We start from the raw sequence: 45211 nt of genomic DNA, 5'->3' as shown, positions 1-45211 counted from the left end.
GAACCCCGGAACCAACGGCTCGACCAGCTCCCACAACTCATCCGGCACCAACCGGAGCGCAAGATCCGACACGATCCCGGATTATCCCGCAGACCACACCCAACCCACATGAGACACGCTCTAAGCCGACCGTTGTCGTGCAGAATCACCGGCCGCATTAGATCACCACCTGTCTGACTCCTCGAACAATACCGGCATCCAGGCGTTCGGCACCGGGCCCGACGCCACGGCGTCGTGGCGGGTTTCTGGCCAGCGGTGATCGGCTGGCCCAGTCGGCGGCAGCGGCTCTTCGGTGATGGCGTCGTCGAGTGTGAGCGCGTTACAGTCCAGCGCCCTCATCAGCGGGCGCCTGTTTGTCGTCGGGCGGTCATCCTGGGCGCATCTTCTCTTGCACGACCGGGCGGGTCCTTACGCTGGCCGTTCGTTCCGGGCCAGCCGTTCAGCGCGTTCCCGGTCGGAGCGGTCTTCGGCCCGCTGGAGCCGACCGCGCAGCTCGGCGAACTGCTCCGCGGTCTGGGCGCCACCTCGTCCAGGTCGGCGCAGGCCCGGTCGGCCCGGCGTTCGGCGGCTTGGCGGGCCGCCCAGCTCGGCGAGGTCCAGCCCTGCTCGCATCCGAGCGACCAGTCGGCCGATCAGGGCCTGATCGAACTGCGCCGCGCCGCCGCCGCTGGCGGGCTTGTCAGGCTCGCCCACCGCAGCCTCCGCCTTCACATAGGTAGCCATCAGTTACCACACCTTGCCTGGGGCCTACACCCACGAACCCGCACAGGCCAGACTGTCAGTGCATCAAAGGTGGAGCTGTTGTAATTGACCTATCGGTGATATTTCTGTCGTAGTCGTTGCATCGGCATTGGTTGCAGATTCGAGGGGGAATGTGTCGGATCAGGCGCGTGTGCGACAAGGCGACCTCCCCGAGCCGACCCTGGTGCTCAGGGGTCCGGCGATGCAGTACCCCTCCATGCCGAGCCCCAAGAAGATTGTTTTCGGCTATGACCCGGATGAGTTCGAGGAGTTCGTCAAGGAGTGGGTTCCGGCGCTGAATCCGCTGTACGTGCGAGTGGAGCGGCACGGCGGGAGCGGAGACCACGGGATCGATGTCGCCGGTTACCAAACGCCGCAAGGTCTGGAAGGGCCGTGGGACAACTACCAGTGCAAGCGCTACAAGGGTCCCTTGGGATGGAGTACAGCCTCGGCTGAGATGCGGAAGATGTTCGCCGGTGTCGTGCTGGGGCACTTCATCCGGCCGACGCAGTACGTCTTCGTCGCCCCCGTGATCGCCCGCACACTGCGGCAGGCTCTGGCGAAGCCGAGCCAGGCCCGCGCGACGTTCCTCCAAGACCTGGAGAGAACCACCGATGAGGTCATCACCCGGCTGACGTCCGAGGAGCAGCTCCATGTCGTGGAGCTGGCCGAGCAGACGGACTTCTCCATGTTCGTGCCGGTCGACATGGACGAGATGCTCGCCCAGCACAAAACCACCCCAGCCTGGGCGACCCGCTTCGTTGACGAACCGCGCGAGCGCCCTGCCATCCTGCAGCCTCCGGACCAGCACGAGCCCGGCGAGGCCCGCTACGTCCAGGAGCTGGTGAAGGTGTATGCCGAACGCTGGAAGAACGCGGCCGACACCCTGGAATTGATCGCTCAGCATCCCAAGGCCGGCGAACACATGCGGCGTCAGCGCGAGGCGTTCTACAGCGCGGAATCCCTGCGTCGCTTCGCCCGCGACGCCTACCCCGACGGGCACTTGGACGCGATCCTGGACGATGTCCACACCATTGCGGTCGAGGTGTCCGACAGACGCTACGAACTGGGCTGGGACCGCTTGCAGGCGGTCCTCGAAACGGCCGGGGTCGTTGCCTTGACCGAGACGGTACTCAGCCGGTACGTGCGACCCCTGGACCGCAAGGGGGTATGCCATCACCTGGCCAACGATGGCCGACTGGCATGGTGTGAGGACGGGGGAACCGCATGAACCCGCTCAACAGCCCGCTAGAGATCGGGATGCGGGCGCTGGTGCTGCTGGCAGAGAGCCATCCCCAGCCGCTGGATCTGGCGCAGCTTGCCCTGCTGGACCACGCCGTTTTGCACAGCGGTGACCTCGACGGCCCGCCCAGCCTGCACCCGTCCCTGCCCGGCCACACGGGCGAGTTGGGCATGAAGCGCACCGTGCTGGAACAAGCGCTGCTGGTACTGATCCGCGCCGGGCTCGCCAACGTCGAAGCCGACGAGACCGGACTGGTCTACCGCGCCACCGAGAGCGGGCCCGCCTTCGTCGACATCCTCGAGGCCCCCTACGTGGGGCGCCTGCGCCAGCGGGCCGAGTGGGCCGTGCACCACTGGGCGCCGGAGACCGACGTACGCGCCACCACAGCGGACCTGCTCAACGGCTCGCTTCCCTCACCCACGCCATTCGAGGGCCGTCGTGACTGAGCTGCAGCTGACCCATCTCACCTATGCCGGGTCCCATGTGCCCCCCGCGCAGATCGTCTTCGGCCCGGAGCTGACCGTTATCTACGGCACCTCCGACACCGGCAAGTCCTTTATCGTCAAGTCGGTCGAGTACATGCTGGGCGGCGCCGACCTGACGATGCCGCCGGAGGCAGAGGGCTACACCCAGATCCTGCTGGGGCTGCTCATGCCGGACGGCGCCCCGTTGACCCTGGTCCGTGCCCCCGAGAGCAACAGCATCCACCTGCACAACGAGGACCTGCGCGATCAGGTGATCCGCACCCCGGACGCGACGGTCACCGCGGTCCACAACGCGCGCAGCAAGAACAGCCTGTCGATTCATCTGCTACGCGCGCTGGGCCTGGACGACATCCTGATCCGCAAGAACGAAGCGGGCGGCACCCGCCCGCTCGCGCTGACCGACCTGCTACATCTGTCCCTGGTCACCGAGAACCGCATGGTCGGTCAGGTGCCTCCGGTGCTGCGTACCGGCACGGCCACTACCCGCACCGCAGAGTTGTCCGTCATGCGGTTCCTGGTCACCGGCGAGGGAGATCCGGCCGTGGACACCGGCCCCAACGCCGGTCAACGCCGCGTCCACAAGGGACAGATACAACTCCTGGACCAGCTCGTCATCGACCTGTCGTCCAAACTCGCCACGCAGGAGAACGACCGCCAACTGCGCGACCGACTCATCCGAATCCGCGGAGCGCTGGAGGATCAATCCGGCCCGCTGCGCCAGGTCAACCAAGCCCACCGCGAAGCAGTCGACTCTCGCATGGACGCCGCCAGGGAGTTGGCCGTACTCGACGAGCGACTGACCGAAGTCAGTGACCTGCTGGGCCGCTTCCGGCTGCTGGAGGCCCAATACCGCTCGGACCTGGAGCGCTTGGCGATGGTCAACGAAGCGGGCAGCATCTTGGGCTACTTCAAGGTCGGCACCTGCGTGTTCTGTGGCGCAGAGCCTGAACATCAACAGCCCAACCACAGCGTGGAGGAAACCACGCAGCTTCACGCTGCGGTGGAGGCCGAGGCCGCGAAGACCTCTGCTCTGCTCGGAGATCTGCTGCCCACGATCGCCGACCTGGCCAGCGAAGAGACTACCCTGCTCAATCGCCGGGTCGAGGCCCAGTCCGACATCGGTGTGCGGGACCAGATCATCGCCGAACTCGAGGGCGGCATCGCTCTTCTGCGATCGGACGTCGAAGAGCTGGTGGAGGAGCGCTCCGCTGTCGAGCGTGAATTGGAGCTGCACGAACGCATCGCAGAGCTGGACGACAAGCGCTCCCGCCTGGTTGGTGCGGACTCGGTTCTGCTTACGCGTCCCACCCAGCACATACCGACGAGCATCCTGGGCGAATTCGACTCCGTCCTCCAACAGACTCTGAACGCATGGCAGGTCCCCGACGTCGATCACGCCGAATACGATCAGTACCATGCCGAGATCCGCGCGGGCGGACGCGAGCGGGCCGGACGCGGCAAAGGTGTGCGATCCGTCCTGCACTCGGCTTTTACCACAGCATTGGCACGCTTCTGCATAGGCCGGGATCTACACCACCTCGGCTTCGTCGTCCTGGACTCACCGGTGGTCACCTACCGCGATCCGGAACCCGACGAAACCCCCGATATCCCCGATGTTGAAATGACCTCTACCGTCGTCGACCGGTTCTACAAAGACATGCTCTCCTTCCCCGGCCAAGCCGTCGTCATCGAGAACGGCGACCCGCCGACCAAGGTGCTCTCAGAGGCCACCACCTACCACTTCACCGGAGCCGGAGGCCGGCGAGCAGGCTTCTTCCCAACTCCCCTGCACTGACGCCAGAGGTTCCCGCAGCCACGGCGGCCCCTGCAGCGGTGATCGGGACGTTGCGGGGGTCGACCAGCATCGGAACGAAGAGTCGCGATAGGCGGGTCGTCCGGGTTGACGCTGCCGTGACTTCTCGTTCCGATACGTCTGCGGGTGCTCAGGAGTCCTGAGGCTGCGGCGACCCGCAGGGTAGCGGGGTGGTCTTCCTCGGCGGGACTGCTCGTTCCAAAGCTACTGGGTCCAGGCTGATCTGGTGTGTTGCCGGGTCAGGGTCGGTTGGCGGCGGGGGTGAAGACGCGTTCGAGGAAGGCTTCGCGGGTGGTCTGGTCGAGGGTGCCGTCCAGGGACAGGGCTGTGGCGATGGAGCGTTCGGTGACGGCGCGAGGGATGTCGAGATCGGCCTCGGCTTCGCCGATGGCTTGTTCGATCGCGCGGCCCGCGGCGGCGGGTTCGTGGCGGATGAGCCAGTCGAGGGTTCTGGTGATGGTGGGGGTGAGCCCGAAGTACTGGTAGTCGTCACGCTGGCCCGGGTCGTCGCGCTGTACGGAGCGGTGCAGGTCGCGTCCGTGGAGGAACTCGTAGACCAGGGCTTGGCGGACGGTTGCTGACAGGTCCCAGACGCCGACGAGGTCGGGGATGCTGGCGGCCACTTCCCAGCTGAGGCCTTCGGCGATCTCGCGGACGGCGGGCTCGGTGCGCCACCGCAGGGCCCACCGCTTGCGGAAGGCCTGACGTTCCCAGAGCAGGGAGAAGAAGGTGTGGCTGAACCGCTTCCAGGTTTCGGTGATGCCGATTGGGTTGGTGGCCCCTTCGTGGTCGGCCGACACCGTTTCCTGGACGCCTTCGACGGAGCGGCGGCGTTGTTCGGCCCATTCCTCGGCGACGGGGCGGGTCCACATGTTGCGGCCGCTGACGACGGCTTGCGGGAGGGGGACGTCGCCCTCGCCGCGGGAGATGTAGGCGCGCAGCGTGGAGGCTCCGATCCCGGCGATCTGGGCCATCTCACCGACGCCGACGAGCTGGTCGGCGACTAGTTCCGGCGCGGTGAGGGTGACGATGCTGTCGCCCAGGCCGCGGTCGTCGCGGCGGGAGGCCCACAGCGCCAGGTCGTCGCTCCATCCTCGGTCGGAAGTGGCGCCGGTGGCCGGCACGGTGACCTCGCTGATGTCCAGGACGCGGGCGCGGGCGGGGTCGGCGTTGCGCATCAGGTCACCGGCGGTGATGGTGACGGCGGCGGGCACCGGCCGCTTGTAGGATTTCTCGGCCCCCCAGTCGAACAACTGGGAGGGGCGGTACCAGCCCGTGCCGTCCCACCAGTAGCCGCCGGCCCGGTACAGCAGTGCGGTGGGTTCCTCCCACATGAGCAGGGAGTCCACGGGGGAGGCGTCCTGGTCGCGGTAGAGCACGACCGACCGGCCGTGTTCGGGGTGGTGGCGCACGACCCAGGCCAGGTCCGTGCGTCCGGGGTCATTGGTGAAGGCGACCCATCCGCCGTCTTGGCAGGGGTCGTGGCGGCCCCACATGCCGTCTTTGTGGCGGCCGATCTTCTCGACCTGCTTGCCGTCGTGCACCGGGATGTGGGAGTCGTCGACGAACGGCAGGTCGGGGATGGGGTGATCGGTGCGCAGACCGTTGGCGACCGGCTGGTAAGTGTACAGCGCCATTGAGATCCCCTCAGCGAGAATGCTGTAGCTATCTACAGCGTACCCGCTTCAGTGCTACAGCATTCCCCGAGAGGGGGCCCACGTCGGCAGAGGCACCGTGCGCACGACGTTCACGGCGCAGGCTTCTTCCGAACGCACCCCCCGGCCAGCCGGGGGGCGGTGCCCGCGGGTAAGAAGTGGTCATGGGCAAGCACACGGAGATGGACAAGGACGCGGCGGCGCGGATTCAATCGGCCGGTGCGAGGAATCCCGACAGCCCGACTGCGGCCAGCGGGTTCGATTCCCGGGCTCAGTCGTCGGCCGACCGTCGTGAAGCCGAGGAGGAGCGCTCGGCGCGGGAAGGCGACGAAGACGGGTGAGCCTCTCCGAGGTGTTTCGTAGGCGGTCGCCTGCGAAAGACCCGGCGGCCGGTGGGACGACCTGGCCGGATCTCGTTTCATGAGTCGTTGCAACCGGGTGGCGTTGCAAGGCGCCACCGGGCAAGAGCCGTGGCGTGCACTCCCTCACTACTGCGGTGACGCCGTCGCTGTTCGGGCTTGCAACTGTACGGTCTGGCCGCCCGAGCCGTTACCTACCCCGACGGGGCTCCCCTACCGGCACCGCATCGGCGGTCGGTGACCACCACCCACGGGCCGAGGAATTCCAGGAGCACGGCTGGAGCGCTGCCGCGCTGCCGTTCCTGGCTGCGCATCTGCTCGAGGTCGCCGAGCAGGTCCCTGACCAGCCCGACCTGCCACCCGACAGCCGCGACCACGAGCAGCTCCAGTACCTGGCGGGAGTGCTGCTGCACGAGGTGGCCGAGCAGATCACGCGCCTCGCCCCGGTCGCCCAGGCCGCCTTCGCGGTGGCCGAGGTGTTCGAGGACACGCCCCGGGCCTGAGAACCAGCAGCCTCGCGTCCCGGCCCGGCTGACCCCGGGACAGGGCCGCGGCGAGTTCCCGACGACGATCCACCGGGCACGCCACTGGCAGTGCGGCAGGCGCCCGGGTCGGCGACGCCCCCGGAACCGGCGCCCGGCGCGCGCGTGCTGGCGCAAGCGGTTTCGGCGTCATGGCGAACTGCTGCCCCCTGCGCTTGCCGAGCAAGCGCAGGCCGATGCGCTCATGTCGTGCCGCAAGATTGGAGACCCCGAACTCATTGTTCGGGTTTCAGGTTTTTTTGAAGCTGCCAGGGGCGGGGCGGCGGCGGTGAGGGCGGCCAGGGCGAGCGCGGCGGCCTGTTCGGGGCCGGTGTCGGCGTAGCCGACCAGCACCGACAGCACTGCAACCCAGACGACGAACGCCGTGGCGGCGGCGCGCTCGCGGCGGTACCGGTTCGGCACGGCTGGCTCCCTTCGGGCAAGAAGATCCACGGTAGGACGCGCGGCCCGGCCGTACGGTTTCCGCGCGAAAACGCGATGCCGGCCCTGCCGACTAGTGATCTTCGGTGGCTCCTGTCGGTTGTGGACTTGTAGCAGGTGCCACGGTCGCTAACACCGGTGTCGAGACTCAAACTCGCAGCCTGATGTCGCCACGCTGGCCTCTGCTGACCCGGTCCCCGGCCGCCGCCGACCCAGCGTCCGCCCGCAGCGCGGAGATTTGGTGCCATCCCCCGGCGGCTAAGGATGTTCGGATACCGGACGCTCCATGATCGGTGCGCGGTCCCGGTCTCGTGCGTCTGTGATGAGGAACCCATGTCGGGTGTACCAGCGGATGAGCCGCGCGGGATCGACGTCCTGGTCGCCGCGGACCGGTTCGACCACCAGGCGCAGCGGGACGCCCCACGCGTCGGCGAGCGCGGTCACGTCACGTAGCGCCGCCTCGGCCAGGCCACGGTTGCGCACGTCGGGCAGCGTGCGGACCAGGTCGACGGTGACCGGCTCACCGGGACCCGTCCAGACGAGATGCAGCTCGACATCTGGATGGACGGATTGAAGGTGGGTCACGTCATTGCGGAACCGATCATAGGTCGGCACGGGGGAACGATGCCCGAATCGATCCCGGTCAACCAGTACGGCCAGCGGATACGCGCGAGTGGTTGCGGCCACCGGAAGCTAGACACGGACGAAACCACGCGAGTGCCGCACAAGGTCCGAGGCTCGCATTGAAAGGTCGGAGGATGGTGGCGGAGCCAGCCCCGTGACCTGGTCATGGTTGCTGTTGTGGGAGCGGTTTCGTTTGCGGTTCGTCCCATGATCGTTAGAGAGGATGCCTCTGATCACCGAGCGGTATCAGATCGACGCGCCCGTCTGGCAACGGCCGGTAGACATGGGTGATCGGCTGATCCGCGGCGGGCGCGGTAGCGGTCGGCCATTGCACGGCGAACGCGCGCGCGGCGGCGCAGTGCACGACCGGGCGGCCGAACGGGTCGTAACCGTGCCGGAGCCCGGTGGCGCGCTCGTGGTCGAAGAACAATCCGGCCAGTAGTCGCGCGGCATCGCGGTCCTCGGCTTTGGGCCCCCACCACGACACCGTGTCCAGGTAGGTGGCCGGCTCCTGGTTCCCGGCGTCGGGGTCGGGCCTGGGAGAACTGCCGTCGGGGAGGCGGGCCGGGAGGGCGTGGTGCTCAGCGATGTATGCGGCCACCTGGTGGTATTGCCGTCCGATCCGGTCGGCCGCGTGCCGGAGCGCCGCCGCGAGCGCGTCCTGGGGGTCTGGAACGGGCGTGCGGTCATCCGCAACGTCGTCCGCAACGTCGTCGGCGGGGTCAGCGTGCTGGTGGCCGGGCGGGGTCAGCAGGTGCCGCACGGCGGTCAGGTCGCGCAGCAGGATCCCGATGCCGTAGGGGTGCTCCTCGGTGTCAGCGAGCACATTCTCCAGTAGTTCGTTCAGCTCCGGCTCGATCTGCGGGGGCTGGCGATGCACCGCGTCGCGGTCGAGGCCGGGCAGCGCGAGCCGGTACTCCCGGCGGGACTGTTCGGCGTGCGCGGCGACCCAGTGCGCGGCGGCGCGGTAGACCGCCGCGCGGTAGGCCTCCGCGCCCGTGGCGCCCGCAGTGTCCGCGGTGGCCGGGGCGCCGGTGGGGTGGGCGGCGGCCAGGATGGGCAGGTGGGCCAGGTCCGCGGCGAGCTCGGCGGGGTCCCAGGCCAGCGGGACCGGGCGTGGTCCGGCCGCGTAGCGGGCGATGGTGTCGGCGGTGCAGGTGCCCTCGGGGTAGACCTCGACGCGTTCACCGACCAGGTGGTCGATGTGCTCCAGGGCGGCGGGCAACAGCCGCGGTGAGCGCAGCGGCCCGGCGGGCGCGCCGTCCAGCCGCCGCTCCAGTGCGACCGCCCCCCGGTGCCCGAGCCCGGCCGGCGTCGGCGGGGCGTCCGTCGTGGGGCCGTCGGCGCTCGAATCGTCGGGTTCGTCGTCGCCGGCGGGCTGGACGGCGAAGCTGAGGTAGTGCACCGGCGTCCGTAGCGCCACGGCGCCGTCCGGCTGCGATTCGGGCAGCTGCTCCCCTTGCAGGAACCACAGCGCGCGGCGGGCCTGCCGCGCGGTCAGGTGCCCGGCGGCCAGGATCCGGGCGGCCAGGTCCTCGGCGTGGGGCAGGGGCGGCGGCGGTCCGTCGGCCGGGCTGAGCAGCACCACGGTGCGCGGCGGCGTGGGGTCCGCGCCGGGCCCGGATGGCAGCGGGCCCTCCCAGATCCGCAGGTGCACGGTGAAGGCGCGGCCGCCGCCGGGCCGCCGGGGCGGCAGCTGCACCACCGCATCGAGCACCCGCGGCAGCGCAGCGGGCAGGGCGGGAAGGTCGGCGAACATCGGGATCGGCAGCCGCTCCCAGCCCGGGGCGCCGTCGGTGGTGGTGCGGCCGGTGGTAAGCGCCCACGCGACGATCACCGGCGGCCGCCACAGCGGCCGGACCCGCTCCACGGTCCACCACGGCAAGGCCGCCGGGACGGCGGGCCCGGGAGTGGGCGGCGCGAAGAACCCAGCGATGCCGCCGGGGTCGTTCGGTATCAGGAAGTTCGGCGGCGGCAGCGCGTCCGCGGCCGCGGCGGCGGTGGGATCGGCGGCGCGCGCCCGGGCCGCCTGCCACCAGCCGCGCACGGTCTCCTTGCCGCAGCCCAGATAGGTGGCGATCTGCCCGAGCCCCCACAGCGGTTCCGGTCCCGGCGCCCCGGGCCGCTCCGCTGGCGGTGCAGCGGAGTGGGGGCCGGGGCGCGCGAGCTCGTCCCGGCTGGACGGATCTGACGGCGGAGCCTCTGGCATGGGTGCTCACCTCGGCGCGGCTGACGGGCGGGCTCCCGACTGTAGAACAGGGCATGGCACGGTGGCGGTCATTCACCCAGGAACAGCTCCCACGGTGGTGAATGACGGTCGAACGACAGGCATGCTGGCTCATGGCCATCTGTGGCGGGCGTACGCCTGGACGCGCTCCACGGGCGGAGGTTCAGATTGGCCGGGCAGTGTCACGGAGGGTGACGCTTGGGGCCGCGTGTGGGCTCGTTTCAGCAAATTTGATCTTGGTTGCGTCCGAATCGTGTCGCTGTACGGGCCGCTCGCGGCCGAACGCGCGCCCACTGGCACTGGCGGATGCCGGGAAGGTCGTGGGCCGCAGCGGCCCGCTCAGCCCCGCACGGCGAGGGGCAGTGCCACGAGCAAGATCATCGAGTGGTCTGGTGGTGGGATGCGTTGAGGGTTCCACGCCAGGCCGGGCTGCCGGCGTTAAACACCGGAGCGCCCGCCGACCCCGCGCTTCTGCGTCAATCATTCTCCGGTTCTCTTCCCTTATCGGCGCATAAGACGAAATCGGAAAACCGGATATCGGAGAGACCCGCTATGCGCGAAACCGGCGGGACTCGTATCCCCCTGGCCGATGCGTGGTTCATATGTGACTCGGAGGAAAAATGCGCGATATGGCGGTGCTTCAAAAGTGTGAAGTCCCGATCGCGCTTAATATTGTTCAGAGATAACGCACTTTGAAATTTTGTGCAGATCCCGCTTATCCCCGCGGCAGGGTCAGGTTATTTTCGCGTGTGGCAGGGTCAGGATTGATATCATCATTTTGACGGGGAGCGACCGTCCGCGATGTGGACCCGAGCAAGTCAACTTGCGAACGGCCGCCCCGGTACCCTGTTGGGGCTGCCGCCTAACTCACTAGGCGGCCCCCAGCAGGGCCGTTAACTTCCAAGCGGTGTCGATCATCAGGTTGACCACGACCAGGCCCAACGCCCAGGATCGGGCGTTTTGGGCCGCGGCCCACTGGCGCAGCGCACCGCAAAAGCGGCAAATGCGACGTTTCGTCCCACGAATTGGCATGCCTATCCACCTCCCTTCCAAGTCGCCCGGCGCGAGCCGGGAGGGGACGGCAGGGCTGCCGGATAGCAGCGCGACCTCACCCCCCCACGAAATTTACCGGAAAGGGAACGGGGGAGAGCGCGAATCGGCACAGAAAACAGTGCGGGCAGGACCTGCTATCTGAAGATTAGCGCCATGCCGAGGACCGCCAAGGAATTGCTCCGCGCGACGTTCCACCGCTTGGAGCTGCGGCTTTTCGCTCGGCGGGACGCTCCAGCGTGCCGGCCGCCTCGTCGTGGACGCCCGAAGCCGCGCCACCCCCGGCCGGGGAACGGCGCGCCGGATCGGCGGCCCGGCCGGGCCGCCTCCTCGGTGCTCGACGCCGGTCGTGCCGGGGCGGCGATCTTTCCTCCTCGCTCGATCGTCCACGACCCGGGTCGTGCGTTCCGCGCTCCCGGCGCAGGGCGCCCGGCTGGCTGGCAGCCCCGGCGGCGCGTGAGGCGCCGCTGGACAGGGGTTCCGCTCACCATCCGTGGTCAAGCGCGGATCCGTGCGTTCCCGCGCCAACACCCCGGAGGTTCGGCTCCATGTAGGCGGGTGACCGCTGAACCACCTTCTCTATGGGTGATCGACCGGGCAGTACGGCTGTGGTCGGCGACCGCCTGGTTTCAGGTCCGGGAAGGGAACCTTCCCGGACCTTACTCACTGGTTGAAACTGGTTCGCTCTACATGAGTCCATGAAGGACAAAAAGCGCTACTCGCGGGATACAGTGATGGTCCGCGATGATCGGAGATGCGCCGTGACCGAAGCGCCCGCCCTCGGGCCCCGCCTGACCCCGCACACCCTCGCCCAGTTCGCTCGCCGTGCGGGCATCACCCACTCCTACGCCCGCAAGTTGTACAGCGCGGTGCCCTCCCGGCTGCCCGACCCCGACGAGTACGACGCCGATCACCGGCCGCTGTGGTACCCCGACACGATCGACGCCTGGGCCGCCAGTACGGGCCGCCCCGCCGACGAGGGCGCCCTGTGGCTGCTCAGGGCGCCTGCGGTCAGCGGCCCGGCCGAGGTCCGCTTCCGCGGCCTCGTCGACCGGCCGGTGGTGCCGGGCGGACGGCCGATGCGGTTGCACGCCACCGTCTACGGCACCGACCACGGCCCCCTGGTGGTGATCATGCCCACCGACGAGGAGCCCGACCGCTGGACCTGGGTCGGCGACTACGCGCTGGTCGCCGCCGATCTGGTCGCCCCGCGGTTCTGGTCCGACACCATCGTGGTGGTCGATCTAGGCGGGTCGCTGCCCCGCCCGTACCAGCGCACCGTCCAGCACGGACCGGGCTCGGGCACCGAGATCGTCCTCGGCTCCTGGTCGGAGGACTACGAGCCGATCCTGTCCTGCTTCACGCTGCGCGTCGATCCGGAACCGGCGGCCCAGGACACCGCGGGTATGCCGGTCGACGCGATCGAACCGACCTTGCGTGACCGCGCGCTTCGGCTGCTGGGCCGGGTCCAACCGCCGGAGGAGGCCGCGCCTCCGCCCCGTCCGCAGCCCAGGGCCCAGGAACGTCGGCCGGTGACCTGCGCCCAGCTCAAAAGGGTGCTGGGCGTCGACCTGCCGCAGTGGCTGGCAGGCACCCGGCTGCCCGCAGTGCTGGAACGGGCCCGCGCCTACCACGGCACCCTGACCATCCCCGACCGCATCACCCCCTGGCCGGCCACCCTCGACCGGCTGCAGGCCGCCCACACCGCCGACATGGCCGAGCACTTCCCGGCCGCGTTCGCGCTGCTGGCCGCCGACGCCGCCGACATGCGCGCCGCGGTGCGCCGCGTCCTGGACGCCCAGCCGGTGCGCGGCGACGGCTGGTACCTGGCCGCGCGGCCCGCCAACCCCGAGCTGCCCCTGCACCTGGAGACCGCGACCGCCGCGCTGCCGTCCCCGCGCGACCTGGACCCGACGCAGATCCGCGCCGAGCTGATCGAGCTGCGGCAGACCGAAGCCGAACTGCCCGCCGACACCAAGACCGCGCCCGAGGGCCCGGCCTACGAACACGCGGTCGCGCTGCTGGCAGTCGCCGCCGAGACCCACCACCCACAGCTGGCGGTCGACACCTGCGTGATCGAGTCCGGCGACCTGGCGGGCGTAGCCGCCCAGCAGTGGCGCGAGGGCCTCACCCCGCACCCGGCCCCTAAGGACGTGCTGCGCACCCGGCGAGGCCACCGACTGCTGAACGGACGGCCCGCCGACCAGGTACGCGAACTGCTGGTCGACTACGCCGGGCGCCTGGTGTGCCTGTTCGACGGCGGCCCTCGCGCCGATGTGCCCTACTGGCATGCCGAGTGGCCGGTCGGGTGGCCCACCGAGTGGAACGCCAGCACGGTCATCGCCGCCGACCCCGACAACGATGAGGAGAGCGGCGGTCAGCCTGTTCTCGCCCTGACCACCACCGCTGACGGCGTCCGCGCGGAGCCGGTTCCGCTGCTGCCCGACCGTCGGGACGGGGACACCTTCGCCTTCGGCTACGACGGCCACGGCCCCGGCGTCCTGTATGACGCGCTGGTTCGGATCGCCGTATGCTCCCACCGCGGCTTCCAACCAGCGATCGATCCCGGTAGCGGCAGCGCATTGTGGCAGGCCATCACCCACCGAGGCCCTCTGCGCCTGCGCTGGGCCGATGTGCAGAAGTGGGCGAAGCAGGACGCCGCACACGAGCTCCGCCACTGACACCCCGCGAAGGTCCAATCCGGCCTCAGACCAGGTGCCCGACGCATCGACCCACGCTCGCCGGACGCGGTCACACCACACCCGGCACCCGCAGATTCCGAAGGACCCGCAAAGAATGACGCAGACCCCTGCCCCCAGCCGTCGCCGACCGTGCACGGCCAGCTCATCCCCCTAGCGCACGACGCGGTCCCCAACGTGGCGTCCTATCTGCGCGGCCATCGGCCCGCCGACTCCGGCAGCGCCGCCTACCTGGCCGCGCTCGCCGCCGACATCGCCGCCTACCTGAGCGCCGCGCACGCCCCGGCCACCAGCGCCAAGTACGCGCACGGCTGGGCCGAGTTCACCGGGTTCTGCGAACGGTTCGGCCTGGAGGTCGGCGTCCCCGACCAGCCCGCTGCGGTCGAGGTCGTCGCGCTGTACCTGGCCGAGCTCGGCCAGGCCGGGATCGCGATGAGCACCGTGGACCAGCGCATCGCCGCCATCCGGCACGCCCACACCGACGCCGGGCTGACCACCCCCACCGACCATCCCTGGATCCGCCGGGTCCGCCGCGGCCTGCGCCGCACCCACGGCGTCCACGCCACCGGCAAGGACGCGGTCTCGATCCCGCTGCTGATCGCGATGATCCGCACCCGACCGGTCCCGCCGCCACCGCACCCTGCCGCCCGCGCCGCCGCCCGCCGCGCCTACCTCATCGCGCTGCGCGACCGGTGCCTGCTGCTGCTCGGCTTCTTCGCCGGCGTCCGCCGCGAGGAGTTCGCCGGGATCCGGGTCGACGACCTGGAACTCCTCGAACCGGGCCTGCGGATCACCCTCGGCCGCACCAAGACCGACCAGGAAGGGGTCGGCCGCGCCATCGACGTGCCCTACGCCCCCGCCGAACTGGACCAGCCGGCCGCGTACGCGAGCACCTAGGCATGGAAGGGCGTCGCTGAACGAGGGGTGACGTAGGCCGCGAGCGCGGCCGCCGCGGCGGTGGCCGTCGCCAGCGGCGCGAGAACGAGCGGGTTGAGCGCCTTGCCGCTGGGACTGCACCGTCCCCAGACCTCCGCGAGCCGGAGCGCGTGGACGCCTCACGCAACGCCGTTTGCACACCTTTGCCCTCAAAGCGCACTTCCTCGACAACGTCATCGACCCGAGGAGCAAGGCGTGCTTGAGCAGACCCCACGCCCGGAGGATGAAGGAGCGCAGCCGGACAACGACGCGGCGGTGTCGCGGCTGATGGCTGTGGCGAACACGGCGCTGGTCGGGATCCCCGCCGCGTACGCGACCACCGGCTCGGTCACCATCACGGCGATCACCACCGTGGCTGCGTTCGGGTTCGTCGCCCTCGCTCGTTTTCGCAGGTAGACCCGCCCTCGTGCACTGCCCCGAAAAAAAATCTTGGTGGCGGGTTGCACGATCGGCGCTCCCGTTGACACTAACGCCGCGAATCCCTCGCTCAGCGGCGCTCGACGCCCCGGCACCAGTCTCCCGGAGTGCCGAGCGCCTGCCATGGGCGAGGATTCCACCCAAGGGAACCGCGTGATCACATTGATCACCAAGGGGCCGTTCCAGACCCCCACCTCGAAAGGAGTCGCGCCTATGACCAGGCGAATCAGGCGACCCAGGCGTTTGTCATGGGCCCAAGAGAAGGGACGTGCCCCGTGTCCAACCAGACCGACGAGTTCAACGAGTTCACCGCCCTGTTCGAGCGGACCGACTCGTTCGACGACTACTACCGCAGCGACCTGACCACGCTGATCCGCTTCCTCATGCACCTGGGAGCCTCCTCCGAGGACGCCCAGGAGATCGCCCAGGAGGCCATGATGGCGGTCCTGAAGACGTGGCGTTGCGTGGATGAGCCTCAGGCCTACGCCCGCGCCGCGGCCAAGACCATCTTCATGCGCCGCATCGGCAAGGCGAAGCGGGACCAGGACGCCGCCAAGCGTGCCTGGACTCCCGAGCAGCACCGCTCCCCCTTCGTCAGCTTCGCCGCCGAGGCCGAGAGCGTCATGCAGATGCTCCGCATGCTCCCGCCCGAACAGCGGGAGGTCATGGCCTGGACCATCGACGGCTACACCCCGAGCCAGATCGCCAAGGCCACCAACCAGAACGCCGCCACCGTCCGGTCGCACCTGCGGCACGCCCGCGCGTCGATGAAGAACCACCTCGCCCGCCACCGCAACACGACCCGGGAGGAGGAATGAGATGGAAAGCAACGCCGACTTCACGCTCGACCAGATGCTCCAGCGTGCTGCGGCCTCCACGCTGACGTCCCTGGAGTCCGCGGTCGACGTCGAGCAGAGTCTCGCTGAACTCCACCGTCAGGCCGCCGAGCAGCAGACCGACGCGGCCGAGCCTGGACAGGCCTCCACGCGCTGATCTGCCTCGATACACGCAGCCGAAAGAACCGGCCGCCTCTTGGAGGCGGCCGTTCTTCTTCGCCCCGCCCGAGTGGCGGCGGCCGCCGGCGGCCTCGGGCACCCGCGGCCTGTCGGAGGACGAGCTGCAGCGGGTCCTGGCCTACGCCGCCGGTTCGCGAGTCGCCGCGCACCTACGCGCTGCCGGCGGTGATGGTCGCCACCGGCTGCCGCGTCTCCTCCGTCACCGGGACCACCCGCGGCAGCCTCGGCCGCGACCACGGGCACGCCACCCTCGACCTGCCCGTCAAGGGCGGCGGCACCAAGCGCCTCGTGCTCCCGCCGTTCGCCGGCGACCAGGAGCACGCCGCCGAGCACGAGCGGGACGACGTCGACGCCGATACCGAACCCGAGACCGATCCGCCGCTGTTCGCCACCCGCACCGGCCGCCCGATCGACCAGCCCTACGTGTTCCGGCTCCGGCCTTGGGGAACATCGGTACAGCGGCTATCGGTGAGAATGATCATGGTCTGTCCGTAGCCACTAGGAGGGCGTTGACGCGGTTCTCGTACTCGCGGCGGCGCCCTGGTCGCGCCCAGTTCATTGGACGCGCCCAGGGCCTGTCGTCAAACGCTCGAATGATGACAGGCCCTGGGCGCGGTGGCGTACGGCGTCGAGCGCCGTACGGCCATCAGGGCGCTTGGATTTGTTGCGCGATGAGTGCGGCGTGTGAAAGCGGCGTTGACAGGTCAGCCACGTCTGCGTTGGTGGTGTAGTCGAGCAGCACAACCGTGCGCTCTGCGCTGAGTTCACGGAGTTCGGCGACGAGATCGGTGGCTCGGTGATCGAGCATCCAGCGATAGGTGGGTAGATAAATCAACCGTCTGGCCTCCTCATAGTCGAGCAGGCGACCGTCGAACCGGTGGCCGAGCGGCGGACCGAGGCGGCGGACCGTTCGTTTGATCCCTTTCATGGCTGTTATCTCCAGCTTGGTGAAATCCTCCTGCTCTGAGGTGAACACCTTCAGGGCCTGCCAGACCCCCTCGACCGACTGTGCGGTGCGGTCAGTATGGCCGGGCACCGGGATGCCACCGTGCGGATAGAAGGGACTGAGTTGCACCCAGGGCTGTGGGGCCCGGGATGTCACGTCGAGGATCCACGCGTCGGGGAAGTCTCGGTGGAGTGCGGTGCGGCGGCGGCTCGCGACGTGAAGAGGCATAGCGCGAGCTTGCCACCCGGGTGTGACAGTTCATCTCGAAGTGAGGTTTACTCTGCCGTTCAGTCGGACTGGTATCCACCGCCGAGTGAAACGTGCACTCGCCAACCGAAGCACTCAGTCACACTCGTCCTCGTCCAGCTCGGGCGCGTTCGGGCACGCAGGGGCCGCAGGTCGCCTCCGGTCCCGGTCGACATCGTCCAGGAAGAAGAACCGCTCCAGCCCCGGCCTCGTCGGCTCCTCGGCGAACTTCCCGTATGCCTCGGTCTGCTCGTCAGTCAGAAACTCCACCGGCACGACCAGACCTTTAGCCAGCAACAGGGCCGGTCCGGCGGCATTTCGCCGAACCCAGCGGCGGACTGGATCAGTGCGCCAACCGACCATGATCGTTCTCACCGATAACCGCTGTACCCCAGGGCCGGGCTCGTGCGCCGCGTCGCCACCGCGGCCGGGATCGACCACGCCGACCAGCTCTCCCCGCACTCACTGCGTCACTCGATCGCCACGCTGCTGCTGGATCGCGGGCACCCGCTGCACATCGTGCAGGACTTCCTCGGCCACGCCGATCCTCGGACGACGCGCGTCTACGACCGGGCCCGCGCCCCGGGTGATCGCACACCCCACCATCCATGGGCCTGACCGACAGGCACTCAGCGCCAGCCCCGGCAGCTACATTCTCCCGATGACATTGACACCGGCACGGCAGCGGAACGCCGTCTCCGGGGGGATGGCGCTCGGTCTGATCCTGAACAAGCGCGCCTCCCTCCCACACAACAAGGTCGCGCTCGATCTGTCGTTCGAGGGGGCGTGGGAGTCCTGGCCCTACCGGTCCAAGTTCCCGCAGGTTGCTAGGGACCTGGCCAACGGCACGGACGGGATCGTGGCGATGACGCGGGCCGACGAGGACAAACACACGGCCGGGGTCCTGTACTGGAAGGTCGACGGCCCTGCGCTGCGGATCGCCACCCGGGATCCCGACTGGGCGCCGGACAACCCCGAGGACCTCGCCTACGCCGCCAAGAGGATCGGCGACGAGGTCCCCTTGGAGGGCTGGCGGAAACTGGCGAAGGAGTTCATCGACCGTTTCGAGCGCTAAACCCCACGCGGACGCCCCGCACTCTCCCCTTCGGAGCGCGCGGGGCGTCGGTGTTCACGGCCCGGGCGCGAACGAGAACCGCTCCCCGTACCGGGCGGAGCGGACTGGTGGTCGCCAGTGCTCCTGGACGCCCCAATCCGGCCCACGGACTACATGACAATGCCGGTTTATCATGTAGCCAGTGACCACCACTCCCCCACCGGCCGGGCACCCCCGCAGGCCTCAGCGTGAACACCGGGCCGCTGCACCCTCCATCAATCACCCTGCCCGCCGCCCCACCCGGCTCGACTTCGATGCACTGCGCGTCATCCTCGCCGGCGTTTCCCTGGTCGGCATCGCCTTCGTTCTCTTCGCCATCATCAGTCCCAGCGCCAGCGGTCTCGAACCCCGCGATGACGCCGAGATCGATCTCCCTGCCTGGCAGGGAGCGCTCGTCGCCGCGGGCGTCGTGGCCTTCGCCGGGCTGATCGCCTTCGGCATCCTTTTGGCCAGCCGCGCCGACCGGGCCACCGCCGACCGGGCCCGCCAGAGCCTGCAACAGGCCGAGCACGAACTGGCGGCAGCCGACCAGCTGGCGCTGCCCGCGCTGTGGGAGGTCACCCAGAAGCGGCTGGACTACTACCACCAGATCGCCACCAGCCAGGCCCGCACCAGCTTCCGCAACGCCCAGGCCGCGATGGTGATCGGGTTCGTGCTACTGGCGGTGTTCGCCACGATGGCCGCTACCGCCGACAGCACCGCCGCGGCCGCGGTGACCGGCGCGCTCGGCGCGGTCGCCGCCGCGCTGGCCGGATTCATCTCCCGCACCTTCGTGCGCTCCCAGGACACCTCGGCCAGCCATCTGCGCTCCTACTTCGACCAGCCGCTGGAGTTCTCCCGCTACCTGGCCGCCGAACGGCTGCTGAACAGCGTGCAGCAGCTGAACGAGGAGCAGCGCGCCGCGATCCTGGCCGACCTGCTGCGCACCGTCATCGCCCCGACAGCGCCGCCGCGGCCGGTACCGCGGCCGCCCCGTCCGCCATCACCATCAACCTGCCGACCAGCCCGCCCACCGCGTCCGGCCAGGGAGGTCCCGGATGATGTCGTTCGCCGCGTCCGCCGACGATCCCGCCGATGACGCCGTGCCTCTGTCCGGGCGCGTCCTGACGGCCGCTGACCCCCGAACGGCCGATCCCAGAATCCTCGGGAACCCCCCGGACGGCCCGGACGCTCCCGGCGGCGCTGCGCGTTCCGCCGCCGGTCAGGCGGGGGCGCTTGCGGTGGCCGCGCCGGTCCCGCTGACCGGGCGGGCCCCGGCCCGCACCCCGCGCGAGCTCGCCGAGTTGATGCGCGCGCACGGGTTCCCCGAGGCCGCGCTGCAGGCGACGGCGGCGTGGTTGTCCGGGGAGCGGCGGTCATCTCCGCGCACGCAGGCCGGGTACGCCCGCGACCTGGCGTGGTGGCTGACCTACGCCGCCGCCCGGAACCTGGATCCCGTCGACGTGCCCCCGGCCGAGGCCGACCTGTACGCCGCGGCGCTGCGCGCGGCCGGGCTCGCCGACGCCACCCGCGCCCGCCGGCTGTCGGCCGCCTCGTCCTGGTACGGCTACCTCACCCGGACCCGGGGCCACGGCGCGCAACCCGTTCGGTGAGGGGATGGAGCGGCCGCGGCCGCCGGCGGCCTCGGCTACCCGCGGTCTGTCGGAGGACGAGCTGCAGCGGCTCCTGGCCTACGCCGCCGTTCGCGAGTCGCCGCGCACCTACGCGCTGCTGGCGGTGATGGTCGCCACCGGCTGCCGCGTCTCCTCGGTCACCGGGACCACCCGCGGCGGCCTCGGCCGCGACCGCGGGCACGCCACCCTCGATCTGCCCGTCAAGGGCGGCACCATGAAACGGCTCGTGCTGCCGCCGTTCGCCGGCGACGCGCTCGATCGCTACCTCGCCGACCGCGACGCCCGCGACCAGGAGCGCGCCGCCGAGCCCGAGACCGATCCGCCGCTGTTCGCCACCCGCACCGGCCGCCCGATCGACCAGCCCTACGTGTTCCGCCTCGTGCGCCGCCTCGCCACCGCCGCCGGGATCGACCAAGCCGACCAGCTCTCCCCGCACTCCCTGCGCCACTCGGTCGCCACGCTGCTGTTGGACCGCGGGCACCCGCTGCACATCGTGCAGGACTTCCTCGGCCACGCCGACCCCCGCACCACCCGCGTTTACGACCGCGCCCGCGAATCCCTCGATCGCTCCCCCGCCTACGCCCTCGGCGCCGCCCTCGCCGCCGGGGTCGCCCGGCACACCGGCATCTACGGCACCGCCTGACCTTTCGGATAGCTCATCAACGTCGGCGACCGGCGGCGGATGAGGAACTCGGAGAGGCCGAGACACTCCCGCCACCCGCCGACGCCCTGACGCCCGGGCAAAGTCCCGTGACTGCGTGATCAACGCGCCGTCCTTGACGGGCCTGCAATGCGGTCAGCCTGCTCGGACGGCTGCGGGGCACCGGCCAAACCGACGCCGGGAAAAGAATCTTGGTCTCGGGTTCCGGGTGATCTTGCGTGTGGGGCTCTTACTGGTGACGGCCCGCCGCTTACGGCACACGCCCGCCCGGCGTGCGCGGGGTAGGTCGAGACAGGAACGGACGAGCTATGACTGTGTTGACGGTGGTGGCGGCGGTGGCACCGGTGCTCGCCGCGGTGATCGGTGTGGTGGACGGCCGACTACGGCAGCGGGCCCGGCGGGACCGGCCCCGGCGGGCCGGTGATGAGTGATGATGAGGACCGGGAAGCCAGCCGCCGCGGGCCGGCTGGGGCGGCCTGCTTCCCCAAAGACCGCATGTAAGGCTCTAACGGCTTACATCGAACTGCGATTTCGTGGCCTCGATGATAAGTCTGGATTCTCCCACCGATTCTTGCTCGCTGAGAGGGCCATTTGAAGGTGGCATGAAACTGTCCTAGCAGCCCTGTAACCTCTCGTGCAGGAAAGAGTTGGCCGCAGCAGGTCGACACGGCCATGAGATGGCACCTGGGGGATTATGAGCGCAAACCTGTACCGCAGGCAGCTAGAGCGCAAACGCCAGCAGCGCATCGACGCGGAGAAGAAGGCCGGCGAATGCCGCTCTAAGGAGACCGAGAAACGGACCGCTGCGGCCAGGGCGCGTACGGCGGCGTCCAAGGCCAAGAGCGTAACGACTGCCCGGAGCAAGTTGCGCGAAGCAAAGCGCAGGGAGGGCGAGGCCGCGAAAGCTGGCAAGGATGCCGCGCGCTGGCAGGGTAGGGCGAGCGGCTACAGCAAGCAGGAAACCGACCTCCAAGCCAAGCTCGCCAAGGCTGAGCAGGGCGAGCAGGACAAGGCTGAGCGTCTTCGCCAGCGCGAGCAGAAGAAGGCCGAACGCCAGCGCGCCGCGGAGGACCGGGCTCTTCAAAGCCGCATGGATCACACGGAGGCGATCGTGAACAACGCCGTGCGCGAACTGCGCGCCCCGAAGGTGGAGAAGCTACGGGTCTTGATCCTTGGCGCATCCTCAGAAAGCGGTGACCGGGCTCTGCGCGTCGGCCGAGAACAAAAGCGCATCCGCCTAGCGGTCGAATCCGCTCTGCACCGCGAACTCGTCGAGCTTGACGTTCGTCCGTCCGCGACCACCAGCGACCTTCTAGACGGCATCACCAAGTTCCGCCCCCACGTCGTGCACTTCTCAGGCCACAGCGACGACGATCTGATCGAGTTCGAGGACGAACTCGACGACTTCCACCAAGGAGTCGTCGTCACGGCCCGGGCTTTCGCCTCCGCGGTCAAGGCCACCGACGATCCGCCCCTGCTGGTCCTGTTGAACTCCTGCAACTCCGCCGCTCAGATCGACCGCCTCATCGATCGACAGGTCACGCCGTTCGCCATCGGGATGGCCGACGAGATCCAGGACGGTGACGCGATCACCTATGCGGCGCAGTTCTACGCCGCGATGGCTAACGGGCAGTCCATCAAGTCGGCGCACCTGTCAGCGCAGGCCGCTCTCGAACTGGCCGGACTCTCCGGCGCCGAGCTGCCGACCCTGGCTCACGCCGATGATGTCGACCCCGCTCACACGATCCTGGTCAAGCCAGCGCAGTGAGAGGCGACACAGCTTGCGCGGCGTGCAGGCTGGTCATGGCGGTGTCGGGGGTCATGCGGACTCATCTCCTGCCGCAGTAATAGGCACCTGGACGGCGCGCGGGCGCCCCTTGGCTTCGGGGACGTGCTTGTAGAGCGTGGAGCGGCTGACGCCCAGCAGCCGGGCGATCGAGGACACCGACTCCTCCGGGCGCGTGAGCAAGGCCCGGGCCTGGCGGACCTGGTCGGGGGTCAGGGCCGGCGGGCGTCCGAGGCGCTGCCCGCGGGCGCGCGCGGCGGCCAGGCCCTCGTTGGTGCCCTGCACGATCAGCTCGCGGATGAACTCCGCCAGCGCGGCGAACACGTGGAAGACCAGGCGGCCGCCGGGGGTGGTGGTGTCGATTGTCAATTCCCGTAGTCCTCTGCACTGTTTTCCAGAGTCCTCCTCACTGACTGATCCAAATGCGCCTTCGCTCTTCTGTGTCTGGGGGTGCCAGGTAGGGTCACGGTCCCCTCAGCCACGTGCGTGAGGAATTTCTGGCGGGTCGGAGTCACGCTACGACTCGTTCCATGCCACTCCTGTGCAGAAGGGATTCGTCCGCGCCTGACAAGGACGCCTGAAGGGGAGACTGCGCAGTGGCCGATCCGGCGATGATCGCGGCAGGTATGAGCCTGGTAGGGACCGGCGCGAGCTTGGTGGCGACCTGGTTGCGGGTGCGCGGCCGGGTCCAGGCCGAGCGGATCCGGCTCAGTGCGCGTACCCAGGTGGTGCGGGGGCTGGGTCCGGGAAGTCGTCTCGTCGAGTCGCCCGAGGGCGTCATCATCGAAGTTGGCCCTTCCCGGCAGGAGGAAAGTGAGCGCAATGGCTGATTCCGGCGTGAATCGATCCTGGGCCTGCCGAGTCAGCCCGGCGGGATGAAGTGATGGACGATGCGTTCAGCGAGTTCTTCCGCCAGGAGCACCGCGGGCTCATCGGGTTCGTCATGAAGCTGGGAGCGCGGCAAGCCATCGCCGAGGAGGTGACGCAGTCGGCGTTTCTGGAGGCCTACCGCCGGTGGGACACCATCCGGCACCCTCGGGCGTGGGTGCGTACGGTTGCGGCACGTACTTATTTCAAGGGCCTAGACAAGGGGATGGACGATCTGGCCCGGTTAGAGGACTCCCTGGAGGACACCGTGGTCTGCGATGCGATGGACATCGCCGACTACCTCGCCCAACGCGACCGAGTCCAGGCCGCGCTCGATCGGCTGCCAATGACACAGCGGTTTGTGATGGCCTGGAGCATGGACGGGTATCCAGCCAGCAAGATCGCCGTTGAGTTGACGGAGCTGCGTGGTCGCCCGGTTTCGCCGGAGAGCGTCCGCAAGGCCCGCCAACGTGCTCGCGAAGCGCTCCGAGCGTTCCTGGGGTCCAACCGGAAGGGGGTGGAATGATGACCGGCCCCAACGACGACCTCGGCACGCTGCGGCCCGCACTCAGCGAGGAGGAGCTCGATGAAGTCCTCCACGAGGGTGAGCAGGACCTGCAGGATCACTTGCTGGAAACCGTCGACACCCCGGCTCACCTGGCCGCACTCCTGACCGCAGCCCGCGGGGAAGAAGAACATCCCGCGCTTGTCGCCAAACGCTTGGAGCCAGGCTCGTTTCTTGCCGAGCTCACCCCGGCCGAGCGCGCGGACCTGGAATCCCGCGGACGAATCCGCGACTTCGAACGGGGAGCGACGCTGTTCCTCGAAGGGGAGCAGCCCGAGTGGGTCGCCGTCCTGCTGAAAGGCCGGGTGAAGGCGTTCTCCTACCGGGAGCAGGGCGGTGAGGTGCTGCTCGCGGTGCGCGGCCCGGGCGCACTGCTCGGCGAGGTCGCCGCGATCGACGGGCAGCCCCGCTCGGCGTCGGTGGCCGCGCTGGAGCCGGTGCGAGCGCTCGCCGTTACGGCGGACGAGTTCATGGCCTTCCTCCAAGCGCACGGCCACGTCTCCATCATCATCATGCGGATGCTGCGCCAGCGCTGGCGCGACGCCGACCGTAAACGCGCCGAGTTCGGCATGTTCGACGCCACCGGCCGTGTGGCGCAACGGCTCGTCGAGTTGGCTGAACGGTTTGGTGTGCCCCACGACACCCGAGGCCCCGGATCCGCAGCACGTCCTGACGGAGGCAGCGTGCAGATCACTCTCCTGCTGTCGCAGGAGGAACTGGCCAGTTGGGTCGGCGCATCCCGGGAGGCGGTCAGCAAGGCGCTGCGGAAGCTGCGCGAGCACGGCTGGATTGAAATCGGTCGTCGCCGCGTGATCGTGCACGACCTGCAAGCCTTGCGCCGCGAGGCAGGACCGTAGGGGAATCGAGGCACCCAACGTTGGTCTCCCGATGACCCTCGCCAAGCCAACCCCGCCGCTCGCGGGTTTGTCGCTGTTGCTGGCTCTGCTGGTCAGTGTGTGCGGCGGGGCGGAGCGAGGATGCCGGTGATCGCGGCGATGGCCTCGCTGCCGGGTCTGGTGTAACGCAGTACAGACAAAGATCGACGGTAGTGCACAGGAGTTCAGGAATCAGGACTTTCCGAAGCCCTCGGCAATCAGCCCTATCACCGCAGGACGTCAGCGAACACGACTACTGGAATCGACAGGTAGGGGGACTTCGGGCAGTGTCCGAGAAACGAAACGATTCTTGGACACCAGCACGTCGGTCAGGTTCGCGCCGCGCACATAAAGGATCAGCGTCCTGGGCAGCGGGCGGGCACACTGAGGCCATGGTGGAGATGCGCCCGGCCGAGGCACGCGAGTTCTGGAAGGCGCTGGTCGACAACGCCTCCGCCCTGATCGCCGACGCCCACTGTCTGCTCTCTGCAGGCTCCCACGGGCGCGCCCGGTCGCTCGCCGTCCTGGCACAGGAAGAGCTCGGCAAGGCGCTGTGGATCTACGACGTCTTCCAGAGCGCATGGGGCCGGGGAGACCAGACGCCGCGCACGGTGGACGCGCTGGCCCAGCACGGGTTCAGTCACACGAAGAAGTACCTGCAGGCCGCCCTGTTCGGCGACGAACTCCCCGAGTTCTGGGGCGACTACAGCGCCATGCGCGACCTGGGGACCGCCCCGGAGGCATGGGCCGAGGCCGACCGGCAGCAGCGCGCGGACGCGGAGGCCGCCGCTCGGGAGGCCAACCGCGCCAAACAGCGGGGGTTCTACGTTGACCGCGCCGACGACGGGACCGTCCTGTCGCCCACCGCGATCCCGGCCGGGACGACGGCCGACGACCTGCGGACCGCCGCGCAGGTGGTCGAAATGCTGCTCATCCGCGACCACTCCCGGATGAAGTTCGATGCTGACACGCCGTACGACAGCACCCTCCCCAGCAGTTTCGCCTGCTCCCCATCTCGCACCCGGAGGAGTGGGCGGCGGCAGACTTGGACGTGCCCGCCCCGCGGACCGCAGAGGACAGGGCCAAAGATGACGGCCAGGAGACCGCGCGGTAGAGCCCCCGTCTTTCCGGACGCGGAGGTCCTGGACGCCTCCCAGCGGCCTGCGCAAGTTCTGCACCCGGCGGCTGGCCGAGAATCGATCGATTCCCGAACACTCAAAACCGGGTGCGCTCGTCCACCCTCGCCACCGCCCGGATCTCCTGCTCCGACTGCCCGAACACCCCGTGCAGGTTCGCGCCTTCCAGGTTCGCACCCTCCAGATTCGCGCCCTCCAAGTTCACGCCCCACAGGTTGGCTCCTTCCATGCGCGCGCGCCCCAGTTTCGCGCCCTCCAGGCGCGCGCTCACCAGGTCCACGCCCGCCAGGCGCGCGTACACGAGACTCGCGCGCGCCAGGTTCACGCCCAACAGAATCGCGCCCTCCAGGTACGCGGCACCCAGGTCCGCGCCCTCCAGGTCCGCGCCCTCCAGGTCCGCGCCCTCCAGGTCCGCGCTGTACAGGTTCACGCCCGCCTGGCGCGCGCCCTCCAGGTTCGCGCGCACCAGGTTCGCGCGCGGCATGAGCGCGCCCGCCAGGTCCGCGTCCACCAGGGTCGCTCGTTCCAGGCGCGTGCCCGCCAGGCGCGCGTCCTTCAGGTCCGCGCGATCCAGGCGTGCGCCCGCCAGGTTCGCGTGCCGAAGGTTCGCGTTCTCCAGGTTTGTGTCCTCCAGGTCCACGCCCTCTAGGTTCACGTTCTGGAGATCGGCTGCGGGTATGCGCGCCCGGCGGAGGTGTAGCTCGTTGAGGTCCAGAATGCGGCGTTCGGGACGGTGGGATCGGGCACCGAGCGCGGTCAGCGCGGCTTGGACGTCCGCCTCGGGCCGGTCGGGGAGGCGGCGAGGCCGACCCAGCGTGGGGGCGTCGTCGTTGTGGCGGGCGGCGGGAGCGCGGCGGCGGACGAAGGTCTCCAGGACCTCTACGACGTCGTCGTGGTGCGGGGAGAGTCGGCGCCGACGTGGGCCAGGGCGTAGATGCCGCCGAGGCGGGCGTCGATGTCCTCGGAGCTGAGCCGTTCCAAGGCCTTCGTAAAGCGGTCGGTGACCTGGCCGCGGTGCGACAGACGATAGTTGCGGGCGGTGTACAGCAGCGAGATCGCCACCACGATCGCGCCGCCAGCCGAGACCACCAGCAGCCGCGCGTTGTGCCGGTCCTTGGCGTCCCCGCCCTTGCCTTCCAGGCCCATCCAGGCGGGCATCCTCCGCAACGCCACCGCGTACACCGCCGCCAGCCCAGCCAGGCCGAGCCCGGTCAGCGCCACTCCCCCGGCCCGCGCGGCCGGCCTGGCGAGTTCGTACTGGGCCCTGCGCTGAAGACGCACCATCCGATTCACGACAGACCAGTCAAACCGCAGCCGCCCCGCCTCCGCAGGCGATCGCGCACACGAACCGCCCTCCTACAGGCCCATGCGCCCCACTCCGGACCGAACCCGCCCACTCACCAGGTCAAATCTCCCCAGATCACCACGACACGCAGCACGCCGTTCGCACAGAAGTTCGACTTCACCGCCACGGCGTGCTTACATCGAAAGATCATCAGAAAGGAGGTGAACACGATGGGGAACAATGCCAAGCAGATCCTCGGCTGGGTCGCGGCCGCGTGGGTCCGCACCGCCGCTTACAACTGGCTGGTTCGCCAGGGGATCGACCGGCTCCTCGCGCATGTCCTGGCCACACTCGCTGGCGGCGTCACCGTCCGCGCCATCGCCGCGGCGTAGCCCCGCGGAAAGAGGGCCCTACCTTCCGTGGGTTGGGCCATCGACCCGCCCCGACTCAGATCTGCTCTGTCTCTTGCTCGGCCCGGTACTCGGCCAGGCTCTCGGCGACACGTTCGGCGAGAGCGCCAGGCCGGGCGTCTCGGCCATCTCGACGGGCCCGCCGTCCGGGCCGGACACCTGCAGGTGCGATGGCCGCGCAAGTCCCTCGTGGTGACGGCGTTCCAGCAGCCAGGCGGCCGCCCGCCAGTCCGGCGGCGCCAGGTCGTCCTCGCGTTCCTCAACGACCTGCCCGCTCGCCGGGTCCCGGTAGCGGCGGGTTCGTCGGCGGACCACGTAGCCGCCCTCGGCGGCCCGGTCGATGCGCGAGACGTTGGCGTGCTGACCGTGCGCGTGCGCGCGTGTGACCGCCTCGCAAAACTCGCGGAATGGCTCCTCCTCCTGCTCCACCCGGCCGCCCTCATCCAGAGTGTCCTGAGGGCGCGGCCGCGGGCCATCCACCGGTAGAACGTCGCCTCATGGATCCCGGCATGGACCGCCGCGGCCTGATGGGTCATGCCCGCCGCCAGCAACCGCTCGCGCACGCCGTCGTCCAGCAACTTGGGCGGCCGCCCCATCCGCGCCGTGTCGTTGCGCGCCTCGTCCTCGGCCATGGGGCGCACCGTAGAATCGGCGACGCGCTTACGTCGCAGCACGGCCGTCGCGACGATCCGCCGGGCGTGGTTAGTTAGGTCGGCTCGCTCTCCCCCGAACGGCTCGTACGAACCCCCGGCACCCCCGGACCTGACCCACCGCCGCGACCTAACTGACCTAACTTTCGACAGCTCGGCCCGCGAGTGAGGTTCGTCGACGGGCCGAGTGAGATCACTAACTCGGTGAGGCCGGCGACCTAACCCGCATTGTCGCCAATTGGCGACACAACGCGTGGGTCAGGGGTCGCTGGGCGGTGGCCGCTCCCACGGAACCACCGCGCCGCCCTCGCCGAGCTGCAGCTGCGGGACGTCGTCGTAGGCGGCCGGGGGCTCCAGCCGCCGCACCGACCGGCCGGACACATCCACCAGCAGCTGCCGCGCCGCGGGCGGGTCGCCGGTCACGTGCGGGTAGGTCACGATCGCCCGCCACCGCCGGGCCCCGGCGTCCACAACCACGCCAGCAGGTACGCAGGCTGCATGTCCCGCCCGGACCGGAGCTGGACCAGCGGCATCTTCCCAGCGCACAGCGCGGAGAGTACCCGGCACGCTTGGGAGGATCAGGGAGACGATCCGCCGCCGATCGCCGCCGGGCAAAGGCCGAACCCCGGCCCGCTTGTTGCGAGAAGGCCGGGGTTCGGGTGTGGTGGGGAGTGGACGGGTCTCCTGCCCGCTGGATGGCGAGTCTGCTGAGGCAGGGGGCCCGTCACTCGTTCAGCCGCGGTGTGCGGCCGCTACCAGGAGGGCTTGCAGGGACGGACCTTGCGCGGGTTAGAGGTGATCCATCCGTCCTTCCCTTTCTTCACCCGGACGTGGTACCGCAGGTAGGGGCGGTCACGCCGGTCGGTCCAGAACTTGCTGCCCTTCTTCAGGACGCCCCATGAGCGGGTGCTGGTCTTGGGCCCCTTGAAGATGTGGACGTAAGGGGCCCTGACGCGCATGCACCGCCACGTGACCGCGGTGCTGTGGAGCATGGCGGGGGCCGCGCTCTCGGCGCGCTGCGCGGTCGAGGCCTGGAAGGCCGCGGCGGTGAAGGCGGTGGTAGAGGCGGTGGTGGTGTCCGCTGCCTGCGCAGTGCCGGGAGCGGCGGTTATGAGACCCGCGACCGCGACCGCGCCTGCCAGGCCCAGCCCACCCGCGCTACGGGTGATGGATGGGTGAAGTCGCACGAGAAGAATCTCCTTCTTGCCGTAATTCGGCCCCTTTGACGAGGCCCTGATCGCAAGAATTGAACCCTGCGGGAGGCGGCCGGCACAGAGGAGACGGGCAAGTGAGACAGATTGCGACGCTCAACAGCCTGACCTGCAGGTTCTGGTGTCGGGTTGAGACGACATGAGACACCCCGGCGACGCCGAGCGCCCCGGCGATCAGGCCGAAGACGGCGCCGGTGACGAGTGCCGCTCGGCACTCCGCGACGAGATCCGTTGGCTAGCAGCCTCGACCGGTAAGCGCACTGCCGCAGCCCGGGCCAGAGCCCTCGGCGTGGACAGGTCGACGCTGTACCGCTACCTGAGTGGACAAGTCCCGCCATCAGACACGATGAAGCGCATGCTGCAACATGCAGTGGAAGCGGGGTTCATCAGTCCTCGTGAGCGCGAACTGATCTTGCGGGTGCACAAGGGGGCAGTGGCCGAGAAGAAGCGAGCCGACGCGGTATCCAACGCCGAGCCCACCCCACCAGCAAGCCTCGAACCCACCACCGAACCTGCGACCGGCCCCACGACCGAACCTGCGACCGAACCTGCGACCGAACCCGAGCCGAAGCCCGAAGGACCACCCGAGGCTCCGCCTCCCCGTCCGCCACGGCGTTGGGCGCTGCGGACAGCTGCTGCTTGCACCACGTTCGCCGCCGTGGCCACGGCCGGCTGGCTGGGCGTACGCGCCGTGGACGGCTTCTCCGATCGCCCCGGGCGCGCGACCAGCACGGCGGTGGCCGCCGAGTACCGTGCCCATGCGGCCTTTTACCGCAGTCTGCAGCACTTCGTCCTCACCGACAGCGCAGAGGACGGCAGGTCCGCAGTCCTCGAATTCAGAATCGACGGCGGCCCGACGGCCACCCGGTGGAACAAGAGCGGCAGCCGCCACACCGCCCGGACGATCCAGACTCCCCCCATCACTTCCCGCAGCGAGATCGAATACCGGGTCTGTGTGGCCCCCTACAGACAGCTCATCCCCGAGGAGAGCTGCGGCCAATGGACCACTGACCTGCCGTCCAAGCTGAACCGCGCCCTGCCCACGCCTCCGTCCCGCTCGACTGCCGCGCACCCTTCAGCGCCGCATCCGGCGGACCGCAAGTCGACGTGTCACTGGAAAGTCATTCGGCAAACGGTCGGCGTCTACGAAGATCCGACCCGGAGTCGTCTCCGGCTCAAGACCAAGACAAAGGGGAAGGTGGTCGGCCCCTACTGCCGCACCTCCCGAAACATCGCCGAAGGCGCGACCTACGTGGCCGTTAAGACCGAAACCGCCACAGATGGAATCGGATGGATCAATGTCAGCGCGTTGACCCCCGCAGAAGAACCGAAAGAGAAAGAACCAGTTGCAACACAGCGGCCGCAGGCCCGGTAGTGATCTCACTCGTGTTACGTGCCGCAGGGCGGCTATCGGCCGAGTCCTCCACCCCGGTCAGGGCCATGATCGTGGTCGGAGTGGGGGCCGCGGTAAGGATCGGCGCGGCGGGGCGCTGCCTCGGGCCGACCGGGGCCTCGCCTGGTTGTGGCGTGCTGACGGCGTTGCGCGTGTTCGTGGTCGGCGCGGCGGGTGGGCAGCGTGGCGCGGATGGCGCGTTCGGTGCGGAGTTGGGTGAGGCGGTCTCGGGCTTGTGCGGCGGTGGCGGGGCCGGAAAGCCGGGTGGTTGCGTGCAGGATGCGGCGAGCGGTGCGGTAGGCGTCGCGGCTCTCGGCGGTCACGCCGGCGGCGCGGTCGGGTGCGGTGTCGATCTCGTCGGCGATCGCCGCGGCGAGGTGTTCGTGCCACCGGCCGGTCAGATCGGTGTGTTCGGTGGTGGCGGCGCCGTTTCGCCATGCCGGGCGGGCGGGGCGGCCGTAGTCGCCGGTGAATGGATCGGCGGCCTGTCGTTGGAGGTCGGCGAGGCGGGCGTGGGCGTGCCGTTCGGCGGTGGTCGCGGCGACGAGCTGGTCGCGGGCGGCGTCCTGGTCGCGGGTGAGCTGGGCGCGGCTGGTGCCGTGCGTGCGTAGCACCAGGCGCCCAAGGTCGGCGAGCGGCGCCAGCTCGGCGAGCCGGGCCCGCGCGTTGGCCTGGTCGGCGCGGGCGGCGGCGAGCCGGTCGCGGGCGGCGGGGCAGCTCGGTCTCGGCTGCGGTGTCGGCGGCGAGCGCGGCGGCCCAGTCGCGCAGCTGCGCGGCGGCGGGGCCGTCGTCGGCGCGGGCCTCCTGCAGCAGGACGGCGACGCGGTTCTCGTACGCGGTGAACCGCGCGTACGCGGCGGCGGCGTGGTCGACCTGGCGGCGTAGGTCGGTGTCGCCGACGTCGCCGTGTTCCACATCACCATGCGCCTCACCGTCCTACCCCAGTCCACCCGATCCCTCCCCGCACTCGCAGCCGACACCGAGGACTTCACCATGGACCCCGCCGGGGCCGACCGGATGCTGGAGCGGATCAAGAACTACCTGTGGCACGGCAACACCTTCCGAGCCCTCGACCTGCTCAACGACCTCGTCGAGGACTACGAACTCCTGTGCCCGAACGAGCCCGACGACAAGCACCGCACCTTCCACACCCGGCTGGCCGAGTTCCGCACCTACATCGACCGCAACTCCGGCCAGATCCCGAACTACGGCGAGCGCCACCGCAACGGCGAGGCCATCTCCAGCGCCACCGCTGAGGCCACCGGCAACCACGTCATCAGTCGCTGCATGGTCAAGAAGCAGCAGATGAGGTGGACACCCCGCGGCGCCCACCTCCTCCTGCAGATCCGGACCCGCATCCTCAGCCACGACCTCGAAACCGACTTCTCACGCTGGTACCCCAACCCAGATCAGACGCTCAGCCTCGAGGCCTGACCCGTTCCCAAGATTTCGTAGGGCGACTTGCCCTGTACTCCAGCGGCCGGTCCATCTCGGGCGGCATCAGGGCCGCGCGGCAGCGGCCTTGGAGATGAGCCCGAGGATCGTCTCCAAGCGGTCGACGAACTGAGGAACGTCGATGCCGTGCTCCGGGCGGATCCCGAGCATGACCATGCCGGTGCTGAGGGTGTTCTCGGCCGCCTCTAGGAGCGGGTCTTCGCTCTCGCCGAGTAGTTCCATTAGGCGCTCACGGGCGAGCCACACCTGGTAGCCGACGGCGGCCCAACTGCGCTCCTCGACCGTGAGGCTGTACTGCTGTGGAGAGGCGGCCTTGTTGGCCTCGAACCAGTCGCCGATGCTGCCCGACGCCAGGCGGTAGGCCTCCTGGTAGGCGGCCTCGGTCGCGGCACGGGCGAGCAGGGCAGCCAGATGCACGGCGCGGAATCGGTCACCAACCGGCTCGGCCGTACCACCCATCGGGTCGGTGACGTGCTCGGCCGGGTCGACGCCGAGGGCGGCCAGCGCTGCGGTGAGGGCTTCGGGGGAGGTGTTCACTCGGCCACCGTAGCCGTCGGGCTCCGGCCGGTATCCGAGGAGCTCCCCAGGCGTCCGTCAGATCGTCGAGGTGGCGCCGTCCGGGCTGACGATATTGCCGAGGCGAGGCTTTGCCCGCGGAGTGCTCGGCGACCGCGCCTGAGCTCGGACGGTGCTGGTGGCCGGAGCCGAGCGCCCTGACCGGTGCACTGGTCACGACTCGCCAGCCCAGCACACGATCACCCTCTCCCGCCTCACGCCCCAAGGCGTGCAGGACGACGGCGTGGAGGGGAGAGGAAAGTTGATCCGCCAGCGTGGTTGGTGTGGCCTGACCCGTTCCCACCGTTTCTCCCGGTCTCCGAATCGACCAGCAGCTGAGCAGACGACCTCCGCTTCCGCCGCTGATCGAACACCGCCTGCGGACACGCCAGATGGAGCTCCTCACCTTCCCCGGGCGGCATCTGACCAGTCAGGAGGCTCCGTGAGCCGACCCGCTGACCTTCCTCGCGAGCACGACGTTCGCACGGCGATGCAGCAGCTCCAGGTCCGCCGCACCGCACAACGCCTCTTGCACACCCACCTGCAACCCGCCGCCGACGTCCACTGGAGCGGCATCTCCCTGGACCTGACCGGCACCACCTTCATCGAAGTCACCCTCACCGGCTGCCACCTCCACACCGCCGACTTCACCGGCGCCATCTTCTCCTCGATCGCCGAGTTCAGCGGGACGACCTTCTCCGAGGGCGCCTGGTTCCGAAACGCGGCCTTCTCCGAGGACGCTAGGTTCGACAAGGCGTCCTTCTCCGGGAACGCCGGGTTCAGCGGGGCGACCTTTGCGGGTGTCGCTGGTTTGGGTCGAGCGTCCTTCTCACGCGGGGTCGACCTGGAAGCAGTGACGGTGGCGGATGTCAGCCTGGCGCATCAGATCCCAGCCGGGTGGGAAATCCAACCAGCCAGCGGGGCTGAGGGCCGCTTCGTGCCAGCAGGGGCCTCATCGCCGTCCCGGTCCTGAACTATCTGCGGCCTGCCCGAACAGGCCGGACTTGCGGCGCATGCCACGGCCATCAAACGGCACCCTAGGCAGGCGGTTCGCGGTAGAGCACGGTCACGCCGCCGGCATCAGGTCCCCGAACACCTCTTGCATCGCCTCCGCGCCGCCCCGCACCACCGGCCGGAGCTGATGCCGATACACCGTCTCGGTCACCTCCGTGGAAGCGTGCCCGACTAGGTCGCTGATCTTCTCGACCGCGACCCCGTGGTCGCTGAGGATCGACACGAACGTGTGCCGCAGCTCCCGCGGCGTCCACGACCTCCCCAGCCCGGCCGCCGCCGTCATCACCCGGAACTCGTCCCGCACCTGCTGGGACGGCAACGGCCGCCCGGCCCGATCACAGAACACCAGCCCGTCATCCTGGTACTCCTCGCCCGCCGCGGTCTTCTCTTCCTCCTGCCGCACCCGATGCGCCCTGAGCGCCGACACGGCCAAGTCGGCCAGCGCCACACCGCGGCGGCTCCCGGGCGTCTTGGTCTCCCCGGTGTGTCGGGCAGAGCTGGTGACGAACACCGCGCCGTCCACCAGGTCCACATCGCTCCACCGCAGCGCCCGCGTTTCCTCCGTCCGCAGCCCCGAAAGCAGCGCGAGCACCACATACGCGCCGAGCCGGTGCCCACCGTGAACAGCCTCGACCAGCAACGCGGCCGCTTGCTCCACGCTCATCGACCGCGACGGCTGCGCGGGCAGGCCGGCCGGGGTGTCGACCAGCGCCGCGACGTTCCGGCCGACCTTGTCGTGCCGCTCAGCGCGCCGCAGCGAACGCCGTAGCAGCCCGTGCACGATCTTCAACGAACTCGACGTCAGGTGCCCGGCCCGGTCGTGCAGCCACGCCTCAACATGGTCGGCGGTCAGGTCCCGGACCCGCACCTGCCCGAGCTGCGGCACCAGCTGCCAGCGGACCAGCCCTCGGTAGGCCTCGATCGTCGACGGTGCACGGCCCAGCTTCTCCAACTGCGTCAAGAAGTCGGCGGCCGCGCGCTCGACGGTGTAGTTCCGGTCGGCGCGCACACCCCGCTCCAGGTCGGCGACGGCCTGGACGAGCTTGCGCATCAGCGCCCGCTCGGACGGTGCCTTCCGCTTCAGCCGGCGCCGCTTCCCGTTCGGGTACCGGCCGAGCGAGATCGCGCCGGTCCACCCGCCGTCCTCCTGGTAGATCGACGCCGTGTACTCCCCCACCCAGACCCGCACCCAGCCCTCCTCGCCTCGACCTTGTTGAGGATCACTTTGGCGCGGGGGAAATGCCCATATGCCCCGAACATGCCAGACGTCCCCAGACGTCACGCAGTCATGCGTCAGGCTCGTCTTCTGACTCCCCCTCCGCTGCCTGTCCTTCCACGGCATCCTCGTCATCGGTCGCAGACTGGTGTAGCTGGTCTATCTCCATGGCGGCGAAGAGAACGTCGTTGGGCAGAACGTCGCTCTGCCAGCGGTTCTGCTTCATCTTTCGGTGAACGCCGGAGTTAATTAGCTTGACGTACTCTGCTCCGATGGTACTGGCGAGGATGAGCTTCTCGGAATCAGTGAGGGTACGCAAGGAGGAGGGCGATAGGCTCCACCGAAGGATGGCGGACAAAGCGCTGGAAGTCGCAGGCTCTTTTGTCGAGAAGTGGTTAGCCCCGTCCTCCTCCGTGTCGTCGTCCGCGGCTTCCGCTCGACGGGAGCGGATATCGTTGAGTCTCTGCCACAAAAGCGTAAGAGCGGCCTGGTCAAACGTGGCGTCGCTGACCTGTGTTTCGAGGTACTTGTTCGCCAAGGCCAGGAACGATCGTACCGTGACCAGGTAGAACGGTTGCCCGGCCTTGTCGCGCATCTCCTCGACAAGCTCTGGTCGGGGGCCGAGGTGCTCCTTATCCTCGTCGAGGCGTGCCCAGTCCTCTTTGGAATCGTCGGTGATCAGAAGGGTCGGGGCGTTGCGGCGCTTGGCCTCTTCGATCGTCTGTGCCCACAGCAGGTAGTCGCCGACGCCGTTTTCTCCCTTCTTTCCGTCGGCATAGCCGGGTGGCGCTTTGTCTTGGACACGCTTCCACCCTTCCTTCCTGGCCTGCTCCGGATCATCGAGCGGAGGCCCGATCTTGCCGTTGATGAGATGTTCGATCTCGTTGAAGATCGGGTCATCCAGCAAGGCCTCATCGAGGTTGAGGTCGAACAGGCCGAGATGGGCGATCTGTGCGTGCAGCTCCGTAACGGCCTCGTCGAGGATTTTCCTCAGCCGATCGACCTGCTCGTCCAGGAGGCCGCGACGTTCCGCGAATTCGTTGATAGTGATGCGGACCTGTTCGATCTTTGCGCCGAGGTCAACGGCGAATTTTGTGGGCGCTGAGGCTGCCTCTTTGATGACGCTGTGGCGGCGGTTGAGGAATTCTTCGGCGACCTGTCGCGGGATCCACAGACGATCCCCCAGCGCGCGGAGGGCGGCGAGATATTCGGTGCGGGCCCGCTGGTTGAAGCGGTAGATGTTGAACAGCGCGTTGGTGTCCGCCACCACCAGGCCTCCGGTCAAGGACTCCTTGATGACGTCATTGCCAGGAGGGCAAAGCCCGACATACATGTCGCGGAGTCCTCCACCGGCCGCAGGGGACGTCGTTGGGCTGCTGGACGAGTCCGGCATCTCATCAGGGGTGTCATCCACGGACGCCAAGGCTACTCAGGGGATGGCTCTTGAGCGGAGTCGATTTCTGCGCCGCTCGCAGACAACGTCACAACCGGGATCGCGCTTCGCTAATGCGGAACTGGCACGCGGAAGCGATGTCGCGTCAGCCGACCCGTTCGAGCCGCAGGGACCGGACCGCTTCACTCAGCGCCGCCTCGTACCGGGCGGACGAAGAGGACCGGCCTCTCCCGGCGGCGAGCTGCACCAGGACGGGCCTCCCGATCTGCGCCGGACCGGACCGGGACAGTCCTCTGCCGGTCCGCGGGCCGGCAGGCTCCGTACCGCCCGCACCCGAGGAGGACCCGGGCCGGACCGCATCGTCGGTCCGGTCGCCCGCTTCGCAGTACGGTCCGCCTCGGCGCCGCCCACCGCGCGGACCGGCCCGTCGTCCGCCACGGCCAGAGCAGCCCGAGTAGCCGCTTACCGCGATCGAACCGCGCCCGCCCAGCACCGCTCGAACCTGCCCGATCGACACCGCCGCGAGGTCCTGGCCCTCGAACGCGCGGCGAAGTACCGAGAGCGCGGACGTGCCGAGGGCGCTGTGGAGTACGTAGCCGAGCAGCTGAGGTTGTCGGAACGACGTTGTGAACCGCAGTCGGTGAACGAGGACCTGCCGCGGACCCGGCGTTGGGATGTGCGGACTGCGTCCGGGCGGCTGGTGACGACGCCGAGCCAGTACGCCCGCCTGCGCGGCGAGGACCGCGCCACACGGCGGGCAGGTCAGTGGAAGGTATCCGCCCCGTACCGGACAGTGACCGGCACCCGGTCACACCCGGCCTGGCGGGCGGCTACGTAGCGGCGGTGCCCGGCCAGCAGCTCGAACACGCCCTGGCTGCGCGGGGGCGGACGTACCGCCAGCGAGGTCCCGGCGGCGCAGAGCCTCAACGAGCCGGACGAGACGGGTCGACAGCCTCATACAACTCGCCTTGGCCCGTGGCGACCCTGACAAGGAGTACCACCTGGCCCAATATGGACGACAATCAACTATGTACTGATCTCTTACAGAGCGGCACGTTAGCGTTAACAGCCCATGGTGAGAGACGAAGAGCAGCGCCTGGCGGCGGAGGCTCGCGCGCGCACGATCATCGACAGCCAATTGGCCGATGCGGGCTGGGTGGTTCAGGACCGCAGAAATCTGAACCTTTTCGCCGGACTGGGCGTCGCGGTCCGCGAGGTCGTGATGGCCAAGGGGCACGGCCGTGCCGACTACCTGCTGTATGTGGACAAGCGAGCGGTCGGTGTCATCGAGGCCAAGCCCGAGGGGACGACGCTGTCGGGCGTGGAATGGCAGTCGGCTCAGTACGCCGATGGACTCCCGCCTGAAGTGCGGCTGAAAGCGCTGACCGTGGACGGACAGCTACCGTTCGTCTTCGAGGCGAGCGGCTCGGAGACCCACTTCACCAATGGCTTCGACCCCGAGCCGCGGGCGCGGCGGATCTTCAACGTCCCCCGGCCGGAGACGCTGGCCCGCCTGCTACGCGCCGCTGAAGCGGCCCCGGACCGCCCGAGCTGGCGGGCCAAGGTCCGCCACCTGCCGTCAATGGACGAACGACCTCTTCGCGGCGCGCAGGTAGCAGCGATCAGCGGAATCGAACGCAGCCTGGCCGAGCAGCGTTTCGACCGGAGCCTGGTGCAGATGGCCACCGGCGCCGGAAAGACCTACGCGGCGGTGACGCTGGCCTACCGATTGCTCGAATTCGGCGGCTTCAACCGGATCCTGTTCCTGGTCGACCGGAACAACCTGGCCGACCAGGCGCAGGCGGAGTTCCAGAACTACCGCACCCCAGGCGACGGCCGCCGGTTCACCGAGCTGTACAACGTCGACAAGCTGACCGCCGCCGGGATGCTTGGCTCCACCAAGGTCGCGATCTCCACCATCCAGCGGGTCCACCTGGCGTTGCGCGGCGAGGACGTCCCACCCGTCGACGACCCCAGCCTGGACGGCTACATACCGCAGGCCCCGGTCTCGGTCGCCTACAGCGCGGCGCTCCCGCCCGAGACGTTCGACCTGGTGATCGTGGACGAGGCACACCGCAGTATTTACGGCGTGTGGCGGGCGGTGCTGGAGTACTTCGACGCGCACATCGTGGGGCTGACCGCCACGCCAGGCAGGCAGACCTTCGGGTTCTTCCGCCAGAACCTGGTCAGCGAGTACACCTACCCGCAGGCGGTGGCCGACCGCGTCAACGTCGACTTTGACGTATACCGCATCCGGACGGAGATCACCGCCCAGGGCAGCAAGATCGAGGCCGGGACGATCGTGCCCAAGGTCGACCGGCGCACCCGCGTTCAACGCCTGGAGGAACTGGACGAGGACCTCGAGTACACGGCCAGGCAACTCGACCGGGACGTGACCGCCACCAACCAGATCCGGCTGGTGCTGGAGACCTTCCGCGACCGGCTGTTCACCGAGATCTTCCCCGGCCGCACCACCGTCCCCAAGACCCTGATCTTCGCCAAGGACGACGCGCACGCCGAGGAGATCGTCACCACCGTCCGCGAGGTCTTCGGCAAGGGCAACGACTTCGCCGCCAAGATCACTTACACGGTGCGAGACCACAAGGGGCAGCTCCAGACGTTCCGCACCTCCCCCGCGCTGCGCATCGCCGTGACCGTCGACATGATCGCCACTGGGACGGACGTCAAGCCGTTGGAGTGCGTGTTCTTCATGCGGGACGTCCGCTCCGCGCAGTACTTCGAGCAGATGAAGGGACGCGGCTCCCGTACGATCGACGGTGCGGACTTCCAGGCCGTCACCCCGGACGCCGCTACCAAGACCCGGTTCGTGCTGGTGGACGCGGTCGGCGTCACCGAACACGGCTTTGTGGAACCGCCGCTCAACCGCATCAAGGGCGCCTCGCTCAAGCAACTGCTCGACAAGACTGCCGCGCTCACCATCACCGAGGATGAGACCGCCACGCTCGCGTCCCGGCTGGCCGCGCTGGAGTTGCAGCTCACCCCCGACGAGCGGACGGAACTCGACCAGGTGGCCGGCGCGTCCGTGGGCGAGTTGATCCGTGAACTGGTGAAGGCCGTCGACCCCGACACCCAGGCAGCCGCCACTGCGGGCGCCTCCGACCCGGCCGCCGCCGTCCAGGACCTGCTGGATGCCGCCATCGAGCCGCTAGCCGCCAATCCCGAGCTGCGCAACCGGATCCTGGAACTGCGCCGCACCCACGACCGCACCATCGACGAGGTCAGCCGCGACGTCCTACTGGACGCGCACGGCGTCGTCGACACCACTCGCGCCCGCACGGTCGTGGAGTCCTGGAAGGAATACCTGCGCGAGCACCGCGACGAGATCACCGCCATCCAGCTGATCTACCAGGCGGGGGAAGGAAAGGTCTCGTTCGGCGACATTCAGGAGCTCGCCGACCGCATCGCCAGGCCGCCCTATAATTGGACGCCCGACGTCATCTGGAACGCATACGTCGCTCTGGGCACGCCCCACCGCCCCGGTCCCAGCCGGGGACGGCGCACACTTACCGATCTGGTGTCACTGCTGCGCTATACGGTCGAGGTCGACGGCGAGCTGGTTCCGTACGCCGACCGCGTCCGCGACAGGTACGCGACCTGGCTGGCCCAGCAGGCCCAAGCGGGCGTCGTTTTCAGCGAGGTGGAGAGATGGTGGCTGGACCAGATGGTTGAGGTCATCGCGTCATCGGCAGGCATCACGGCCGAGGATCTGGACGAGGCCCCCTTCACCAAACGGGGCGGCATCGAAGGCGCCCTCCGCGACCTCGGCGACCGCACCGAAGAACTGATCGAAACGCTGAACACGGAGCTCACTGCGTGATCAATAGGCACAGGCTCGGCGATTTTGCAAAGGTGATCGATTGTGAGCACAAGACCGCCCCGGCCTCCGATCACGCTTTTGCTTACTCAATCGGGACAAGGGCCGTTCGAAACGGTCGCATCTCACTCGATAGGGCAAAGCCAGTATCCGAGGAGACATTCAACGCCTGGACCAGGCGTGCTGTTCCAAAATCCGGCGATTTGATCTTTTCTCGCGAGGCGCCTATGGGGGAGGTTGGAGAGGTTCCTTCCGGCGCAAAGGTCTGCCTTGGACAGAGAACCGTTCTCATGCAACTGGACACATCTCGGATAGACTGCCGATTTCTAAAATATGCGTTGATGGCGCCGGCCTCACAAGCCTGGATTAAATCTACTGCCTCAGGCTCAACTGTACTGCATCTCAACGTAGCTGATGTGCGCCGGATACCGCTTCCAGATGTACCTCCCCTGCTTGAGCAGCGCCAGATCGTCGAAGCCCTCGAAGACCACTTCTCGCGCCTCGACGCCGCCAGCGCATCTCTGGCAACGGCGAAGCGGAGAGTCACCGCGTGGAGCACTGCACTAGCCGACACCACGGTCTGGCAGCGCGGTTGGCCATTGAGGCCGATAGGAACGCTGCTTCGTGAACCCATGAGGAACGGTCGATCCGATCGAGCTGCGCAGGGTAATGAGTCCGGACTCCGCACTGTGACGCTCACAGCAGTCACGCGGAACAGGTTTGAGGAGGAATTCACGAAGCAGACCGTTACGCCCGCCCAACAAGCGCGCGGTCTCTGGCTTGAGCCGGGCGACATCTTCGTGCAACGCGCAAACACACCGGAGCTTGTCGGCACAGCAGCCCGATTCGAGGGTCAGCCAGAATGGGCTATTTTTCCTGATCTTCTTATTCGCCTACGGGCCAATGAGCAAGTCATCGACAGCCGTTTCCTCGTTGCAGCGCTCCGCAGCGAGCGCGCCCATCGTAGTCTTCGATCGAAAGCGAAGGGGCTCGCCGGTTCCATGCCGAAGATCGACCAGGCTGCCGTCGCCTCGACCCTGGTCCCGGTTCCCTCCCTCGAGGATCAATGTTCGGTGATTGAGAGGATCACGACAATCGAAAACGGCGCGTTGGCAACCCTCGCGACTGTCGAGACGCAGGAACGGCGCACGCTCAATCTTCGACGCGCACTGCTCGCCGCCGCCTTTTCGGGACGGCTGACCGGCAAGAGTAGTGATCTCGATCGGGTGCGGGAGTTGGCCGGTGTCTGATCTGAAATTGTTCCGGTTCTCCGGAGGGCCGGCGACCGAGCTGACGAGTTCGTCGGCCAAGCTGGAGAAGTCACTGCAAGAGGACATCGAACGGAACATGGAGACGCTCTTCGGCGCGCGCCTCCTCGCTTCCGAGTACAGCACCGGGGCCAAGCACGGTGGACGGATCGACTCCCTGGGGCTCGACGAGAACTACTCACCGGTGATCTTCGAGTACAAGCGCGCGACGAACGAGAACGTCATCAACCAGGGCCTGTTCTACCTGGATTGGCTTCTCGACCACCGGGGCGAGTTCGAGCTTCTGGTCATGAAGCGGCTCGGCAGCGAGGACGCGAAGGCCCTCGATTGGAGCAACCCTCGCCTGATCTGCGTTGCCAACGGCTTCACGCGCTACGACGAACACGCAGTGCTCCAGATCAACCGCAGTATCGAGCTGGTTCGCTACCGGAAGTTCGAACCCGATCTGCTGGCCCTGGAGCTCGTCATCTCTACCAAGCCGGACACTGCGACGGGCGCACCACCTCAAAAAGTCTCGTCATCGCCTGCGAACGCCAAGACCGTGACCGAACTGCTCGACCAGGCATCCACGGAACTGCGGGACCTGTACGCAGAGCTCGAACGGTATTGCGAGTCGCTCGGTGACGACGTCACCAAGAAGGTGTTGAAGAACTACTTCGCTTTCCGCCGGCTAAAGAACTTCGCCTGCGTCGAGGTGCATCCGCTGTCCAAGAACCTGTTGGTCTACCTGAAGATCGACCCGGACACGATCGAGCTGGCCCCGGGTTTCAGCCGCGATGTCCGCAGCATCGGTCACTTCGGCACTGGTGACCTGGAGCTTCGCATCAAGAGTCCAGAAGATCTGGAGCGCGCGCTGCCCCTCGTCCAGCGCAGCTACGAGGCAAGCTGATTGACCGTCACGCGGCACGAGAAGAGGTCTGATGTCTGACGCACGACGGCTTGTGGACAAACTGTGGTCGTACTGCAACGTGCTCCGCGATGACGGCGTGGGGGTCATCGAGTACACCGAGCAGCTCACGTATCTGCTGTTCCTGAAAATGGCGCACGAACGGGCCACGCGGAAGCTGAACCCACAGCGGATCGTCCCAGAGAAGTACTCCTGGCAGCGGCTGCTGGACGCCGACGGAGTGATGCTGGAGGCGAAATACACCGAGATTCTGCTCGGGCTGGGACGCGAGTCCGGCACGCTCGGCACGATCTTCCGCAAGGCACAGAACCGCGTACAGGACCCGGCCAAGCTCAAACAGCTCATCGTCGACCTGATCGACAAGGAGAATTGGTCGGCCTCGGGCACCGATCTCAAGGGCGACGCCTACGAGCAGCTCCTATCCCGGGGCGCCTCGGACAAGGGTTCCGGCGCCGGCCAGTACTTCACGCCGCGGGACCTGATAGTCGGCATCGTGGACGTCATCCGTCCGACCGTGGTGGATACCGTCGTCGACCCGGCCTGCGGTACCGGCGGCTTCCTGCTCGTCGCCCACGAGCATGCCGCCAGGGCGGCGTCCTCGATGACGCCGGTCGAGCGCGACCACCTGCGCGACGGCTTCGTCACCGGGTACGAACTGGTGGACGGCACCGCGCGGCTTGCAGCGATGAACCTGTTGCTGCACGGCGCAGGTACCGCAAACGGAGACTCCCTCATCGAGGTCAAAGACGCGCTGCTGGCCGACCCGGGCCGACGTTGGTCGGTGGTGCTGTCCAATCCGCCGTTCGGCAAGAAGTCCTCACTGACCATGGTCGGCGCGGACGGCCGTGAAGTACGCGAAGACCGGGAGATCGAACGGCCTGACTTCGTCGTCACCACGTCCAACAAGCAGCTGAACTTCTTGCAGCACATCATGACGATCCTGGACATCAACGGCCGCGCCGCCGTGGTGTTGCCGGACAACGTGCTGTTCGAGGGCGGCGCCGGTGAAACGCTTCGCCGCAAGCTGCTGGCCGACTTCGACTTGCACACCGTCCTGCGCCTGCCGACCGGCATCTTCTACGCCCAAGGCGTCAAGGCGAATGTGCTGTTCTTCGACAAGAAGCCCGCGTCCGAGCAGCCCTGGACCAAGGTGCTCTGGGTCTACGACCTGCGAACCAACCAGCACTTCACCCTCAAGCAGAACCCACTCCGTCGCCACCACCTCGATGACTTCGTGGCCTGTTACAAGCCCGGCGAAGACCGCTCGGCACGCGTGGAGTCCGAGCGCTTCAAAGCGTTCACCTACGAGGAACTCGCCAGCCGCGACAAGACCAACCTCGACATCACCTGGCTGCGCGACGAGTCGCTGGAGGACATGGACAACCTCCCGGCCCCCGAGGTCATCGCCCGCGAGATCGTCGAAGACCTCACCGCCGCCCTGACCGAATTCGAGGCCGTCGCATCAGCCCTCGAAGCCGACTCCCCGTCCTAAGCCCCTGCCCTGAGCTTAGGCTGGCTTTCGAGGTCGTTTACATGGCGGAAACTTGCGCAGAGCTACCCGATCGGGAAGGCCGTCATGCCCGGGGCGTCGGCGAGGGGCCCCGGGGTACATCACCTGCTTGGGGCCGGTGTCGGCGTAGTCGGCCAGTGTGGACAGCACGCCACCCATACCGCGAGCAGTGCCGCGGCGGCGCGGTTCCGGCGATCCCCAGAGGGCACGGAAGGCCCTTTCCTGGACTGTAGGACGCACACCCCACGTTGTTCAGTTGTGACTTCTCGGCGTCGCGAAACCTTGGCGCAGCGATCCATCGCCGGGAGCTCGCGGCGGCCGCCGCGACCTGGGTGCATTTATGCGCGGAGACGCAAAGCGAAATTCCGATGCGCCATGCTGTGGCAGGGCCCCGGCCAGTCACTCCCCCGGTGCCACAACGCCCGGGGCCCTAACCGCGCACGCGCTTGACCGCGCCCCGAAACTCCCCGCACCCAGGGCCTAGGCGTCCGGGCCGGGCTCGGTCGCGGCGGCCTCGACGTCGTCCAAGAGAGCGCGCGGCTCGGCGACTACCCGCGCAGGCCTCGTCTGGCCGGGCCCAGGCGGTGGCGCGGAACGCGGGCCGGGTGACCGCACGCCGCACGACAGTGCGAAGCCGGTCGGCCTCGGCCGTCCAGACGGTGGCGGGGGCGGCGCGTGTGCGCCCGATTGGCCCGTCCAGAGGTTGTACCGCAGCGGCGGCTGGGTTGCGTGCCGCGCCGGTTGACGGGTGTGGCGGTGGCGCTGCTGCCGGCTGCGGACCGAGCCCGGTACCGCGAGGAATGGATCAGCCTGCTGACCGAGTTGCCCACCCGACGTGCCCGAGCCCGGCAGGTGCGTTCTCTCCTGGCCGGAGCCCTTCATGAGAGCTGGGTGGACCGCCCCGGCGAAGTTGGAGGCTAGATCGCTTGGTCCTCGATCGCCAGGCCAGTGCCGGCGGGCGATCGGTGGAACGTCTCCTCGTACTCGGCCGGAGGGACGTTCCCGCAGTAAGAATGTAGCCTTTCAGAATTGTACCAAGCAACCCATTCCATGGTGGCCATCGTCACATCCAT

The 45211-nt window shown here is 68.5% G+C and carries 50 protein-coding genes and 1 pseudogene; 31 read left to right on the top strand and 20 right to left on the bottom strand.

Annotated elements, in window-relative coordinates; genetic code table 11:
- Positions 1 to 162: 162 nt before the first annotated feature.
- Both ETD83_RS42390 and ETD83_RS10935 read right to left on the bottom strand, forming a co-directional pair.
- Positions 163 to 339, bottom strand: a complete 177-nt coding sequence (locus tag ETD83_RS42390; protein ID WP_171064138.1) for a hypothetical protein — start codon at positions 337 to 339, stop codon at positions 163 to 165.
- A 69-nt stretch (positions 340 to 408) separates the two neighbouring features.
- Positions 409 to 723 carry a hypothetical protein gene (locus ETD83_RS10935; RefSeq protein WP_138644963.1) on the bottom strand — a complete coding sequence of 105 codons (315 nt, stop codon included), beginning with the start codon at positions 721 to 723 and terminating at the stop codon, positions 409 to 411.
- A gap of 220 nt (positions 724 to 943) precedes the next feature.
- Here ETD83_RS10935 and ETD83_RS10930 point away from each other — a divergent pair, with 220 nt between their 5' ends.
- The 3 genes from ETD83_RS10930 to ETD83_RS10920 are packed head-to-tail and all read left to right on the top strand — an operon-like array spanning position 944 to position 4264.
- Positions 944 to 1972: an ABC-three component system protein gene (locus tag ETD83_RS10930; protein ID WP_171064137.1), complete on the top strand. Its 1029-nt coding sequence runs from the start codon at positions 944 to 946 to the stop codon at positions 1970 to 1972.
- Positions 1969 to 2430: an ABC-three component system middle component 2 gene (locus ETD83_RS10925; RefSeq protein ID WP_138644962.1), complete on the top strand. Its 462-nt coding sequence runs from the start codon at positions 1969 to 1971 to the stop codon at positions 2428 to 2430. The genes ETD83_RS10930 and ETD83_RS10925 overlap by 4 nt, the downstream gene beginning before the upstream one ends.
- Positions 2423 to 4264: a hypothetical protein gene (locus ETD83_RS10920; protein WP_138644961.1), complete on the top strand. Its 1842-nt coding sequence runs from the start codon at positions 2423 to 2425 to the stop codon at positions 4262 to 4264. Before ETD83_RS10925 ends, ETD83_RS10920 begins: the two co-directional genes overlap by 8 nt.
- A gap of 257 nt (positions 4265 to 4521) precedes the next feature.
- On the opposite strand, the gene ETD83_RS10915 is transcribed toward ETD83_RS10920, so the two are convergent.
- Positions 4522 to 5919, bottom strand: a complete 1398-nt coding sequence (locus ETD83_RS10915; protein ID WP_138644960.1) for a hypothetical protein — start codon at positions 5917 to 5919, stop codon at positions 4522 to 4524.
- A gap of 182 nt (positions 5920 to 6101) precedes the next feature.
- Here ETD83_RS10915 and ETD83_RS42385 point away from each other — a divergent pair, with 182 nt between their 5' ends.
- Positions 6102 to 6278, top strand: a complete 177-nt coding sequence (locus ETD83_RS42385) for a hypothetical protein (protein ID WP_171064136.1) — start codon at positions 6102 to 6104, stop codon at positions 6276 to 6278.
- 134 nt (positions 6279 to 6412) lie between these two features.
- Positions 6413 to 6799 (top strand): hypothetical protein, encoded by a 387-nt coding sequence (locus ETD83_RS10910; protein ID WP_138644959.1) that lies wholly within the window; start codon positions 6413 to 6415, stop codon positions 6797 to 6799.
- Positions 6800 to 6967: 168 nt separating this feature from the next.
- Here the strand turns inward: ETD83_RS10910 and ETD83_RS10905 are convergent, their stop codons facing one another.
- The 3 genes from ETD83_RS10905 to ETD83_RS10895 form a co-directional block, all read right to left on the bottom strand.
- Positions 6968 to 7240: a hypothetical protein gene (locus ETD83_RS10905; protein ID WP_138644958.1), complete on the bottom strand. Its 273-nt coding sequence runs from the start codon at positions 7238 to 7240 to the stop codon at positions 6968 to 6970.
- Positions 7241 to 7516: 276 nt separating this feature from the next.
- Positions 7517 to 7873, bottom strand: coding sequence for a GNAT family N-acetyltransferase (locus ETD83_RS10900; protein ID WP_138644957.1), 357 nt, complete (start codon positions 7871 to 7873; stop codon positions 7517 to 7519).
- 223 nt (positions 7874 to 8096) lie between these two features.
- Positions 8097 to 10091 (bottom strand): hypothetical protein, encoded by a 1995-nt coding sequence (locus tag ETD83_RS10895; protein WP_138644956.1) that lies wholly within the window; start codon positions 10089 to 10091, stop codon positions 8097 to 8099.
- A 1829-nt stretch (positions 10092 to 11920) separates the two neighbouring features.
- Here ETD83_RS10895 and ETD83_RS10890 point away from each other — a divergent pair.
- From ETD83_RS10890 to ETD83_RS10870, 6 genes are all read left to right on the top strand, one after another.
- Positions 11921 to 13840, top strand: a complete 1920-nt coding sequence (locus tag ETD83_RS10890; RefSeq protein ID WP_138644955.1) for a hypothetical protein — start codon at positions 11921 to 11923, stop codon at positions 13838 to 13840.
- A gap of 150 nt (positions 13841 to 13990) precedes the next feature.
- Positions 13991 to 14755, top strand: a complete 765-nt coding sequence (locus ETD83_RS10885) for a site-specific integrase (RefSeq protein ID WP_138644954.1) — start codon at positions 13991 to 13993, stop codon at positions 14753 to 14755.
- Between the two features lie 234 nt (positions 14756 to 14989).
- Positions 14990 to 15190, top strand: a complete 201-nt coding sequence (locus tag ETD83_RS10880) for a hypothetical protein (RefSeq protein ID WP_138644953.1) — start codon at positions 14990 to 14992, stop codon at positions 15188 to 15190.
- Positions 15191 to 15486: 296 nt separating this feature from the next.
- Positions 15487 to 16029, top strand: a complete 543-nt coding sequence (locus tag ETD83_RS10875) for an RNA polymerase sigma factor (RefSeq protein ID WP_171064135.1) — start codon at positions 15487 to 15489, stop codon at positions 16027 to 16029.
- Between the two features lies 1 nt (position 16030).
- Positions 16031 to 16204, top strand: coding sequence for a hypothetical protein (locus ETD83_RS42380; RefSeq protein WP_171064134.1), 174 nt, complete (start codon positions 16031 to 16033; stop codon positions 16202 to 16204).
- 188 nt (positions 16205 to 16392) lie between these two features.
- A complete protein-coding gene (locus ETD83_RS10870) occupies positions 16393 to 16722 on the top strand; it encodes a hypothetical protein (RefSeq protein ID WP_138644951.1) in 330 nt (109 codons plus the stop codon).
- A 151-nt stretch (positions 16723 to 16873) separates the two neighbouring features.
- Here ETD83_RS10870 and ETD83_RS10865 read toward each other — a convergent pair whose 3' ends face one another.
- On the bottom strand, positions 16874 to 17401 hold the full coding sequence (locus ETD83_RS10865) for a DUF6939 family protein (protein ID WP_138644950.1): 528 nt from the start codon (positions 17399 to 17401) through the stop codon (positions 16874 to 16876).
- A gap of 114 nt (positions 17402 to 17515) precedes the next feature.
- The gene (locus tag ETD83_RS42375; protein WP_171064133.1) at positions 17516 to 17689 is read right to left on the bottom strand and encodes a hypothetical protein; all 174 of its coding nucleotides are present in this window, start codon (positions 17687 to 17689) and stop codon (positions 17516 to 17518) included.
- 135 nt (positions 17690 to 17824) lie between these two features.
- Here ETD83_RS42375 and ETD83_RS10860 point away from each other — a divergent pair, with 135 nt between their 5' ends.
- From ETD83_RS10860 to ETD83_RS10835, 7 genes are all read left to right on the top strand, one after another.
- A complete protein-coding gene (locus tag ETD83_RS10860; RefSeq protein ID WP_230420824.1) occupies positions 17825 to 18037 on the top strand; it encodes a tyrosine-type recombinase/integrase in 213 nt (70 codons plus the stop codon).
- Positions 18038 to 18080: 43 nt separating this feature from the next.
- A complete protein-coding gene (locus ETD83_RS10855) occupies positions 18081 to 18494 on the top strand; it encodes a hypothetical protein (protein ID WP_138644948.1) in 414 nt (137 codons plus the stop codon).
- 181 nt (positions 18495 to 18675) lie between these two features.
- Positions 18676 to 19611 carry a hypothetical protein gene (locus ETD83_RS10850; RefSeq protein ID WP_138644947.1) on the top strand — a complete coding sequence of 312 codons (936 nt, stop codon included), beginning with the start codon at positions 18676 to 18678 and terminating at the stop codon, positions 19609 to 19611.
- A complete protein-coding gene (locus ETD83_RS10845) occupies positions 19571 to 20125 on the top strand; it encodes a site-specific integrase (protein WP_138644946.1) in 555 nt (184 codons plus the stop codon). The genes ETD83_RS10850 and ETD83_RS10845 overlap by 41 nt, the downstream gene beginning before the upstream one ends.
- Positions 20126 to 20129: 4 nt before the next feature.
- Positions 20130 to 20789: a tyrosine-type recombinase/integrase gene (locus ETD83_RS10840; protein WP_138644945.1), complete on the top strand. Its 660-nt coding sequence runs from the start codon at positions 20130 to 20132 to the stop codon at positions 20787 to 20789.
- A gap of 326 nt (positions 20790 to 21115) precedes the next feature.
- A complete protein-coding gene (locus ETD83_RS45290; protein WP_268920442.1) occupies positions 21116 to 21238 on the top strand; it encodes a hypothetical protein in 123 nt (40 codons plus the stop codon).
- A 263-nt stretch (positions 21239 to 21501) separates the two neighbouring features.
- A complete protein-coding gene (locus ETD83_RS10835) occupies positions 21502 to 22575 on the top strand; it encodes a hypothetical protein (protein WP_138644944.1) in 1074 nt (357 codons plus the stop codon).
- A 51-nt stretch (positions 22576 to 22626) separates the two neighbouring features.
- Here the strand turns inward: ETD83_RS10835 and ETD83_RS10830 are convergent, their stop codons facing one another.
- Positions 22627 to 22962: a helix-turn-helix domain-containing protein gene (locus ETD83_RS10830; RefSeq protein ID WP_230420823.1), complete on the bottom strand. Its 336-nt coding sequence runs from the start codon at positions 22960 to 22962 to the stop codon at positions 22627 to 22629.
- 227 nt (positions 22963 to 23189) lie between these two features.
- On the opposite strand from ETD83_RS10830, the gene ETD83_RS10825 reads away from it, so the two are divergent.
- The 4 genes and pseudogenes from ETD83_RS10825 to ETD83_RS45925 all read left to right on the top strand — a co-directional run.
- On the top strand, positions 23190 to 23423 hold the full coding sequence (locus ETD83_RS10825; protein ID WP_138644943.1) for a hypothetical protein: 234 nt from the start codon (positions 23190 to 23192) through the stop codon (positions 23421 to 23423).
- Between the two features lie 53 nt (positions 23424 to 23476).
- Positions 23477 to 23986, top strand: a complete 510-nt coding sequence (locus tag ETD83_RS10820) for an RNA polymerase sigma factor (protein WP_138644942.1) — start codon at positions 23477 to 23479, stop codon at positions 23984 to 23986.
- Positions 23983 to 24882 (top strand): Crp/Fnr family transcriptional regulator, encoded by a 900-nt coding sequence (locus ETD83_RS10815; RefSeq protein WP_230420822.1) that lies wholly within the window; start codon positions 23983 to 23985, stop codon positions 24880 to 24882. The genes ETD83_RS10820 and ETD83_RS10815 overlap by 4 nt, the downstream gene beginning before the upstream one ends.
- A 410-nt stretch (positions 24883 to 25292) precedes the next feature.
- Positions 25293 to 25760: pseudogene (locus tag ETD83_RS45925) on the top strand (AbiV family abortive infection protein); the annotation flags it as partial.
- A gap of 355 nt (positions 25761 to 26115) precedes the next feature.
- Here ETD83_RS45925 and ETD83_RS42370 read toward each other — a convergent pair.
- Entirely contained in the window at positions 26116 to 26751 is a 636-nt protein-coding gene (locus tag ETD83_RS42370; protein ID WP_407921476.1) for a pentapeptide repeat-containing protein, read from the bottom strand.
- 164 nt (positions 26752 to 26915) lie between these two features.
- Positions 26916 to 27320, bottom strand: a complete 405-nt coding sequence (locus tag ETD83_RS42365; RefSeq protein WP_171064131.1) for a hypothetical protein — start codon at positions 27318 to 27320, stop codon at positions 26916 to 26918.
- Positions 27321 to 27551: 231 nt separating this feature from the next.
- Here ETD83_RS42365 and ETD83_RS42360 point away from each other — a divergent pair, with 231 nt between their 5' ends.
- On the top strand, positions 27552 to 27713 hold the full coding sequence (locus tag ETD83_RS42360) for a hypothetical protein (protein ID WP_171064130.1): 162 nt from the start codon (positions 27552 to 27554) through the stop codon (positions 27711 to 27713).
- An 18-nt stretch (positions 27714 to 27731) separates the two neighbouring features.
- On the opposite strand, the gene ETD83_RS10800 is transcribed toward ETD83_RS42360, so the two are convergent.
- The 3 genes from ETD83_RS10800 to ETD83_RS42355 form a co-directional block, all read right to left on the bottom strand.
- Complete coding sequence (locus ETD83_RS10800; protein ID WP_138644940.1) at positions 27732 to 28160, bottom strand: hypothetical protein; 429 nt, start codon at positions 28158 to 28160, stop codon at positions 27732 to 27734.
- A gap of 479 nt (positions 28161 to 28639) precedes the next feature.
- Entirely contained in the window at positions 28640 to 28858 is a 219-nt protein-coding gene (locus tag ETD83_RS10795) for a hypothetical protein (protein WP_138644939.1), read from the bottom strand.
- 275 nt (positions 28859 to 29133) lie between these two features.
- A complete protein-coding gene (locus ETD83_RS42355; RefSeq protein WP_171064129.1) occupies positions 29134 to 29568 on the bottom strand; it encodes a hypothetical protein in 435 nt (144 codons plus the stop codon).
- A gap of 163 nt (positions 29569 to 29731) precedes the next feature.
- On the opposite strand from ETD83_RS42355, the gene ETD83_RS10780 reads away from it, so the two are divergent.
- Positions 29732 to 30967 carry a hypothetical protein gene (locus tag ETD83_RS10780; RefSeq protein ID WP_138644936.1) on the top strand — a complete coding sequence of 412 codons (1236 nt, stop codon included), beginning with the start codon at positions 29732 to 29734 and terminating at the stop codon, positions 30965 to 30967.
- 32 nt (positions 30968 to 30999) lie between these two features.
- Here ETD83_RS10780 and ETD83_RS10775 read toward each other — a convergent pair whose 3' ends face one another.
- On the bottom strand, positions 31000 to 31599 hold the full coding sequence (locus tag ETD83_RS10775; protein WP_138644935.1) for a hypothetical protein: 600 nt from the start codon (positions 31597 to 31599) through the stop codon (positions 31000 to 31002).
- On the opposite strand from ETD83_RS10775, the gene ETD83_RS10770 reads away from it, so the two are divergent.
- Together ETD83_RS10770 and ETD83_RS10765 are read left to right on the top strand one after the other, a co-directional pair.
- Positions 31589 to 31870, top strand: coding sequence for a hypothetical protein (locus ETD83_RS10770; RefSeq protein WP_138644934.1), 282 nt, complete (start codon positions 31589 to 31591; stop codon positions 31868 to 31870). The genes ETD83_RS10775 and ETD83_RS10770 overlap by 11 nt on opposite strands.
- Before the next feature lie 21 nt (positions 31871 to 31891).
- The gene (locus ETD83_RS10765) at positions 31892 to 32419 is read left to right on the top strand and encodes a hypothetical protein (protein ID WP_138644933.1); all 528 of its coding nucleotides are present in this window, start codon (positions 31892 to 31894) and stop codon (positions 32417 to 32419) included.
- A 66-nt stretch (positions 32420 to 32485) separates the two neighbouring features.
- Here ETD83_RS10765 and ETD83_RS10760 read toward each other — a convergent pair whose 3' ends face one another.
- Positions 32486 to 32977 carry a hypothetical protein gene (locus tag ETD83_RS10760; RefSeq protein WP_138644932.1) on the bottom strand — a complete coding sequence of 164 codons (492 nt, stop codon included), beginning with the start codon at positions 32975 to 32977 and terminating at the stop codon, positions 32486 to 32488.
- Positions 32978 to 33437: 460 nt separating this feature from the next.
- Here ETD83_RS10760 and ETD83_RS10755 point away from each other — a divergent pair, with 460 nt between their 5' ends.
- Complete coding sequence (locus ETD83_RS10755) at positions 33438 to 33968, top strand: pentapeptide repeat-containing protein (protein ID WP_138644931.1); 531 nt, start codon at positions 33438 to 33440, stop codon at positions 33966 to 33968.
- Between the two features lie 93 nt (positions 33969 to 34061).
- Here ETD83_RS10755 and ETD83_RS10750 read toward each other — a convergent pair whose 3' ends face one another.
- The 3 genes from ETD83_RS10750 to ETD83_RS10740 form a co-directional block, all read right to left on the bottom strand.
- Positions 34062 to 35198: a site-specific integrase gene (locus ETD83_RS10750; RefSeq protein WP_171064128.1), complete on the bottom strand. Its 1137-nt coding sequence runs from the start codon at positions 35196 to 35198 to the stop codon at positions 34062 to 34064.
- Between the two features lie 97 nt (positions 35199 to 35295).
- The gene (locus tag ETD83_RS10745) at positions 35296 to 36639 is read right to left on the bottom strand and encodes a PIN domain-containing protein (protein ID WP_138644929.1); all 1344 of its coding nucleotides are present in this window, start codon (positions 36637 to 36639) and stop codon (positions 35296 to 35298) included.
- Positions 36640 to 37380: 741 nt separating this feature from the next.
- Positions 37381 to 37545: a ParB/RepB/Spo0J family partition protein gene (locus tag ETD83_RS10740; protein WP_138644928.1), complete on the bottom strand. Its 165-nt coding sequence runs from the start codon at positions 37543 to 37545 to the stop codon at positions 37381 to 37383.
- A gap of 145 nt (positions 37546 to 37690) precedes the next feature.
- Here ETD83_RS10740 and ETD83_RS10735 point away from each other — a divergent pair, with 145 nt between their 5' ends.
- The 4 genes from ETD83_RS10735 to ETD83_RS10720 are packed head-to-tail and all read left to right on the top strand — an operon-like array spanning position 37691 to position 44120.
- Positions 37691 to 40456, top strand: a complete 2766-nt coding sequence (locus ETD83_RS10735) for a type I restriction endonuclease subunit R (RefSeq protein ID WP_138644927.1) — start codon at positions 37691 to 37693, stop codon at positions 40454 to 40456.
- Positions 40453 to 41703: a restriction endonuclease subunit S gene (locus ETD83_RS10730; protein WP_138644926.1), complete on the top strand. Its 1251-nt coding sequence runs from the start codon at positions 40453 to 40455 to the stop codon at positions 41701 to 41703. The genes ETD83_RS10735 and ETD83_RS10730 overlap by 4 nt, the downstream gene beginning before the upstream one ends.
- Positions 41696 to 42610, top strand: a complete 915-nt coding sequence (locus ETD83_RS10725) for a DUF5655 domain-containing protein (protein WP_138644925.1) — start codon at positions 41696 to 41698, stop codon at positions 42608 to 42610. The genes ETD83_RS10730 and ETD83_RS10725 overlap by 8 nt, the downstream gene beginning before the upstream one ends.
- A gap of 31 nt (positions 42611 to 42641) precedes the next feature.
- The gene (locus ETD83_RS10720; RefSeq protein WP_171064127.1) at positions 42642 to 44120 is read left to right on the top strand and encodes a class I SAM-dependent DNA methyltransferase; all 1479 of its coding nucleotides are present in this window, start codon (positions 42642 to 42644) and stop codon (positions 44118 to 44120) included.
- 935 nt (positions 44121 to 45055) lie between these two features.
- On the opposite strand, the gene ETD83_RS10715 is transcribed toward ETD83_RS10720, so the two are convergent.
- A partial coding sequence (locus tag ETD83_RS10715) for an integrase core domain-containing protein (RefSeq protein WP_138644924.1) occupies positions 45056 to 45211 on the bottom strand: 156 nt, incomplete at its 5' end.

This window comes from Actinomadura soli (genome assembly GCF_005889715.1).
GTDB classification, from domain to species: Bacteria; Actinomycetota; Actinomycetes; order Streptosporangiales; family Streptosporangiaceae; genus Spirillospora; species Spirillospora soli.
This window is presented reverse-complemented; position numbering and strand designations above follow the sequence as displayed.

Coding starts and splice junctions, on each gene's coding strand:
- ETD83_RS42390 (WP_171064138.1), bottom strand. CDS start 339: ATGAGGGCGCTGGACTGTAACGCGCTCACACTCGACGACGCCATCACC.
- ETD83_RS10935 (WP_138644963.1), bottom strand. CDS start 723: ATGGCTACCTATGTGAAGGCGGAGGCTGCGGTGGGCGAGCCTGACAAG.
- ETD83_RS10930 (WP_171064137.1), top strand. CDS start 944: ATGCAGTACCCCTCCATGCCGAGCCCCAAGAAGATTGTTTTCGGCTAT.
- ETD83_RS10925 (WP_138644962.1), top strand. CDS start 1,969: ATGAACCCGCTCAACAGCCCGCTAGAGATCGGGATGCGGGCGCTGGTG.
- ETD83_RS10915 (WP_138644960.1), bottom strand. CDS start 5,919: ATGGCGCTGTACACTTACCAGCCGGTCGCCAACGGTCTGCGCACCGAT.
- ETD83_RS42385 (WP_171064136.1), top strand. CDS start 6,102: ATGGGCAAGCACACGGAGATGGACAAGGACGCGGCGGCGCGGATTCAA.
- ETD83_RS10895 (WP_138644956.1), bottom strand. CDS start 10,091: ATGCCAGAGGCTCCGCCGTCAGATCCGTCCAGCCGGGACGAGCTCGCG.
- ETD83_RS42380 (WP_171064134.1), top strand. CDS start 16,031: ATGGAAAGCAACGCCGACTTCACGCTCGACCAGATGCTCCAGCGTGCT.
- ETD83_RS10865 (WP_138644950.1), bottom strand. CDS start 17,401: ATGCCTCTTCACGTCGCGAGCCGCCGCCGCACCGCACTCCACCGAGAC.
- ETD83_RS10855 (WP_138644948.1), top strand. CDS start 18,081: ATGACATTGACACCGGCACGGCAGCGGAACGCCGTCTCCGGGGGGATG.
- ETD83_RS10845 (WP_138644946.1), top strand. CDS start 19,571: ATGATGTCGTTCGCCGCGTCCGCCGACGATCCCGCCGATGACGCCGTG.
- ETD83_RS10840 (WP_138644945.1), top strand. CDS start 20,130: ATGGAGCGGCCGCGGCCGCCGGCGGCCTCGGCTACCCGCGGTCTGTCG.
- ETD83_RS45290 (WP_268920442.1), top strand. CDS start 21,116: ATGACTGTGTTGACGGTGGTGGCGGCGGTGGCACCGGTGCTCGCCGCG.
- ETD83_RS10835 (WP_138644944.1), top strand. CDS start 21,502: ATGAGCGCAAACCTGTACCGCAGGCAGCTAGAGCGCAAACGCCAGCAG.
- ETD83_RS10820 (WP_138644942.1), top strand. CDS start 23,477: ATGGACGATGCGTTCAGCGAGTTCTTCCGCCAGGAGCACCGCGGGCTC.
- ETD83_RS10815 (WP_230420822.1), top strand. CDS start 23,983: ATGATGACCGGCCCCAACGACGACCTCGGCACGCTGCGGCCCGCACTC.
- ETD83_RS42365 (WP_171064131.1), bottom strand. CDS start 27,320: ATGGTGCGTCTTCAGCGCAGGGCCCAGTACGAACTCGCCAGGCCGGCC.
- ETD83_RS42360 (WP_171064130.1), top strand. CDS start 27,552: ATGGGGAACAATGCCAAGCAGATCCTCGGCTGGGTCGCGGCCGCGTGG.
- ETD83_RS10780 (WP_138644936.1), top strand. CDS start 29,732: ATGAGACACCCCGGCGACGCCGAGCGCCCCGGCGATCAGGCCGAAGAC.
- ETD83_RS10735 (WP_138644927.1), top strand. CDS start 37,691: ATGGTGAGAGACGAAGAGCAGCGCCTGGCGGCGGAGGCTCGCGCGCGC.
- ETD83_RS10720 (WP_171064127.1), top strand. CDS start 42,642: ATGTCTGACGCACGACGGCTTGTGGACAAACTGTGGTCGTACTGCAAC.